The sequence below is a fragment of the Flavobacterium denitrificans DSM 15936 genome (assembly GCF_000425445.1).
Taxonomy (GTDB): Bacteria; Bacteroidota; Bacteroidia; order Flavobacteriales; family Flavobacteriaceae; genus Flavobacterium; species Flavobacterium denitrificans.
The window spans coordinates 1-57095 of record NZ_AUDL01000008.1 but is presented as its reverse complement, the minus strand read 5'-3'; the positions used below and the strand labels follow the sequence as shown (position 1 = coordinate 57095).

The following is a 57095-nucleotide window of genomic DNA, read 5'->3' as shown; positions in this document are numbered from 1 at the left end:
TTCCATCCAGATTTGTTGGAAGGTTACGAATTTACTTTTGCATCAAAACTGAATTAAATTGGCAAACAAAAAACGAAATACCATTTTATTTGTGGTTTTGTCTCTCGGACTTTTACTCATGTTTTTTGCGAGCATTAGTTTAGGATCTGTAACAATTCCGTTAAAAGAAGTTTTTACAAGTTTAACTGGCGGGCAGGCAACAAAATCAACGTGGGAATACATAATCATTAATTACCGTTTGCCCAAAGCGATTACGGCGGTTTTGGTAGGAACCGGACTCTCGATCAGCGGACTTTTGATGCAGACATTATTTCGAAATCCGCTTGCAGGTCCTGATGTTTTGGGGTTAAGTTCTGGAGCAAGTCTTGGTGTTGCTTTTGTTATTTTAGGAGCAGGATTTCTGCCTTCATTTCTAAGTATAATAGCTTTATCGTCTTACGGAATTGTTTTAGCATCAACCTTGGGGAGTATATTAGTTTTGTTCCTAGTTTTGTGGGTTTCGCAGAAATTACGCGATACAATGGCAATTTTGATTATTGGTTTAATGTTCGGAAGTTTTACAACATCGATTGTTAGTGTTTTGAGTTATTTCAGTACAGCAGAACAGCTTCAGAAATTTACCTTTTGGTCAATGGGGAATCTTGGAAATCTTTCGTGGACAAACATTGTGATTTTGACAGTTTGCGTTGGAATTGGATTGCTTTTAAGTGTCAAAAGTATCAAATCGTTGAATGCTTTGCTTCTTGGTGAAAACTACGCCAAAAGTATGGGATTAAATTTTAAGCAAGCGAGATTAATAATCATATTTGCAACAAGCATATTATCTGGAGCAATAACAGCCTTTGCTGGACCAGTAGCTTTTATTGGCATAGCAGTGCCACATATTGCAAAATTGACTTTTCAAACGAGTAATCATACCATATTATTCTGGAGTACTTTGTTTTATGGATCTATAATAATGTTGTTTTGTGATATCGTTTCTCAAATGCCAGGCTTTGACGTAACGCTTCCAATAAATGCGGTTACCTCTATAATTGGCGCGCCGGTTGTCATTTGGCTTTTAGTCCGAAAAAGAAATTTTCAATGATTTTTTTGGTCACAGATTAATCGGATTAAACAGATTTTCACTGTTTTAAAAAACTTAGTGTCTCAGCAACTTAGAATCTTAGCATCTTTAAAAATGAAAAATATTTTAACAACTTCAAATTTAAATATCGGATATAAATCCAAGAAAGGAGTTACGACCATTGCTGAAAATCTAAATCTAAGTTTAGCATCAGGAAAACTTATCACTTTGATTGGAGCAAACGGAATCGGAAAATCTACTTTATTGCGCACAATTACCGGAATCCAGAAACCATTGTCAGGAAATGTTTATTTGAATGAAAAAAACATTTCGGCATACAAACCTTTAGAATTAGCGCAGAATTTAAGTTTGGTTTTGACTGAGAAACTGCCTCCAAGTAATCTTTCTGTTTTTGAATTGGTTGCATTGGGTCGCCAGCCTTACACGAATTGGGTTGGAACTTTAACACCCGAAGATATTGTTAAAGTAAACGAAGCTTTGGCATTGACCCAAATTACGCATTTAGCAAAAAAGAGACATTTCGAAATAAGTGACGGACAATTGCAGAAAGTCTTAATTTCAAGAGCTTTGGCCCAAGACACGCCATTAATTATTTTGGATGAACCTACAACACATCTGGATTTGCTTCATAAAGTTTCCTTGTTCAAATTATTGAAAAAACTAACGCAAGAAACTGAAAAATGCATTTTATTTTCAACTCACGATATTGATCTTGCGATTCAATTAAGCGATGAAATGATTATGATGACGCCAGAAAACATCGTGCAAGATGAACCTTGCAATTTAATTTCAAACGGAAATTTCAGCAATTTATTCAAAGATGAACATATTATTTTTGATGCTGAAAAAGGGAAGTTTATTGTGACTTAGTTTTTGTTGTTTTCCATTCTTTGATTTTCTGATTGATCATACTAAAAATGCCTGCAGAAATTAGAAAAATTAAAAATTTGATTAACAGTTCAAGAAATAAATTTGAAGAATAAGAACTTGAAGTCATTGTCCAAGAACTTGGCAAATAGTCACGATGAAAAGAGGTGATAATAATGACTATTTTTTCAATTGAAACAATAAAGAAAAAGCTGAAAATTAATTTTAGAAGGATGTTTTTTTGAATTGATTTAATTCGAAGAAGTTGGCTCATCGAAAACCAAAGTAATGGTTGAAGCCAAAAGCCAAACCAATATTGACCAAACATTCTGTTAAGCAAATAATTTTTACTTTCCTCATCTAAAATGTTTAATTCAACAACTGATGTAAGTAGGAAGATGATTAAATAAACAATTCCAATGAATGAAATGAAGAGGTTTGATTGACTGTTGATTTTTTGGAGAATCTCATTTTTTAGAAATATTGAAAGAAATAAACAAACGATAGTAATTATTCCATAAGCAGAAAAAAAATCTACTAATATAAATTCGGTACTAAACAATAATTTTTCAATCATATATAAATTTCTTAATCCTCGATTAAACAGTTAAACAAATGAACGATTAAACTTTCAAACCAATTTGTCTTTTAGCCTCACCAACCACAAAAGCAACAGAATTTGCAATATTAAAACTGCGAATAAGCGGAGACATCGGAATGGTTAAATGATTTTCGAATCTTGCCATAAATTCTTTACTCAAGCCAACACTTTCTTTTCCGAAAACTAACCAGTCGCCATCTTGAAATTCATTTTCTAAATAGGATTTATCAGAATGAGAACTCATTAAAAAAACACGAGAATGATCTGGAATCTGTGCAATCCATTCTTCTACATTTTGATATTCCGTTACGTCAAGATGCACCCAATAATCCAAACCAGAACGTTTCAAGTTTTTATCATTAATGACAAATCCAAAAGGGTGAATCAAATGCAATCGGCTTTCTGTGCCAACGCACAATCTTCCAATATTTCCGGTATTGTTTGGTATTTCTGGTTCAACAAGAACAACGTTTAACATCTTTTTTTTAGTTATGAATTATAAATTGTGAGTTATAAGTTAAGTTTTCAAATAATTATTAAATTATCTCATTTTCTAATTGCCACATTCTCTAATTATCAAATTGATCAACTTCGCGAACTTCGCCAGCTTTTAGGTTTTGCAAATATACATTTCCAATTCGTACACGAACTAATCGAAGTGTTGGAAAACCAACTGCAGAAGTCATTTTTCGAACTTGACGAAACTTTCCTTCATTAATAGTTATAGAAGCCCAAGAAGTCGGGCCGTGGCGCTCGTCTCTTATCTTTTTTGCTCTTGGACCAAAATCAGGAACATCAGTTACGATAAAAGCAGTGCACGGTTTTGTTTTGTATTTTCCACCATCAAAACCAATTTCGACACCTTTTTGCAATTGTTCGATTGCTTCTTGCGTAATGATTCCGTCTACTTGAACATAATATTCCTTGTCGACTTTTTTGCTTCTTATCAGTTCGCTTACCATTCCGTCGGTAGTCAGCAAAAGCAAACCTTCAGAATCTTCATCAAGTCTTCCAATTGCCATTGTTCCTTCAGGAAAATCATGCAATTCGCCCAAAAGCTTTTTCTTTCTTTTTAATTCATAAATAAATTGGCTTAAGTAGCCATAAGGTTTAAAAAGAATGAAGTGTCTGTGCATTTTTTAATTTTTTGCAAAGATAGTTTCTTTGAGAAAATTAATAGAGAAAGTTTGTTTTATGCTTTCATTTTTTTCAACCATTGATACACAAACCAAATTACGGTTATACCAAAAACAATAAGTAAAAGAGTATAATAGTTTTGGAAAAATTCATGAAAATAACTTCCAATGAAAATATAAATAGAAGCCATGCATAATTTAATCGGAATAAATTCGGCATTTGACCAACTGGTTTTGATTTTGAAGAAATTCATAATAATTAAGTTTGTTGCGTTATTTTTAATAAAGGTAAGAAAATTCCATCATGTGGTAATTATGAAAAAAGACAATCTAAGACGATAATTTTTTCGAATTGAGAATTCGTAATATTACATGAGCAATATTAAATGAAGATAGTATGGAAACGAATGATTTAGGTACAAAAAAGATAAACGGAGTCCAGAAAAATATAGACGAGACAAAAGGCAAAAATGTATCGCACGACACAAAATATGATAAAGCAAATCTGGAGAAAGAAGTTGTTACAGACGAAAATGGCGAAAAAGAAATAATTGATCGCGCTCGAAATGTAAATGAAGAAATCAAGAAAATGCCAAGTGAAATAAATCCAAATAATCCAAATGCAAACAGAGGAGTAGAAACGGAGGAAGAAGCAAAGAAAACGGTCGAAAATAAAGACAGAAATTCCGATATTACACCAAATCGTTATTCGAATTCAAATCCTGAGAGTCATGAAGATCGTGGAAATATGAAATTGGATGAAGATAATAAATAAGAAAAAAAACATGAAAAACGGTCAGTTTATCATCAAATAACATATTATTAGCATGCCAAGTTAATGTTATGCTAAACTCGTATTTTGTGGCCTGCTAAACAAGGATATCTTCGTAAATTGTAGCTACAATTAAAATCGTAATAGTATGGGACTTTTAGAAAAAAAAGTAGCTTTTGTATCAGGCGGTGGTTCCGGAATTGGACGCGCAGTTGCAGAAGCCTATGCCCGAGAAGGGGCAAAAGTAGTTCTTTCAGATATCAATGTTGAACATGGTGAAGAAACCGTAAAAATGATTAAAGACAGCGGAGGTGAAGCTTTTTTTGTCAAAGGCGACTCGTCGAGTGCAAGTGATAATAAGCATATGGTTGAGGTTGCGGTTTCAAAATACGGACGCCTGGATATAGCCTGCAATAATGCAGGAATGGGCGGGCCAGCAAAACCAACAGGAGAGTATGAGCCGGATGCTTGGGATCGCGTAATCGCGCTTAATTTAAGCGGTGTGTTTTATGCTTGTAGATATCAATTAGAGCAAATGGAAAAAAATGGTGGCGGAAGCATCGTTAATATTGCTTCGATCCACGGTCAGGTTGCAGCGCCAAACAGTCCTGCTTATACAGCATCAAAACACGGTGTTGTTGGTTTGACCAAAAATATAGCAGCCGAATATGCGTTGAAGAATATTCGTTGCAATGCGGTTGGTCCAGGTTATATAGAAACGGCATTGCTAAAAGATAATATGACTCAGAATTTAATGGATGCCGTTGCTGCAAAAGCATCAATGAATCGTTTAGGAACTGCTGAAGAAGTTGCAGATTTGGTTGTGTTTTTGAGTTCTGAAAAATCGTCCTTTACGACGGGAAGTTATATTATTGCAGATGGAGGTTATACTGCAATCTAAAATTAAGCAATAAAAGTAAAAATGGCTGTCTATTTTATAGGCAGCCATTTTTGTATTAATAGGAAATCAATTTTTTAAAAACATCAAAATCAGGTTCAGGAACAATTGGGTAAAAATATTCCAATTGCCATTGCTGTGATTTTTTTGCTTGTTTGCTCTCAGTTTTATCCCAAGGCGGGTAAACTCTGATGGCTCTTTTTCCTTCTTGGGTTTTTGAAGAAAAAATGGCTTTTTCCAGTAGCACATTTTTTGGAAAAATGAATTGTCCCAAAAGATTATCTTTTCGAACACTTACAAAAACAAAATCGATAGCATCAGAATGATCAAAAGGTTCGATGACTCCAAGTCTGCTGCGTTTCCACAAAGTGACAAACTGGCCAGTTTTTGCTGGCGTAATTTTAGCCTCACGATAACAAACATGTTTTTCATTCATCAAGAAACGGTAAGCGCTATAATCAATGCTTTCGCTTTCTTGTTGCGGCTGAGTGCAATCAAAATCAAAGCAATCGTAAACCAATTCTTTGGCTAAAATTAAATCCTTGGGGAAAGATTTGTGGTTGGACCAATGGTTTTTTACGATCATTTTGAGAAGACTGGCTTTTAGGCTTGTTTTCAAAATTATGTAGGTTTAGGGGGTTACGTTGGTTTGGGGTTAAATGGTTAATACTATTTTTAAAATGAAACATTCAATCCAAAATTCAATCCCCATTGGAATTGATTGAAAGATTGGTTGTTCAAAGGGTTAATATAATAATTCATTGCTGGTTCTACAAAAATGTTTGTTTTTTTATAAAAGCGATATTGTACCGTGCTGCTTAATGTTGGACCGTAAACAAAATCATTTGCGGTTGCGTTTTCACCTATCTTGTTTCCATCAAGAGCCATGTTGTTAGCAATTAATTTTCCAACAAAACCGCCAGTATTTAAACTAACACTTGCTTTGTTTTTAGAAAAAACAGCATACGAGACCTCCAGAGGCATTTCGATATATTTTAAGCTTTGATCTAAATTTCCACTCTGAATGTTTTCACTTTTCAGTGCATTTTTGGTGTTGTTAGACACAAGTACATAACCTTGGTTTGTTGCAATTTGCGGAACCGTTGCATTTTGAACTAAATAATCGCTGGTTCCTAAAAATGCATTATTTTTCGTGCTAATATAAGAAACATTTGCAACACTCTGCCCTAATTCATTTATTTTAAACCCAGAACCTACAGTCCATTTTTTGTTGAGTTTATATTTTGTTTTTACCCCAAAACTGCTCCCTTGTTTAGAATCGTTAACATTGCCTAGGGTTTTATCATTTTTATAATTCTCTGAACCCGCTACACCTGCAAAAACTTGAAGCGCCCATTTTTCGGCTTTTGTTTTTGAATCTTTCTCTTTTTCTTTTTTTCTGGGTTCTATAAAATTAGCCAGTCCATCATGAATATTTTGAAGCTCTGCTAATTGTATAGAATCCTGCTTACTCAAAGCAGCATTGAATTTTGAATTGTTTTTTTGCATATTCTCAGCAATTGCTTTTTCTGATTTTTGATTCTTAATTATGGTTTCATTTTTATTTTCAGAAACTGTAGCTTGATTTTTGCCTGTATTTTTATTTGCCGAATTAAAAGCGACATTGTTTGAATTTGAATTCGGATTGCTTTCGAAAATCGAGTTTGGAAGTTGATTTTTAGAAGAATTATTAAATGAATTTGCTTTTTTGCCTGTAAAAGTTTTTTCTGCTAAAGCTTTGTCTAGATTTCTTTTTTCATTTTCAGAAAATTGATTTTTTTCAGCTGAATTAAATCCATTTTGTTTCCCAGCAACATAACTTTTTATTGCGACAGCCTGATTCGAATTTCTTTTTTCAGTATTCAAATTCTGATTTCCTGAAGCTGAAAATTGATTTTTATCTGCTGAATTAAAGCCATTTTGATTTCCAGAAGGATAATTCTTAATCGCAACCGCCTCATTTGTATTACTGTTTACCACATTTGATTTTGAAACGGCGGTTTTTGTCTTGTTTTCTTTTTGAGAATCAACATTGGCAACTGCAGTTTCCTCAAGTGGATTTACACTAGTATTTTGAATTGGATTCGAACTGTTTTCTGAATCTGGATTTACAATTCTATCTTTATTTGATTTTGAATTTTGATCCTCAGTTGAAGTCGGTTTTGTTTGACTTTTGCCATTTTTATTTTCGTCAAGAACTACATTGTTTTTTTCTACGGCATTCCCCGTGCCAATTTTATTGCCAGAATTAGACAAAACCATCGGAAGTGATAAGCACAATAGCAAACATGCTGCCGCCGACCACCAAAGAATAACTCTTTTCTTCTTTTTAGGTTGGTCTAATTTTTCCTCAATACCCGCCCATAATTCTGGCGGTGGAACACTCGAAAAGTCTTCCAATGATGAAAAAATATCTTCTATTTTTTGCTTCTTCATGCTGTTTTAAAATTTTTTATGCTCAAAATCCTCTTCTGCAAAATGCCCTTGGCTCTATTTAGGTTTGATTTTGACGTTCCTTCTGAAATCTTCAATAACTCGGCTATTTCCTTATGTTTCATATGCTCAAAAACATATAAGTTGAAAACCGTTCGGTATTGATCGGGTAAATCCCGTATGTATTCTAGTAATTTCTCTTTTTCTATCGGAATCGTTTCTAATTCTTCTTCTTCAATAAAATCAGTATCAGGATCAAAAACATCTAAAAAGAAACTCTCTTTTTTCTTCTTATTTAAAGTTTCAATGAGTTTGTTTATAAAAATCCGTTTCATCCAGCCTTCAAAACTTCCTTCAAATTTATATTGGCTTATTTTCTGAAAAACGATTACAAATGCTTCTTGAAAAACATCTTTGGCATCATCTTCATTCTTCATATACTTTAGACAAATGCCATATAAAACCGGAGAAAACAGCTGGTATATTTTCAGCTGTCCTTCTCGGTTATTCTGCATGCATTGCTTAATGTATTTATCTAAATCGTCTTTCAAAAAAGTGGTATTGTTTGGTTTTGCAAAAATAGTTTTTAAATCTTAAAAAACTATCTTTTAAAGATGCTACGCGCCGCATCTTGATTATTGCTTACAATGGTTAGGTTTTGATTGTCAAGGTTTTCGATTACGTATGTTTTTCCTTCAAAGGTAATCAGGTCGTGTTCTGCATGATCAGAAAAACCTATTCCTTTTCCTATTTCATAAGAGTTGTTTCTTATTTCGACATCATTTTTATAGGTGATAACTCTTCCGTTTGAAGTAAAAATTACTTTTTTGGTAAAACCTGCAGTTTTTGGAGTTGCCGTGTAAGGATTGCTGGTCCCTCCAACAGACTTTTCCCAAATCCAAGTATTCACAATTGATCCCGAATTTACGTTTGATGAATCAATAGAATAAGCTGTAGAGAAAAGCCCAAAGACAATAAGAAATAAAAAGTGTTTTTTCATAATCAGATTATTTTAAACTTGTGATTTTATCTTTAATAGCTTTTTTGAAAGCGATGATATCAGCACTTTGATCAGCTGTATCGTTGTTGTCAATAAATATTTTAGTAATAGATGCGCCTTGTTTCAATTGGAAGAAAATACCACCTTGATCTGCTGCATCTGGCGAACCATAAGTTTTAGTTTGCCCTTTTAGGCTTAAAATTTCTGCAGGGATAACTTTTCCAAATGCTGTATACTCTTCTCTTTTCGTTTTAGCAGAATAAGCTGATTGCTCAAAATTGAAATTCCCTGGAGCAGTACTGGTTAATTTCAAAACATTAAATTCATTTAGTTGATAAAAGTTCTGACAGTCAGCACCTGTACATTGTCCAAAGTAACTTCCAATGATAATATTATCCGGAGTTTCAGTAGTTTTTTTGAAAATGATTGTTTTGGCCGATTTTGGAATTACAATAAAATCCGAAGGATATGTTGGAGTTGAATAAGTAGCTTCTCCAGATTGAGGACCACTTTCGTAATAACTGATTATAATTTCGCAGTTGTTTTGAACAATCGAAGTCATTTTAATATTATAGCCACTTGTCGCTTTTACACCAGCAAAAACACCAACCAACATATTTTTCGTAAAATCGATAGTCGGATCAGAGGCAACGGGACATGAATTTTCATGCTTCGTGAAAAGTGAATTCATTTTATCTTCTGACATTACTACAAAAGCAACAGGATTATCAGGGTAATTTTTAACAGAATAATTACATAAAAGAGGAAAGCCTGTAAATGCTAACTCCGTATTAGCACCACAGTCCATATTTATATCATCATTTCCAAGCGAACACCCGCTCAATCCAAAAGCTATAAACAAGCTCAACATCAATTTTTTCATTATATTATTTTAAATAGGTTATATTGTGTAGATGGCTGAGGTTTAAAATGGTTGCGTTGAAAATGTTTTTTTCTGTGATTTTTTTTAAAAATGTTTGTTTTAATATAGAATGTGCACGAATTAGTGAAATTTTAATTTTAAAAAATCAGAACTACGTATTATTGCGTACTTTTACTTAAAAAAAACTTAGTTATGTTTGACTTTTTCCCAATTCTACTGGCTTTTATTGTTGCTCTCTTTTTAGGTATTTACTTAGGAAAGCTATTGACATCGGCTAAATCGCAGGCTGAAAAAGTGAGTTTGGAAGAAAGATTAAATGCCAACTTCAATCAGCAACAATTACAGAAGGAGCAATTTGAAAATGAAAAAAACAGTTTTCAGAAGCAGTTGCAATTAATTAATGTTGAAAAAGAAAATATCAGAACCGAGAAAGACAGTTTAGCAATTCAGCTATCAAAAAAAGAAGTCGATTTTGAAAATTTGTGGGAGCGTCATAAAGAACAGAAAATTGAAATCACTGAACTTCAGGAAAAATTCACCAAAGAATTTGAAAACCTGGCGAATAAAATCCTTGAAGAAAAGTCGGCTAAATTTACCGAGCAGAACAGCGAAAATATGAAAAGCATTTTGTTGCCATTACAAGATAAAATTCAAGGATTTGAAAAAAAAGTCGAACAAACCCATAAAGAAAGTATTGATTATCACGCGGCTTTGCGCCAGCAGATTATTGGTTTAAGCGAAATGAACGCGCAAATGAGTAAGGAAACCTTGAATTTGACAAAAGCTTTAAAAGGCGACACAAAAATGCAAGGGAATTGGGGGGAGTTAGTTTTAGAACGTGTTTTAGAAAAATCGGGCTTAGAAAAGGGACGCGAGTATGAAGTGCAACAGAGTTTTACCAATACCGAAGGGGCTCGAGCTTTACCTGATGTTGTGATCAATTTGCCTGACGGAAAGAAAATGATTGTCGATTCTAAAGTTTCGCTGGTGGCTTATGAAAAATGGATCAATGAAGAATCAGAAATCTTAAAAATTGATTTTCTGAAAGAACACGTAAGTTCTATAAAAAGACATGTAGAGCAACTCGGAAACAAAAATTACCACGATTTGTATCAAATGGAAAGTCCGGATTTTGTATTGCTTTTTATTCCGATTGAACCGGCTTTTGCCATTGCACTAAACGAAGATGCTACCTTGTATAATAGAGCTTTCGACAAAAATATTGTCATTGTGACTCCGAGTACCTTATTGGCTACTTTAAGAACAATCGACAGTATGTGGACCAATCAAAAACAACAAGAAAATGCTTTTGAAATTGCGAGACAAGCGGGAGCATTATATGATAAATTTGAAGGTTTTGTGACAGATTTAGTCCGTATTGGAAACAAAATAAAAGACACGAAAACTGAATATGAAAGCGCAATGAACAAATTAGTTGACGGAAAAGGAAATCTGATTTCAAGCGTTGAAAGACTTAAAAAAATGGGAGCGAAGGCAAAAAAATCGCTTCCGGAAAACATCATTGCAAGAGCTTCAAATGAAGACGAAAATCAATTTTTAAATTAAAAAATATTTAAACACATAGAAACATAGGTTTAGTTTGTCTTTAAAAGAACTAAGAAAGAAACTTGTTTCTCACATATAGAAAGTTATGCGAATTTATGCAAGTGAAACGTTTTTTTAAGCTTTCAATGTGCTATGATTCTATGTGTTTAAAAAATCATAACAAACTTACCAAATAACAAAAACATGACTACAGATTTTAAACCCGTTTCTTCATCAAAGATTAGTATATCAGAATTAATGTTGCCATCGCATACCAATTTTAGCGGTAAAATCCACGGAGGATATATTTTGCAATTACTGGATCAGATTGCTTTTGCATCGGCATCAAAATTTTGCGGAAATTACTGTGTAACCGCTTCAGTAGATACAGTGAACTTTTTGAAACCTATTGAAGTAGGTGAATTGGTAACTATGAAAGCTTCCGTAAATTATGTGGGAAGAAGTTCAATGGTTGTAGGCATTCGTGTCGAGGCAGAACATATTCAAACAGGAGTGGTAAAACATTGCAATTCATCTTATTTTACCATGGTTGCCAAAGATAAAGATGGAAAAAGTGTTCAGGTTCCAGGACTTATTTTGTCGAATCTTGATGAGGTGCGTCGTTTTAGAAAAGCTATTAAGCACATCGAAATCAAAAAAGAAATCGAAGAGCATGAGAAAATCGCAAACATTAGTTCGATTGAAGATTTGGCAAGTTTGGAAAAATATAATGTGCTTTTAGAAATCAGCTAATAAATGTGTAAGATGTGAAATGTAAGATGTGAAATATATCGCATTTCACATCTTATATTTCACACTCTAAATATTCACAAATTTTTAGCAATAGTTCAAGAAGTTTTTACAGAGAAATTACGTAACTTTAAGTATACATTTTTTGTTTATGGAATATTTCACGGAGTACTGCCATTCTATTTTTTTATCCATTATCTTAAGTTCTGATTTTCTCTTCTTAAAATAAAAAAATCGAATGACATAATTGTTTAATGATGACGATTATGAAAAGAACTACTTTATTAATTTTACTTTTTACTGCATTTTCTTTGCTCGCTCAAGACAAATTTAAAACCAATTCAGCGGTTGTAAATTTTGAAGCTTCAGTTCCTTTTTTTGAAGAAGTAAAAGCGGTAAATAAGCTCGGAACTCTTGTTCTTGAACCTGAAACCAGTACGCTTATATGTACTGTTGTAATCAAAGATTTTAGATTTAAAATGGATTTGATGAAAGAGCATTTTAATGATAATTACATCGAAAGCCATCGTTATCCTAAAGCTGTTTTTAAAGGTAAAATAGAAAAATTTGATTTGAAAAATGTAGATGAAACTGAAAAAGAATACGATATTAAAGGGAAATTGTATCTGCATGGAAAATCAAAAATGATTACCGTAAAAGCATTATTGAAAAGAGTTCCTGAAGGAATTCAGATTGTTTCTAATTTCCCACTTTCAGTAGAAGATTTTAATATCGAAATTCCCTATGTTGTGGCCAACAAAATTTCAAAAACTGTCCAGACCGATTTGATAGGAATCATGAAATAAAAAATGACGAAGATTTTTACAAATTCTTTAGGTATTTAAAATAAATGGGTAGCAGCATAAGCCTCAAGAATTTGTAGAATCTGAGTCGTTTTTTAATGCAGGCAATTCAGCAATGTTTTTTCTAGATCAGTGAATTGAAATTCAAATCCGGTTTTTTGTATTTTTTGAGAAGATACTCGCTGTCCTTTTAAAACAGCCTGACTCATTTCACCAAGCGCAATTTTAAGGAAAAAAGCTGGTATCGCAGGCATCCAAATCGAATAACCTAAAATCGAAGCTAATGTTTTTGAAAATCCTGCATTTGTCGTATTGTCAGTAATGCAGGCGTTATAGGCGCCATGCATGCCTTCATCTGTAATTGCCTTCAAATAAATTTCGGATAAATCATCAATATGAATCCAAGGCAAATATTGTTTTCCGGTTCCTAAAACAGCACCAAATCCAGAATTAAAACTCGGAACGACTTTTTTTAGAAAACCTTCATTTTTTCCAAACACAATTCCAGTTCTGATTTTTACCGTTCTAATTCCTAATGTGTTTATTTTATCGACGGTATTTTCCCAAACTTGGCAAGTTGTGCCTAAAAAATCATTTGCTGGAGGCGTTTCTTCGGTACAAATTTTATGGCTTGTTATAGCGCCATAAATCCCAATAGCAGACGCAGAAACAAAAGCTTTTACTGTTTTATTGTTTTCTTTTAAAACAGAATAGATGAGTTCAATAGGTTTTGTGCGACTTTCTAAAATTGCTTTTTTGCGCTTTTTTGTCCATCTTTTTTCGACGATTCCTTCGCCAGCAAGATGCACAATATAATCTGCCTTTAAAACAGCTTCTTTTTCAACGAAATTCTTTTTCAAATCCCATTTGTAATACGTTATTGACGGTGTGTCTTTTTGTTCAGAACGACTTAAAACAGACACTGAAAATCCATTGTCGATAAGAACATCGGTCAGATGTTTACCAACAAATCCACTTCCGCCGGTCAGTAAAACATTTTGAGCCATAAGAGTTTATAATATATTTAACAGTGCATATTGTTTAAGGATTAGTAAAGGTACTTAAACAATGCTTACCTTTAAGGCAAATTCTAAATTTTAATAAAATGGCGACTAAAAAAAAGGTAATTACCAAGGATGATATCGTTTCAAAATATATGGATGAAGTTCTAGAAAAAGGCCAAAAACCAAAATCAGTTTATCATTTTGCAAAAGAAAATGATTTTACCGAAGCTGAGTTTTATGCTTTTTTTGGAACATTAGAAGGTTTAGGAAAAGAAATATTCCGATTGTTTTTTGAAAACACAGTTAATCTGCTTCACAAAAATGAAGAATATCAGCAATATGATATGAAGAATAAAATGCTGAGTTTTTACTATACTTTCTTCGAGATTTTGACAGCAAACAGAAGCTATGTTTTGCAATCACTTAAAATCGACAGAAATCCGCTTAAAAATTTAGTGCAATTAAATTCGCTCAGAAATAGCTTTAAAGAATATGTTTCTGAAATTCTGACGGATGATTATAGATTAGAACAGGAAAAACTTCAAAAATTTCAAGAAAACGCTATTCAGGAATCAGCTTGGTTGCAGTTAATGTTGACTATTAAATTCTGGATGGATGATGAATCTGCCGCTTTTGAGAAAACCGATATTTTTATCGAAAAATCAGTTAATGCTTCATTCGAATTAATGAATGTCGCGCCAATGAATCATTTGATAGATCTAGGAAAATTTCTGTTTAAAGAAAAAATCTACAGCAAACAATGAAAACTATCGATTATATTCCAACTTCAAAAATAGAGAGAGCCGGAAAATTAGTTCAAACTGGAGCAAAAATTGGTGTAAACTATGTAAAGCATTATGCCGAGAAAATTGTAAATCCAGATTTGACCCGAGATAAATTAAATGAAAATAATGCCGAAGATATTTACGACGGATTGAAAAGCTTAAAAGGAAGCGCCTTGAAAGTCGCCCAAATGTTAAGTATGGACAAGAATTTCTTGCCTCAGGCTTATGTGGAGAAATTTTCGCTTTCGCAATTTTCTGTTCCGCCGCTTTCTGCTCCGTTGGTTTTAAAAACTTTTAAAAGCAATTTCGGAAAAACGCCTTATGAAATTTTTGACGAATTCAATCCAAATTCGATTAACGCGGCGAGTATCGGTCAAGTGCATTTGGCAAAGAAAAATAATAAAAAACTGGCCGTTAAAATTCAATATCCGGGCGTTGCAAACAGCATTTCATCTGATTTGGCTTTGGTAAAACCAATTGCTATCAGAATGTTTAATCTGCAAGGAAAAGATTCGGATAAATATTTTAAGGAGGTCGAAGACAAATTGATTGAAGAAACCAACTATTTATTGGAATTAAAACAAAGCCAAGAAGTTGTTGATGCCTGCAGTAAAATAGAAAATATCATTTTTCCGAATTATTATCCAGAGTTTTCGTCAGAGAAAATCATAACAATGGATTGGATGACGGGAATTCATCTTTCTGAATTTACAGCAAAAAATACAGATCAAGAAGTTGGTGATAAAATAGGGCAGGCGCTTTGGGATTTTTATATGTACCAAATTCATGTTTTGCGAAAAGTGCACGCAGATCCGCATCCTGGAAATTTTTTAGTCGATGATCAAAACCAGTTGATTGCTTTGGATTTTGGTTGTATGAAACAAATTCCAGAAGAATTTTATACACCTTATTTTGAGCTAATCAATAAAAATGTGATTACTGATGAAAAGCTTTTCAATAAAAAACTGTTCGAATTAGAAATTCTTCGTGAAGATGATTCACCTGCAGAAATTGAATATTTTACTGAAATGTTTCACGATTTATTGTCGCTTTTCACGAGACCTTTTCAAAACGAAACTTTCGATTTTGCCGATGAAACTTTCTTCAATTCAATTGCTGAATTAGGAAAACGTTTTTCAGAAGATACAAACTTGAAAAAAATGAACGGAAATAGAGGTTCTAAGCACTTTATTTATATGAATCGTACTTTCTTTGGACTTTATAATTTAATGTTCGATTTGAAAGCGAAAATTGTGGTGGAGAATTATTTGAATTATTAAGAATTGTTTCTTTTGTTTCAAATTTCAGGTTTCAAGTTGGCTTAACTTTAAGCTTAGAACTTTGTCAAAGTTTTAAACTTTGACAAAGTTTTTTTCGTTTAGTTTGTCATCTCGACGAAGGAGAGATCACACTAGAAACTCGATATAGAATGTCGCCAATCTTTGGCGATTTGCGAGTGTGATCTCTCCTTCGTCGAGATGACAAGATTGCGGATAAACGTCCAGCAAAACCTGAACCTGAAACTTGAAACCTGAAACCTGAAACTTGAAACTTGAAACTTGAAACTTGAAACCTGAAACCAAAAAAACTTATTTCAAAATGCCAGCCTTATAAGTCGCAATCGCGCGATCTCTCGCAAATGCATGATCAATCATAGGTTCGTTATAGCCCAAATCAAATTCAGGAATCCATCTTCTGATGTATTCGCCTTTTTCATCAAATTTCTTTTGTTGGATTTCCGGATTGAAAACTCTAAAATAAGGTGCCGCGTCACAGCCTGTTCCTGCCGCCCATTGCCAGTTTCCAACATTTGACGCCAATTCAAAATCCAGTAATTTTTCGGCAAAATAAGCTTCTCCCCATTGCCAATTAATGAGTAAATGTTTGCATAAAAAACTGGCTACAACCATCCGCACGCGATTGTGCATATAACCGGTTTCATTGAGTTGACGCATTCCGGCATCGACCATTGGGTAGCCGGTTGTTCCAGAACACCAGCGTTTGAAATCTTCTTCGTTGTTGCGCCATTGAATTCCGTCATAATTGGATTTGAAATTATGATTGACGCAATTTGGGAAATTGAACAGTATTTGAATGAAGAATTCTCTCCAAATCAATTCGCTCAAAAAGGTCTGATTTTTTCGGTTTGCCCAATTCACTAATTTCCGAATGCTAACAGTTCCAAAACGCAAATGTGGAGAAAGATAAGAAGTACTGTCTAAAGCCGGAAAATCCCGGGTTTCTTTATAATTTGAAATCTGAGATAAATTATGTGGAAGTACTTTTATGGAACTTCTTTCAAAACCGATTTCTGATAAATCAGGAAATTTGAAATTGTTTTTTGCAAAGTTTGAATAAAAGGGTGCCGAATCATATTCTGGTGCAGCTCCTGAAAAATGATATTTCTCGAGCCATTTGTTTTTATAAGGCGTGTAGACTGTATAAGGAAATCCGTCACCTTTTGTGATTTCTTTTTCTTCGAAAATTACATGGTCTTTAAAAGAGAAAGATTCGATGTTGTTTTCCTTTAATAGAGAAGTTATTGAGGAATCTCGTTCGATTGCAAACGGTTCGTAATCTTTATTGAAGAAAATATTTTGAATGTCAAATTCCTCCATAAGCGATTTCCAAACATCTTTTGTTTTCCCTTTTTTAATTATAATTGAAGAACTGAATTTATTTAATTCTGAATTTATTTTTTTAAGCGAATCATAAATGAAAGTTACTCTGGCGTCATTTTTTGGAAGATTATCTAAAATATCTTCGTCAAAAATAAATAAAGGAATTACAGGAAAATCCGATTGTAACGCATGAAATAATCCGGTGTTGTCTTCTAAACGCAAATCGCGTCTAAACCAGAAAAAGGAAACTTTTTGTTTTGTCATTGTTGTTATTTTTGCTAATCGAATTTTTAAGTTCTTTTTCTTCTAATGCCGAAAATTGCTCGCAAAGATGCAAAGGCGCAAAGTTTTATTGAAAAGCTTTACAGAAAATGCTTTGCGACTTAGCGTCTTTGCGAGATTAAAAAAGTAAGCAAGTAAAAGAAATGCGACTTTATAATTTAAAAGCTTTTTTGTTTACCATTAAGTTGCACAATCTGTGGCTGTGGTTTTGAATTAAATAATTCTTCAATTTTATTATGGCGGAAATCAAAAATCGTTTTGAGTTTGTTTTTTACAATTATCGTGTTCATGAATCGGCCTAAGATTCCGAGAGGAAGCGCATAATGAACAATATCTGTCATTTTTGTTCGGCCGTCTTTTGTGCGTTCGAAGAAATGTTTGTGATGCCATAATTTGTACGGACCAAAACGCTGAATGTCGATGAAATATTCGTTTTCCTTACAAGCTGTAATTTCGGTAACCCATGAAATCTTAATTCCTAAAAGAGGTCTTAAAGTATAAGTTATAATTTGTCCATGATACATTCGTTTGTCATCGAAATCTTTAATTGTGAAATTCATATTATCAAGTGTGATCGTCTGAAGGTTTTTTGGACTGGAGAAAAAATCCCAGCAATCTTCGACACTGGCATTTACATATTGAACGGTTGCTATTTTGTATAATTTCATTTCTTGCTGAATAAATTGTTACAAATGGCTTTAAAAGCTACATTTTATAATATTTGAAAGGAACAAACAACATTCCGAAACATTCTCCTTTTTCTTTGTTTAAATGCTTGTGATGTATTTTATGGGCTTTTCTAAGTCCGATGAGGTATTTGTTTGTAGTGTTTTTGAACCATTTAAAACGCTGATGAATCAAAACATCATGAATTAAAAAATAACACGCTCCATAGAGGGTAATGCCACACGCTACAAAAAATAAATAATTGAAGCCACCCTGAACGCCAAAATAAAATAATACGATACTCGGAATTGCAAAAATGACAAAGAAAATATCATTTCGCTCAAAAGTATGTTCGTATTTTGGCTGATGATGATCGGCGTGAAAATACCACATAAAGCCGTGCATTACATATTTGTGCGTAAGCCACGTAACACATTCCATGAACAGAAAAACGCTTATAAAGATTAAAAAAGAAATCATTTTTAAAATGTTGTTAATAAAGTTATGACTTTAATTTGTTTGAGTTTGACTTTAAGTTATAAAAGATTAACTCTAATGATTATTTTTTGTTTGTTTTTGAAATTCCCTCAATCTTGTCATTTCTTCTTCGTCAGAAATGACAAACTATTGGCTAAATCTCTATACCAGCTTCAATTTGTACGTCACAAAAGACTGTGCCAAAAGCCCGGCTTTTGTATAATTAGAAACCCGGATTCTCGAATTTCCAATTTTGTGATACGGCGTATTTTTTAGTTTTTTGAGTAACTTCTTGTAATAAACATAAGCTGTGTAAACGCCGAATTTTGCTTCAATTGGCAATTTTACAATTCCGTGATAAGCGACTTTGAAATCTTCTTCAATTTCTTTGATGATTTGCGCTTTTGAGTCTTCAGTGAAATTGTTGAGGTTGATTCCAGGAAAATAAGTTCGGTTTAAAATCAAATTGTCATCTCTTAAATCTCTCAGGAAATTCACCTTTTGAAAAGCCGAACCTAAACGCATCGCTTCCTGTTTTAGTTGTTCGTATTTGTGCTCTTTTCCAGCAACAAAAACTTTTAAGCACATTAATCCAACAACGTCTGCCGAGCCGTAAATATAATCTGCGTATTCGGTCTGCGTATAATAGGTTGATTTTATAAGATCGAGTTTCATGCTTTTTAAAAATGCCTGAACCAAATCATCAGTAATATTATATTCTTTAACTGTATGCTGAAATGAATTCAAAATGGGATTGAGGCTGATTCCTAATTCCATTGCTTTATAATATTCTTTTTCGAAATCATCGATTAAATATTCTTTTTCATAATCATGAAAAGAATCTACGATTTCATCGGCAAAGCGAACAAAACCATAAATGCTGTAAATAGCATCACGAATACTTGGCGACAGCATTTTTACTGCCAATGAAAAAGAGGAACTGTAATTTTGCGTAACGAGTTTACTACATTTGAAAGAGACGGCGTCGAATAGTGATTTCATTTTTTAAGATCTAAAAGATTTTTGAATTAACTCAGCAACCAATTTTCCTGAAATTAAGGCAGGCGGAACTCCTGGGCCAGGAACAGTCAATTGTCCTGTAAAATATAAATTACGTATTTTTTTGCTTTTCAGTTTTGGCCTTAAAAAAGCAGTTTGCAATAAAGTATTGGCCATTCCGTAAGCGTTTCCTTTGTAAGCATTATAGTCTGTAACAAAATCATTTTTGCAGAATGACTTTTTAAATATAATGTTGTTTTTGATGTTTTGTTGTGTAACTTGTTCAAAACGAGATATTATCTTGTCAAAATATTTTTCTCGAATTGCTTCGGTATCTTCAATCCCCGGCGCAAGCGGAATTAAAAAAAACGCAGATTCCATTCCGTCTGGTGCCGCCGTCAAATCTGTTTTAGATGGGAAATTGGCATAAAACAAGGGTGAATCAGGCCATTTTGGATCATCATAAATATCTTTTGCATGCTGATTGAAATCAGTATCGAAAAATAAGGCATGATGCGAAATATTTTCTATTTTTTTGTCGAAACCAATAAAGAATAGGAGTGAAGACGGAGCAAAAACTCGGCTTTGCCAATATTCTTCAGAATAGGCGCGATGTTCTTTTTCGAGCAAAGTTTCAGTGTGCTGATAATCGGCGCCACTTAAAATTATATCCGCTTTTATGATTTCTCCGTTGATTTTAACTCCAGTTGCGGTTTTGTTTTCAACGATAATTTTTTCAACAGGTGAATTGGTTTTAATCGTAACGCCAAGTTCCAAGGCTAGTTTTTCAAGACCCAAAATAACGTCAAACATTCCCGTTTTTGGATGCCAGGTTCCTAAACCAAAATCGGCGTAATTCATGAAATTATAAAACGAAGGCGTTTTGCTGGGTTTTGCTCCGAGGAATAAAACCGGAAATTCCAGAATTTGAATTAATCTTTCATCTTTAAATTTCTTTCGAATATCCTGACTTACATTGCTTAAAAACTGATTGAGTTTTAAAGCCGTTTTTGGTGTAATTAATTCTAAAGGAGAAACTCCGGGACGATAAACCAAATCTTTGATGGCAATATCATAATTGCTTTTTGCTTTATCAATAAAGTTTTGAAGTTCCTTTGCGCTTCCTTTTTCAATTGTTTCAAAAGAAGTTTTGATTTCTTCTAAATTATCACAAATTGTGACAAAATCATTTACTCCAAAATAAACCTGATAAGCCGGATTTAATTTTATCAGTTCATAATAATCGGAAGTCTTTTTATTGAAGTCATGAAAAAAACGATCAAAAACATCAGGCATCCAATACCAGCTTGGCCCCATGTCAAAAGTAAAGCCATCTTTTTTGAATTGTCGGGCACGGCCTCCTATTGTTGGGTTTTTTTCATAAATAGTGACCTTGTTTCCTTGTTTTGCCAAGTAACAAGAGGCGGCCAACGATGAAAAGCCAGATCCCAGTATGATGATAGTTTTTGTCATTTGTTTAACAAATATACAAAAACTTTAAACAAAACTATTGAATTTCTTCTATAGTTTCTTCCATTGAATCAAAAATACGAATTCGTTCATGCAGGTTAGATTGGTCAATATGCTCGACCATACTACCCATAAGCCAGATTTCATTGTTTTTTAGCAACAGTTTCTGTCCCATTGATTTAACATATTGATTAATAACCGTTCGGTCAGGTTGCACGGTCATAAAAGAAACGAAAGTAATGTTCTCAAAATGACGTGTAAGATCCTGAAGGTTTTCAATTGGCATACTTTCGCCCAAATAAATGGTTTTGTATCCTCTTGATAAAATTTCGTATTGCAGATATAGTAAACCAATTTGATGAATTTCATTCAATGGCAAAGAGAGAACAAAAATTCGGTCGGTTTTTGTAGGTTTTAATATTTGAAGACTTTCAGTATAAATTAAAATCTTTTGCTTGATCAAATGACTCATGAAATGCTCATTTGCAGGCGTAATGGTTTCAGATTGCCATAACAACCCTAGTTCTTTCAACAATGGAAGGAAATGCTCTTTAAAAACTTCTTTAAAACTTTTTTCAGAAATAAGCCAGTCAAAAGTATTGAAGAACAATTCTTGGTCGAAATTCATCATAGCCATTTTGAATGATGTGATCGCATAGTTTTGTGAATTTTTTTTTGAAATAATTTCACGTACTAGTTGCGGGATTTTGTCCTCAGGATAAGTAGCAATTTTAGATATTTTATACCCATATTCATGCAGTAAAGTAATATTTAAAAGCTTCTGCAAATTTTGCAAATTGTATAGCCTGATATTGGTATCAGTTCGCATTGGTTCAAGAATATTATATCTTTTTTCCCAAATACGAATAGTATGCGCTTTAATTCCAGATAAGTTTTCAAGATCTTTTATGCTGAAAACTGTTTTTATATTGTTTACCATTTTGAATTGTTGAATAAACAAAAATAAAATAAAATCTGAAAAAACCTTTAAAACTTTATCAAAATGATCGATATTTAAGAGTTTGTAGTAACATACTGATTTAATTGGGTTAAAAGAGGTTTTTTTTCTGTACGATTTTACTTTTTTAACAGATAATTCGCAACTATTTAGAGTCAATCTAAGATGATTTTTTGTGTATTCTATAAAATAAAAATCAGCCTGTAGATAAAATTCTACAGGCTGATTTTTATTTTATGCTTCGATTATTTACAAAAAGTAGCTTTGTTTTTTATGGCACTTTGACTGCCTAGTTCAATTGCTTTTGAAAAATCTTTGCAAGAATTTTTCTTGTCGCCAATTTTATTATAAGCCAAACCTCTTAAATTGTATGCAATATAATCTTTTGGGTTTAAGCCAAGGGACGAAGTACAATCGGCAATTGCTTCATTGTAGTTCATTAATTTGTAGTTCACATTTGCTCTTCCTGTATAGGCGTACACATTCATGTCGTCCAATTCGATTGTTTTGTTAAAATCTGCCAATGCACCTTTTAAATCATTAATTTTTACTTTGGCTACACCTCGGTTTTGGTAAGCTTCAACAAATTTAGAATTCATGCTGATGGCTTTGTTGTAATCAGCGATGGCGCCTTTTGCATTGCCAGCTTCCGCTTTTTTCATGGCTTTGTCAAAATAAGCCGTTGCAGATTGCGCCCATGATACGCAGTTAATCATCATAAAGGATGCTAATAGTAGGTTTTTCATAAACTAATTTGGGATTAGTGATTAATTATTTCCAAACGAATTTAAGAAAGTTTTATTTTGTAGGAGAAATTCTTTTGTAAAATAAATGTAAAACCCCTTGTGTGTAATTAATTCAAACACATAGAAACATAGATTTAGGATGCTTAAAAAGGCGTTTCACTTGTTTAAAACAAGCATAGTAGGCTATGTGTTAGAAACTGGTTTCTTTTTAAATTCTTTTCTACAAATAAAATCTATGTTTCTATGTGTTGAATAAAAAATATATAACCAATGGGGTTGTTTTATGATTAAATTTTCAAACAGCCCCTAAATCCTCTTGCAGCATAATAGGATTCGGCACCATTATGATAAAGAAAGACTCTTCCATATCGGTAATCGCAAAAAACGGCACCGCCCAGTTTGCGCACATTTTCGGGAGTTGCAACCCAGCTAGATGTTTTGGTGTCAAAATTTCCAAGTTCTTGCAATTGTTTGTATTGCTCTTCAGTTAAAAGCTCGATTCCCATTTCTTCGGCCATGTCAACGGCGCTGTTTTTTGGTTTGTGTTCTTTTCTTGAATCCAAAGCTTTTCTGTCGTAGCAAAGACTTCTTCTTGATTTCGGACTTTCGGCAACACAATCAAAGAAAATATATTCGTCTGAATTATTATCGTAACCCACTACATCTGGTTCGCCTTCGGTTTTTTCCATTTGCAAAAGCGACCAAAGTTTTTCGGGATTAGCCATAAGTTTTGCTTCTACTTTTGACCATTCGATAGCTAAATGTCGATTCTTGTTTTTTTCAAAACGAGTTTTCAAAATGCTGATAAGCTGTTCCTGTTCTTCTTGCGAAATCTTATTTTTCATAATGTTGTTTTTTGATTTTTATTCTTGTCTGCGAACCATTTCGTTGATCCAAATTGGAGCAAAAGGAGATGTACAGCCTTTTGAAGTTGGATAATCTCTGTAAATGCCCAATTTTTCTCCAATTGCTAAAGCGCGAGTTCGATATTCAGGAAATTTAATCCCGATTTGTGCCAAAGTGCTGTTCATTGTCCACTGGACTTCTGGAGCGGCGGTTGGCATTTCGTTTTCGATTCGGTCAAGCAAAGCAGGCAAATCTAGAATATCAGGGTTTCTTGCCACGCAACCGCTGGTTAAGCTCCATGCTGCGCGTGCGTGCATAACGTCATCGGTATGCATCCAAGCTTGTCGTAAAGTTTCACGATCTGAATATTCTTTTATAATATAAGAATAAAACCAATCGGCGATATGAACGAATTTCTCTGAAGAAACCATTTTGGCAATTTGTTCATTCGAAAGCTTTTTTGGGTCAATAATTAGGATAGCTAAAAAGCGAGCATCAGCATTTTCAGTATCCCAAAGTTCAAGTGCCAATTCATGATTGGTTTTGATTTTTTTTGCCAATGTTCGAATATCGACCATTTTAACGCCAAATTGATTTTCGCTGGCGCCACGTTTTTTATTTTGAGCAAATACTTTTGGATCACCAAGAGCTTTGAGTTTTTCTAAAATTTCTTTTGCTGTCATCTTAATTTGGGTTTTAATGAAAAGGAAAATTAGTCATTTAAGCCTTTTCCGTCAAGAATATTCTGGCTGTGTTTTTCAACACGCGCTTCACGTGTTTTGGCCTGTTTTGGTTGCGAAAAATGAAGTAAATATGCTCTTTGTCGGCCAGGAGTTAAGGCTTCAAAAGCTTGTTTTAATTCTGGATTTTCGTCCAATTTCTTTTGAAATTCTTCTGAAACAGGAAAATCCGAAGTCTTTTTCAAGATCACTTTTAAACCTGCTTTTTCAATTTCAATTGCTTCATAAATATGAGCTTTCAAAATAGGCTTCAAATCGATAATCTCCTGCAGATTTGTAAAACGTATGTGACGAGCCGCTTGCACATTTTCAGACTGCTGAATCAAAATTCCGTCAGTGTCATCCAGCAAAGCGCCTTTGAAGAATAAAAAAGCACAATAATCCTTAAAAGCATGAATTAAAACAACATTATTGTTTTGATACATATAACAAGGATTTCCCCATTTTAATTCTTCAGTAAGTTCACATTCAAGAGCAATGGTTCGCATTTGTTCCAGTTCTTCCTGCCATTTTGTTGCTTTGTCAAAGAAAAAATCAACTTTCGGATTCATTATTTACAAGTTTAAGCGTTAATGAGTTTTCGTTCTGCTGGTCTGAAATACCAGGAAATTATAGTTAGGATTAATAGCAAGGTTGGTCCAAAAAAATCTTTTGCACGGTCATTCGCTGCAAAATGTGAAAATATCGCGCCTGACATTGCAAAGAAAAATCCGGCATAAGCCCATTCTTTCAGCAACGGAAATTTTGGAGCTAGAACCGTTATTACACCTAATAATTTCCAGACGCCTAATAAAATTAGTAAATAAAATGGATAACCCAAATGTGACATTCTATCTGTTTCGTCTTTTGACTGAAGCAATTGTACAATTCCTGTCGCGGTCATTCCTAGTGCCAACCAAAGTGTAGCAACCCAATAGATAATTTTGTTTCTTTTTGTCATGATGTCTTTATTTTAGTTTGTTGCAAATTTCTTCTAATCGATTGTGCGCCATGTTAAGTCCTTGTTTAAACGGCAGTTGAAGCATTTGATCTCGCAAATCTGTTGATTTGTAAACGATTTGCATGGTGAGCTTGCTTTTTGAATCGGTTATTTTTTCAAATTCCAAAAATTCCAACTGAACGGCAAAAGGGGAGTTTTCCATTTCAAATGTGCGGGTTATTTTTTCATTTGGAATAAATTCATGAATAACGCCATTCATCTGAACAACGACATTTCCTTTTGCATCGCTGGTTTCAAATTGATAACCGCCATGTTTTTTGCTTTCAAGTTTTAAAACCTTTGTTCCCATCCATTGCGCTACAATTTCTGGCTCAACGTAGGCTTTAAAAAGCAATTCTACTGGCAAATCAAAGTCGCGAGTAATGACAAGTTCTTGCTTGTCTTCCTGCGCGTTTATTTTTGTTTTTAATTCCATATCAGTTAGTTTTCCGGTTTGTAATTTTTCATGATTTCTTCGAGTTTATTGAATCTCTCGTCCCACATTTGGCGGAATGGTTCTATGAATTCGTCTATTTCCTTCATCTTTTTTGCATTAATTGTATAATGAACTTCGCGTCCGTTTTGTGTTTGCTGTAATAATTCACACTCCGTCAGGATTTTTAAATGTTTAGAAACTGTCGGTCGTGCCGTGTCGAAATTTGATGCAATTGCACCTGCGGTCATGGAATGTGAAGTCACCAAAAGTAATATAGCTCTTCTTGTAGGATCGGCTATTGCCTGAAATACATCTCTTCTTAAATTCATAATATGAAGTTATTTGGCTACAAATTTATATGAAGTTATTTGGCTACACAAATTTTTTAACAGATATTTTTTTTAATTGCTTGAAATTGTGTAGATAAGTTAAAGTTGAAGGTGTTTTTGTAAATAAATTAAAAGCTGAAAAAAAACTATATTAGAAGAAAAATAATTGGTTTTGTTTTACTTAGAGGTTTTAATTTTCAATTGATGTGAAATCGCAGATTTGAAAAAAAATGTATAGGAGTGTTACATTAATTCCGTTTTGATTACTAATAAAGGTGGAGCGCATTTGCTTAAGTAATTAATTTCTAAATAAAATTTAGATATGAAAAAAATCCTAGTTTTGTTTTTATTGAATGTTTCAGCTGGAATTTTTGCACAAGCAGCAAAAAATTCGGAATTGTTTTTAGCGCTAAAGAAGCACGACAGTATTTTCTTTGAAAAGAGTTTTAATCAATGTGACATTGCTTTTTTGGAAAAAGCAATTCATCCTGATTTGGTTTTTTATCATGATCAGGGAGGGATTCAGAATAAAAAGATCTTTTTGGAAAATGTAAAAAAGAATATTTGCGGAAAAGGTTCTCAGAAGCCAATAAGAAAAGTGAAACCTGAAAGTTTAGAAGTATATCCGCTTTATAGTGATGGAAAACTTTATGGAGTTGTTCAAACCGGAATTCACGATTTTTATTTAAGAGAAGCAAATAAGCCAGATGTTTTTACAAGCGAAGCGAAGTTCACTCATGTTTATCTTTTAATCAATGATCAATGGGTTTTGAAGGAAGTTTTGAGTTTTGATCATAAGAGTTGATGTGAAAATATTATAGAAAATATCTTTTTTGAGATATTCAAAGAATTTATTTTAGTCAGAAAATACAAAATGCTATGAACAAGTTTTTATTCGTTTTTTTATTGGTTATCAGTTTACAGAGCTGTGAAGATTCTTATAAAACAGAAGAACTAAAAGCTATTGAAGATATTAGCAATGACTTTTTAATAAAAAAGGATTTGGATGTATTGTTGAACGTGCCTGATTCAATTGATCATATTAAAGTCTATAAGCCAAATGTAGATTCACTGGATATAAAAGTTTATCTCTCTGATGCTCTTGTTCCCATTGCTCAGGAAAAAGAAGATAATTTGTGGATGTTTAAAAATAATAACTTCTCTAAATCGGATTCAATAGTGTTTTACGGTATTGTAAATTCAAGTCGTTTTAAGGGACTTAGATATAGAGAGTTTGATAAGAAAAAAATCAAGCTTAAAAAGCCTTATAGTCAATCTGAAATTTCAGAAGTGAAGATTGTTGCAGATCAAGAATATAAAATTCTTAAGTTTTCACGTGTTTGTTTTGATACTGATAAACAAAACGGGATAGTTGTTGTTGAATTGCTGACTGGTTTAGAATATGGAACACAGAGCGGTTTCAATGGTTCTATTCTAATTAAAAAAAAGAATAATAAATGGGTTTGTATATTGCCTGAATAAAAATAATAACAAAACTATTTGATACCGATGTTTATAAAAAAAGTACGTTCAGATGGTCAGGAGGAGATCTACGATTTTTTTTATGAATGTGTAAAAGGAAAAAAGGTCAAGTAAAATTAATTACCTGACCTTTGTGACCCGACTGGGGCTCGAACCCAGGACCCCATCATTAAAAGTGATGTGCTCTACCGACTGAGCTATCGAGTCATTGTTTTTGTCTAATGAGGGTGCAAATATAAGCACTTTATTTAGGTTTTGAAGCCTTTTTTTAAAGCTTTTTTTTAATTTATTGTAAATATCTATTTTACAGTAAAATAGGGTTTGTGCTTTTTTTTAGACTTGGCTATAATAGGTATTCGGGATGTTTTGTGCCAAAACGCCTGGTTTGTATAGTCAATAGAGAATGAGTGTATGTGCTTCTTATTCTATAGTTGATAGCTTTTCAGTTTTATTATTCCAAATAATTATATTTTGCTCCAAACTTGATGTAATAATTTTGTTTCCTTGCTTATTCCAAGAAACACCCCACAGATAATCTGTAGATTTGCCTTCTGAAATAAGCTTGCCTTTAGTGTTCCAGATTCTTAAAGCGTCGCTTGCTGTTGCCAATCTGTTTCCTTTTGGATTCCAAGTTAAATTTCGGTACTCTCCTTTGCTAATATCAATTGATCGTAAAAGTTTTCCCTGTTCATTCCAGTATTGAAGTAATGATTTGTCATGTTTATCACCATAGTCGCCTGTAACAAAAAAAGTGCCTGATTTGTGCCAGGCTACACTTAATAACATTACTTCTTCCGATCTATGTTTAATTGATTTCAATAAATTTCCATCTATATCAAATAATCTTATTTTGTCTGAAACAGTTGCTAGAATGTTTTTTTTAGGATGCCAATTAACCGCAGTTACGCTTTTACTGTTTTCATTCTTAAAATGCCTTATTAAATTGCCTTTTGTGTCGTAGATTAATATTTGTCCGTCATTGTCGCCAACAGCTAAATATTTACCCGTATAGTTCCAATCTATTCCTCTTGCTCCATCGGGTGAAATTTCTTTTAATTCAATTTTTTCATTGGTATCCAAATTGATAATAGAGGATTTGTCTTTTGATAGTTGTGTTGCAACTGCAATACTATTTTTTGATGCATGCCATTTTATGCGAGTTACTGTGCTTTTAATTGGAAATGATTTGTGTAGTTTTAAATTCGTTTCGTTATAAATTTTCAAAGTGTCCAAGTTTCCGCCTACAGCGAAGAATTTTCCATCAGAACTCCAGTCAGTAGTCCATAGGATTTTTTTGCTAATTGTATCTTGCGCGAAGAAATAATTGCTGAAGAATGTTGTTAAAATTATACAGAGTAACCGATTTTTGATTTTCATGTGTTCTGATTTAGTTTTCCGTAAACCTACTTTCATTTTGTAGAAACCCCACAATTTAGATTGTAAAAGAATTGTAAAAAAGTGTAAAATGTATTTTTGATGGTTTAAAAAGAAACGTTGAGGCCATAAAAAAAGCCTGAGAATATAAATTCTCAGGCTTTTAAATTTTATAGTGACCATGGAGGGATTTGAACCCTCACGCCCTTGCGAGCACCACCCCCTCAAGATGGCGAGTCTACCGTTTCTCCACATGGCCAAAAATGAAAAAAGGTCGAGTAAAATAAATTACCCGACCTTTTGTGACCCGACTGGGGCTCGAACCCAGGACCCCATCATTAAAAGTGATGTGCTCTACCGACTGAGCTCTTATCATTGCTTTCAAGAAACTTATTTTGTTAATCACAAATTTTGTGACCCGACTGGGGCTCGAACCCAGGACCCCATCATTAAAAGTGATGTGCTCTACCGACTGAGCTATCGAGTCATATTCGTTTCTTGAATGCGGGTGCAAATATAAGGAGTTATTTTCGAAGTTTCCAAGCATTTTTATTATAAATTTGTCTTTTTTTACAAAAAGTTCCCAATGTCTTAGTTTATAAGGTTTTATTAATATGAAAAAAATAGTGTTATTAGGTTACATGGGTTGCGGAAAGTCAACAATTGCCCAAAACTTGTCAAAAATTACAAATATTCCGTTTCTGGATTTAGATACTTGCATTGAAAAAAGAGCAAATTTGTCCATAAATGAAATTTTTTCTAAACATGGAGAGGTCTATTTTCGAAAATTAGAACACGAAATGTTTGTCGAATTATTAAAATCTTCAGAAAATTATATTATTGGTCTTGGTGGAGGAACTCCATGTTATGCCAATAATCATTTACTGCTTCAAAACGACGATATCGTTTCTGTATATTTAAAGGCTTCAATTGATACCTTATATAATAGATTGGTTCACAACAAGAGCAAGCGCCCACTTATTGCAGATATGAATGAAGAAGAAATGAAAGAGTTTATCGCAAAACATTTATTCGACAGAAGTTTTTATTACAACCACGCCCAGTATAAAGTGTCGGTTGATGATAAATCAGTCGAAGAAACTGTTGAGGATATTTTGAAAATCTTAGCTTAAAAAGGCATAATTGTCGCCGTTCTCGTCAAAAACTACCTGAACGTGCTCTAATAATGAAGTTGATAAAGAAATTCCTTTAAAGTCGGCTTTTACTGGATATTTCTTATGGTTTCTGTCAACAAGTACTGCTGTTTTGAATTTCTTAAGCGGAACGTCTAAGAAATGACGAACAGCATATATTAATGTAGTGCCTGAATTTAAGACATCGTCAACTAAAACCAATCCTTTGTTTTGGTATTCTTCTTTCGTCAAAGAAGTTTGGATTGGCAATTGCGGATTTTGTTTGTCCACTTTAACTTCACAAGTCGAAACTTTTAAAGTTGAAATACTACTTAACGCCAAAGCAATTTTTTGGGCAAAAACAGATCCATTGGAAGCGATTCCGGCAATCACAACTTCTTCTTCGTCAACAAATGTCTCGTAAATTTGATAAGCAATACGTTTGATTTTGTGTTCGATTTCCTGATTCGTTAAGATGATGTTTTTGCTCATGATTATATTTTTTGCTAAGGTACAAATTTATAAAATTTAAAATCTCAAATATTGAAATTCCAATTTCAGAGTTGGAATTTAAATTTCATTTTCTTCATCTTCGTCGAAAATTTCATTTCCGTAGTCGTCAATATCTCTTCGGTCTTTTTTGGTAGGTCTTCCTGTACCGCTTTTTCTGTAATGTTCTTTTGATAGTTTTAATAATTCTAAGTGAGCATAAGCTTCTGGCGGAGTTTCATTTTTTCGGTATATGTCCACAAGTTTTGCGCCCACACGACTTTCGGGAATGTCGAGTACGGTAATAATTTGTGTTATCTGATCTTTTCTAAAGGTAATTTTGTCTGTGGGGAAAACTTCTTTAGAAGGTTTTGCAATCTGCCCATTTACAGTAATATGGTTTTTTTTGCAGGCTTCCGTAACCATGTTTCTGGTCTTGTAATAACGCACGCACCATAGGTATTTGTCTATTCTCATAATTTTTCTAAAATCGAAGTTAAATTCTTTACAAAAATAAATCAATATTGTATCTTGCGCACCTAAAAAATTAACAATAATGAATAAATTTAAATTTTATTTTATTTTATTACTAGCTGGTATTGCTATGGTTTCTTGCAACAAGAGCGATGATGAGGAGACTACAGTTGTTGTAAGGGATTACAAAGAGCAATACAAAGCAGATAAGGATTCTATTGAAAATTATTTAAAAAAGAATTATATTAAGGAAGTTACTGCAAATTATGATATCGTAATCGAGAAAATCCCTGCTGGTGGTACTCAGACTTCAATTTGGGATCAAAAAGACTATCCTTTAGAATCTCGAGAGGTTTATAATCGCGATGTTAATTATACGGTTTATTATTTAACATTAAGAAAAGGAACAGGTGAGGCTCCATGTAATACCGATCGTATTTATGCTTCTTATACGGGTAATTTGCTGAATGGGACTGTGTTTGATACTTCATATGGATATGGTACTTCGTTTGAACTTTTTGTGTATTCAGATAACCCGGTTATTGATGGATGGAGTGAAATTTTTCCTAAGTTTAGAACAGGAACATCTACTACTTCTGCCGATGGCGTAATAACATATGATAATTATGGTGCTGGTGTAATGTTCCTGCCTTCTGGGTTGGCTTATTATTCTAATCCCAAAGAGAAAATTCCTTCATATTCTTGTTTGGTATTTAGCTTTAAATTGTTTGGCTTGTTGCGATTGGATCACGATATTAAAATAAATGGTACTGCTGTAACTTCGGATCCTGACGGTATTCCTGATTATTTTGAAGATGTTAATAAAGAAGGTAATAATAATGGTATTGGCTATGTTTATGATTTAAGAGACAAAGTGCGTTATCCGAATCCTCCGGCGTGGATGATTGATGATACAGATGGTGACGGCATAGCAGACTTTTTAGATGTTGATGATGATGGTGACGGTTATACTACTCGTTTTGAAACTACTAAGCCTACAGATGCGCCAATAACGGGAATAAGCAAGTATTATCCTTTTGATCCAATTCTAGATAATCCTAGCACGCCAAATGTGGATGAAAGTGAAATTTGGGGTATTCCAGCTTTTGGAGGCGATTATACTTCGCCAGGAAGATTAAGGATACATGTTGATAAAAATCATCATTCGGTTAAATAAGCTGTTGTTATAGATATAAAAAAAACCTCGAAATGTGAATTTCGAGGTTTTTTTATAAAGTAAGAAAACTAAAAATTATTTTCTTTTGATCACTCTTTCTACAGCTTCAACAATTGCTTGATTGTTTAGTTTGTATTTTTCCATTAATTGCTCAGGAGTTCCAGATTCTCCAAAACTGTCTTTTACAGCTACAAATTCTTGCGGCGTTGGATTGTTTAAAGCTAATACGCCAGAAACGCTTTCTCCAAGACCTCCAAGGTAATTGTGCTCTTCTGCAGTAACTACACATTTAGTTTTAGCAACAGATTTTAGAATAGCTTCTTCATCAAGTGGCTTAATCGTGTGGATGTTGATTACTTCAGCAGAAATTCCTTTTTCTTCCAATTTTTCAGCAGCGATAAGCGCTTCCCAAACCAAGTGTCCTGTTGCGATGATCGTTACATCAGTTCCTTCGTTTAATGTGATTGCTTTTCCAATTACGAATGGTTCGTCAGCAGGAGTGAAGTTTGGCACAACTGGACGTCCGAAACGTAAATATGCTGGGCCGTGGTGGTCTGCTAATGCTAAAGTCGCGGCTTTAGTTTGATTGTAATCGCAAGTGTTGATTACAGTCATTCCAGGCAACATTTTCATTAAACCGATATCTTCTAAGATTTGGTGGGTTGCTCCGTCTTCTCCTAAAGTCAAGCCAGCGTGAGAAGCACAGATTTTTACATTTTTATCTGAATAAGCAACAGATTGACGAATTTGATCGTAAACTCTTCCTGTAGAGAAGTTAGCGAAAGTTCCTGTAAAAGGAATTTTACCTCCAATTGTTAAACCTGCCGCAATTCCGATCATGTTAGCTTCAGCAATTCCGATTTGGAAAAAACGCTCTGGGTGATTTTTTTTGAAATCATCAAATTTTAATGATCCGATCAAATCAGCGCATAATGCCACAACGTTTTCGTTTTTTTGACCTAGTTCAGTCATTCCCGCTCCAAAACCTGAACGAGTATCTTTACTTCCTGTATTTTCGTATTTTTTCATTTTTTATCTTTTGAGATGCTAAGTTTCTGAGTGACTAAGTTTCTAAGCTGAAAACTCAATACTGAGACTGAGCGCTTTTTAATAGTCAACTTGATCTTTAGAATAATTTTGAGCTAATGCCGCTGCCAACTGATCATTGTTTGGTGCTTTTCCGTGCCAAGCGTGCGTATGCATCATGAAGTCAACTCCGTGCCCCATTTCTGTGTGCAATAAAATACAAACTGGTTTTCCTTTTCCTGTTCTTGATTTAGCATCAGTTAATCCAGCAATGATTGCTTCGATGTTGTTTCCTTCTTTGATTTCTAAAACGTCCCAGTCAAAAGCTTCGAATTTTGCACGAAGGCTTCCCATTGCAAGAACTTCGTCAGTTGTTCCGTCAATTTGTTTTCCGTTAACGTCAACTGTTGCGATTAAGTTGTCTACTTTTTTAGCAGATGCGTACATAATTGCTTCCCAGTTTTGACCTTCCTGTAATTCTCCGTCTCCGTGAAGAGTGAAAACTAAATGTTTGTCTCCGTTTAATTTTTTAGCTTGAGCAGCACCAAGAGCAACAGATAAACCTTGTCCTAATGATCCAGAAGCCATACGAACTCCAGGCAAACCTTCGTGAGTTGTTGGGTGTCCTTGTAAACGTGAATTCAATAATCTGAAAGTAGCAAGCTCTGAAACTGGAAAGTAACCGCTTCTTGCTAAAACGCTATAAAATACTGGTGAAATATGACCATTTGAAAGGAAAAAGATATCTTCTCCAATTCCGTCCATATCAAAACCTTCTTTGCGGTCCATGATATTTTGATATAGTGTTACCAAAAATTCAGTACAACCTAATGAACCACCTGGGTGTCCAGAGTTTACAGCATGTACCATTCTAAGAATGTCTCTTCTTACTTGGATCGTTAAATCGCTTAATTGTTGTGTGTTAGGCTTCATTTTCTATGTAAAATTTAAACTGGAGCAAAAGTAGTCGTTATTTTGCGGGGAGACAAATCATTTTCTGCTTTAGTTTAACATAATTGTGAAATTTTGGCTCTTTTTTATTAATCTTAAAAAAAAGGATGAATTGGTTTAAATTCTTTAAATTATGTCTCGGATGAGGTATGTTGAATGCGATTTCAAAATGCAAAAAAGCTTTTGCTGCCTGCCAATAAAAATTTTGCCACAGATTAACAGATTAAAAAGATTAGAAAATCAATATTAATAGCTGTAATCTCTGGTAAAAAAAAAGTTTTGAGAATGGATTTAATTTGTGTCGCTTTCGCTGTAATAATTGTTTTCTTCATCTTCTGATCCAATTTCTTCTTGCTCATCGTCTAATTCGGCACCAGGAACATCCAAATCGTTGCCAATTTTATCGCTGTTTTGTTTCCATTCGTGATTGTCATTGTTAAGTATTCTTTTTCCAGAAATATCTTGAGGGTCAATATCTTCTAATCTTTCTTCTTGGTTGTAAATGTCTTCATTTGCTGGATATTCCATGTTTTCAAGATTTTTTTCAATTTGATCGTCCTTGATATCATCTAATTTATCTTCTGAGTTTATCATGATTTCTAAAATTTTAGTTGAATATTAAAATTACGAAACAAATGAATGAGTTTGTTACATTTTGCTAATGGGATTGCTGCAGTTTTTACATTCCGATTTTATCAATGGACTTTCTCCAAGAACCGTTTGCGTTAGGGATAGAAGCGGCATCCTTTTGTGACAACTGTCATGTCTTAATTAACAACAATATTTTCTGGAGCAAAAGATATAGCGGATAGCCCGACCGAAGGGAACGCCCAAAATAATTTTAGTTTCACGTTTAAAGTTTTCTTTGCTTAAAGTTTTTATAAAACATCAGTTTTTAAGTTGATGAGAACAATTATCTAATTGACAAATTTTCTAATTACCTAATTAATTAGTTTTCCCTGAAATTAGCTTATCTTTGCGCTCTGAAAAAAGAAACAGATGAAGTTTGATTTATTACAAAAAGATCCGCAGTCTAAAGCAAGAGCGGGAAGTATTACTACTGATCACGGCGTAATTGAAACGCCTATTTTTATGCCGGTTGGAACGGTGGCTTCTGTAAAAGGGGTGCATCAGCGTGAATTGAAAGAAGAAATTAATCCAGATATTATTCTAGGAAACACCTATCATTTATATTTGCGTCCGCAGACAGAAATTCTTGAAAAAGCGGGTGGATTGCATAAATTCATGAATTGGGATCGTAATATTTTGACGGATTCTGGTGGATATCAAGTGTATTCTCTTTCTTCAAACAGAAAAATTAAAGAAGAAGGCGTGAAGTTCAAATCGCATATTGACGGTTCTTACCACTTTTTTACCCCAGAAAATGTAATGGAAATTCAGCGTACCATTGGAGCCGATATTATTATGGCTTTTGATGAATGTACGCCATATCCTTGTGATTACAGATATGCACAGCGCTCGATGCACATGACGCATCGTTGGCTGGATCGTTGTATTAATCATTTGGAAAAAGTTCCTTATAAATATGGTTACGAACAAACGTTTTTCCCAATTGTTCAAGGAAGTACATATAAAGATTTACGTCGTCAATCGGCAGAATATATTGCAAATGCTGGTCAGCAAGGAAATGCAATTGGAGGACTTTCTGTTGGTGAACCAGCGGAAGAAATGTATGCAATGACTGAGGTGGTTTGCGAAATTCTTCCAGAAGATAAGCCTCGTTATTTGATGGGTGTTGGAACGCCAATAAATATTCTTGAAAATATTGCGTTAGGAATTGATATGTTCGATTGTGTTATGCCAACGCGTAATGCAAGAAACGGAATGTTGTTTACGGCAAACGGAACAATCAATATCAAAAACAAAAAATGGGAAGCTGATTTTTCTCCAATTGATGAAATGGGGCATACTTTTGTAGATACTGAATATTCAAAAGCATATTTACGTCACTTGTTTGCAGCAAACGAATATTTAGGAAAACAAATCGCTACGATTCATAATCTTGGTTTCTATATGTGGTTGGTTCGTGAGGCGAGAAAACATATCTTAGCCGGAGATTTTAGACCATGGAAAGAAATGATGGTTAAAAATATGAGCCAAAGACTTTAATTAAAAAGTTTCAGGTTTAAAGTTTCAGGTTTCACGTTCTCAGCAGAACTTGAAACCTGAAACTTTAAACAAAACAAACAAAAAATATATGCTGACGATAATAGATAAGTATATTTTAAAAAGATATTTAGCCACTTTTTCGGTGATGATCTTGTTGTTTATTCCTATTGGGATTGTAATTGACGTTTCTGAAAAGGTGAATAAAATGTTGGAGAACAAGATTCCGTTTATGGATATTGCGCTCTATTATTACAACTTTACTATTTATTTTGCGAATTCTCTTTTCCCGATATTTTTGTTTTTGTCGGTAATCTGGTTTACTTCAAAACTAGCAAACAATACAGAGATTATTGCGATTTTGAGTTCGGGAATTTCTTTTACGCGATTTTTGAGACCTTATATTATTGGAGCTTCTATCGTTTCGGTTTTTGTGCTTTTAATGGGATTTTTTATTGTTCCCGCAGCCAGTGAAGGATTTAATAATTTTAGATATACCTATTTAAAAGGAAACGGAAAGGAATTAATGCGTGGCGAAAATACAAATGTATATCGCCAACTTAATGATCACGATTTTATTTTTGTAAACAGCTTTAACGAAGAGTCTAAAACGGCATTCAATTTTACGCTGGAACATTTTGAGAAAGAAAAAATGACCTATAAAATTTCGGCAAGCCGAATTAAATGGGATCCAAAAAAGAAAACTTACGTTTTATATGATTACACCAAAAGAACGGTTGGGGAATTAAATGATATAATCGAAAAGAGTCCTGAAAAAGAGGTGAAGTTCAAATTTGAATTGGCCGATTTGACTCCGGTAGTTTATATCGCCGAAACACTTTCTCTTGGAAAATTGATTGATTTTATTGAAAAAGAAAGAAAAAGAGGTTCTGGAAATATCAATACTTATTTAGTTGTGCTTTATAAAAAATATAGTGTTCCGGTTTCTGCCTTTATTTTAACCATCATTGCCGTTGCGGTTTCGTCTATGAAACGTCGCGGAGGAATGGGAACCAATTTAGCTATCGGAATTGCAATTGCCTTTTCATTTGTATTCTTTGATAAAATATTTGGAACCCTTGCCGAAAAATCTACATTCTCACCTTTATTAGCTGTTTGGTTCCCAAATATTGTTTTTGGAATCTTAGCAGTTTACCTATTACGTAATGCGAAACGATAATTTAAAAAGTTATTTAAACCTTCATCTAATTGTTTTTATCTGGGGTTTTACAGCCATTTTGGGCGCCTTGATTACAATTGATGCAGAAAATTTGGTTTGGTACAGAATGCTTCTTGCGATGATTTTTCTTGGAGCGTTTATTGCCTATAAAAAACAATCTTTTCAGGTTCCGATAAAAGAGCTTTTCAAATTAGTTTTTGTTGGACTGCTAATTGCCTTGCATTGGATATTCTTTTTTAAAGCCATCCATGTTTCGAATGTTTCGATTACACTTTCGATATTTTCTTTGGGTGCTTTTTTTGCTTCATTACTCGAGCCACTTTTCTTCGGAAGAAAAATATTGTTTTATGAGGTTTTCTTCGGATTGGTTATTATCGCCGGTCTTGCTTTGATATTGCAGGTCGAAATTAAATATCTTACAGGTGTTTATTATGCTTTGGCTGCGATAATTCTGGGCGTTGTATTTACTTTATTGAACGGAAAATTAATTTCGGATCATGAACCTTCAGTAATTACATTTTATGAATTTGGTGCAGGAGTTTTCTTTATTACTTTATATTTTTTAGTCCAGGGAAAATTTACTGCTGAATTTTTCACAATATCATTAAACAACTGGATGTGGCTTTTTATTTTGGCATCAGTTTGTACCGCTTATGCTTTTACGGCATCGGTAAAAGTAATGCAGCGTCTGACTCCTTATACAGTAATGTTAACGACTAATTTAGAGCCAGTTTACGGAATTATGTTGGCTTATTTTATCTTGGGAGGAAAAGAAAAAATGAGCACCGAATTTTATATAGGAGCCGTAATAATTATCATTACAGTTATCTTAAATGGTGTTTTTAAACATTATAAAAACAAGAAAGAAGTGTAATAGTTTACTTATCTTTTAAATTACAATTTGATACTTTACTAACAATTAACTATGCCAATGATATAATATTTTTATATTTGCGGTTCGATTTAAAAACAAAATTCAAAAATCCATGGAATATTTAGATTTTGAGCTTCCAATTAAAGAACTTGAAGATCAGTTGCAAAAGTGTGTTGTAATTGGAAAAGAATCTGAGGTTGATGTAACAGCAACGTGCAAGGAAATCAACAAAAAATTAGTAGAAACTAAGAAAGAAATATATAAAAACCTTACGGCTTGGCAACGTGTACAATTGTCAAGGCATCCAAACAGACCTTATACTTTAGATTATATCAGAGCGATTTGCGGTGATACTTTTTTAGAACTTCATGGAGATAGAGGTTTTAAAGATGATAAAGCGATGGTTGGTGGTCTTGGTAAAATAAACGGACAATCGTTTATGATTATCGGACAGCAAAAAGGGTTTAATACAAAAACACGTCAGTACCGTAATTTCGGTATGGCAAATCCGGAAGGATACCGCAAAGCTTTGCGTTTGATGAAAATGGCAGAGAAATTTGGTATTCCAGTTCTTACTTTAGTCGATACTCCGGGTGCATATCCAGGACTTGAAGCTGAGGAAAGAGGTCAAGGAGAAGCGATTGCAAGAAACATTTTCGAAATGGTTCGTCTGCAAGTGCCAATTATCACAATTATTGTAGGCGAGGGTGCTTCTGGTGGCGCATTAGGAATTGGTGTTGGAGACAGAGTTTACATGTTAGAAAACACTTGGTATTCTGTAATTTCTCCAGAATCTTGTTCTTCAATTTTATGGAAAAGCTGGGAGTACAAAGAACGTGCTGCTGAAGCTTTGAAATTGACTTCTTCAGATATGAAAAAACAAAAATTAGTTGATGATGTTATTCCTGAACCACTTGGTGGAGCACACTATGATCGTGAAACTACTTTCAAAACTGTAGCGGAATATATCACTAAAGGTTATAATGAATTGAAAGACTTATCAACAGCCGACTTAATTGCCCAAAGAATGGACAAATACAGTAATATGGGCGAGTTTAAAGAATAATTTCATATAAATTGATTAAAAATCCGAAGCCCTGCGGTTTCGGATTTTTTTTTGGTTATCAACAAAAAAACTTATTTATAAACATCGTAATAGTTATAACTCACTGACAATTTTTTTTTAAATTTTGTTACTTTCGCTATATGGAAAATTTCAAAAATGTAAACCCTGTAAAGGTAGATAAAACCACTATTATTAATCTTGAAAAAGGAAAACTCCCTCCGCAAGTTATTGATCTTGAAGAGGCTGTTCTTGGTGCAATGATGATTGATAAAAAAGGGGTAGATGATGTAATTGATATTTTGCAGCCTGATGCATTTTATAAAGACGCACACAAGCATATTTTTGAAGCGATTTTACAGCTTTTTACCGAAACACAGCCAATCGATTTATTGACGGTTTCGACTCAATTAAAGAAAAATGGAAAGTTAGATGTTGCCGGAGGTGATTTTTATTTGATTCAGCTTACGCAGAAAATTGCGTCTTCTGCTCACATTGAATTTCACTCGCGTATTATTCTTCAAAAATTTATTCAAAGAAGTTTGATTAGAATTTCTTCTGAAATCATTGAAGAATCCTATGATGAAACGACAGATGTTTTCGATTTGCTGGATAAAGCCGAATCAAAATTATACGAAGTAACACAGGGAAATATCAAGCGTAGCTCTGAAACTGCGCAGAGTTTGGTTCTTCAAGCGAAAAAACGTATTGAGGAAATTGCAGGAAAAGAAGGTTTGAGTGGAATCGCAACTGGTTTTGAAAAACTGGATGAAGTAACTTCTGGATGGCAACCTTCGGATTTGATTATTATTGCGGCACGTCCGGGTATGGGTAAAACGGCTTTCGTACTTTCAATGGCGCGAAATGTTAGTATTCAGTTTGGACACGCAGTGGCAGTTTTCTCTCTTGAGATGGCATCAGTTCAGTTGATTACGAGGCTTATTTCTTCAGAAACTGGATTGTCTTCTGAAAAATTAAGAACAGGAAAATTAGAAAAACACGAGTGGGAGCAATTAAGTACTAAAGTAAAAGATTTAGAAAAGGCTCCATTATTTATTGATGATACGCCTTCGCTTTCAATTTTTGATTTACGTGCAAAATGCCGTCGTTTGGCATCGCAACACAACATCAAATTAATTATTATTGACTACTTGCAGTTAATGACTGCTGGGGGTAATGGTAAAGGAGGAGGAAACCGTGAGCAGGAGATTTCGACAATTTCTCGAAACTTAAAAGCATTAGCAAAAGAGCTAAACGTTCCTGTAATTGCACTTTCACAGTTGTCGCGTGCGGTTGAAACCCGTGGATCAAGTAAACGTCCTTTGCTTTCGGATCTTCGTGAATCTGGAGCGATCGAACAGGATGCTGATATTGTTTCGTTTATTTATCGTCCTGAATATTATAAAATTGAAGAATGGGATGATGATGAGGCATCGCCAACTGCTGGGCAAGCTGAGTTTATTATAGCCAAACACCGTAATGGTGGATTAGAAAATATTCGTCTGAAATTCTTAGGACATTTAGGTAAATTTGACAATCTTGAAGAATTTACGGGTGGATTTGATGATTTGCCTTCAAAAATGAATCATGACGACAATCCGTTTATTACTAAAAATCTACCGTCGGCCAATGAAGCTTTTGGAAGCAATTTGAATGATGATGATGACGACAGCGATGTGCCATTCTAAAATAATTTAAAAACCTTTTTATAAGGTTTTTTTTATGCCTAAATGTTAAATTAGTAAATTAAATTCATTAGATTAGCCAATCGATTGTTTAAACAATCGGATATTAACTTGTAACCAATAAACAAATTTATATTATGGCAAATCAACAATTACCTGAAAGAGACACTGACATAAGTTTAGAAGTAGCTCAAGAGTGGGTTGCAAAATGGAAAAAACAGACTGATGAGGAAACTGCAAAAAAACGTGTAAACTCGTTTTTAATTCCGAAAGTAAATCTAGAAAAAGTTTTGGCACAAGGAATTGATGCTGCGAGAGCTTATATTGGAATTAATGATCAAGGTTTGCAAACATTGATGATCGTTGGAACAACTTTTAATAAAGAAACAGGAATTTATGAAGATCAAATTCCTAACTATAAGGCATTAAGTAGCGGAGATGGCGCTGGTATTTATGACTTCTCAGAGCCAAGCCCACCAGCAACTGCTGATCCAAATAGCCCAATGAACCAGTAATAATATGCATTCATTTCTTATAAACTTCGGATACATCTTATTATTACTTAATTTCATTTTGTTTGCTATAAAATTCCCTGGAAAAAATATAGCTTATAAAATATTTACATTTTATCTCTTTGTTATTATATGTGTGCAGATTGGTGCAAAAATATGTTTGTTAAAACGTATACCTAATTTGTTTTTATCGCATGTGTATTTTATAGGGCAGTTTGCAATTTTAAGCCTTTTTTACTTAAAATTAGTAAGGGATCAATTTCAGCAAAAAGTAATTAAAATAGGTTTTGTATTGGTTCTATCAACCTTAATCATTCAATATGGTTTGAAACCTGAGATGTTTTTGAAATTTAATTTATATGAAATTTTTATTACTTCGTTCTTATTGATTATTTACTCTGTCTTTCATTTTTACAATATGCTTGATGATGTGAAGGAGTTTTATTTTATTAATATGGGGATTTTGTTGTATCTTTTTGCTAGTACGATTCTCTTTTTAATTGGAAATTTAACTGCAAAATTCAGCAAAGATCTTAGTATGATAACTTGGACATTAAACGCTTTTCTTGTGATAGTTAATAATTTGTTTTACTTATACGAATGGAAAATCAGCTATTATAAAAAAGCAATAACTAATTCTAATTGATTATTTTAAAAACAATGATAAAAAAAACAACTTTGTTTGGGTTTGCAGGTGCCGCATTTATTATGTTTTCCTGTCAAAAAGATAATTCACAAGATAATGGTTCTGCAGTTTCTGCGACAGAACAAGAGAATTGGCTTACTGCTAAGCTTGATGCAGGTTTCGCCAGCTCGCAAAAACAAGTTACCGCTTATTTGTTCTCAACAAGCGAACTTTCAAAATTAGTAGAAACTCCCAATGTAGAAAATGTGCAGTTTGTGTTGGGGTACAGCGAAAATATAGTGCAGTTTAAAGCGATTGGAGTTGATAAAACAGGAAAAGAGCTTGTAAGTGTTGATTCTAAAATACTAAAAGATCCTTCATATGATGATAAGTTGGCAAAGCTTCAAAATGGTGAAACCAGCAAAACTGACAAAGGATCTGCTCTTTTAAATGAACATTTGATATTATCTCAAGAGGCTTATGACGGAATTATAGCATGGCAGAATAAATTAAAAACGGTAACGGATTTAAACGAAGTAACTTCCTACGAAGGAGCACGTTTTCAACATTACAGTTTAGAAGCTGCTGTTGTGGCAGAAATGCTTAAAGGTCAAAATACCGAAAATATTGGTTTGTTTTTAGGCCTTAATGGAGTTGGGAAAGTGACGACTATTTTGGTAGAATTGGACAAAAACAATGCTATTAAGTCAAAAACATCTTTAACAGGCAAAACAATGGACAATCCTGACGATGTTTATGATGGAGCACGTCCTTCGCCTCCATTTTAAATTCTGGATTTTAAAAGAATATCACGGCTCTCTCAGAATTATTATTTTGAGAGAGTTTTATTTAAAATTAAATTTCATTGCTGAAAAACTAAATCTTTAAATAATATGACAACAAAAACAATCTCAGAATCCGAAATTGTTGCAACTGCAATATTTAGTTGTGTTTCTTTTTTATTGATGGGGCTTGTTTTGATTTTGTTTTTCTATTTCTCTAGAAAAAAAATTACTCAGAAAGAATTAGAAAAAAGAGATTTAGAAATTCAGTATCAAAAAGAACAATTACATGCGATTATTGTAACTCAGGAAGAGGAACGGAAACGAATTGCTCAGGATCTTCATGATGATATCAGTTCAAAGTTAAATATTGTTTCCTTGAATACTCATTTGTTGTCTGCTCCAAATTTGACTGAAGTTGAAACCAAGGAGATCACAGATAATATTATTAGTTTGACAACAAAAGCTTTAGAGAATTCCAGAAAAATTGCGCACAATTTATTGCCTCCAGTTTTTGAGAAATTCGGACTTAGCGCTGGTGTTGAAGAATTATGTGCAGAGTTTGAAAGCAGTAAATCAGTAAAAGTTTTTTATAATAACGAAATTGATTTTGATGAAAATGATATTGATAGACATTTGCATGTTTTCAGGATTCTTCAGGAATTTATGAATAATTCGCTTCGACACGGTAAAGCAAGTGAAATCAAAATTTCGTTCCTGAATAATAATGGAGTTTCAACCTGCAATTATGAAGATAATGGAATTGGTTTCGACAGTAAAAATTCGGAAAATCAAAAAGGTCTTGGGATGAAAAATATTGACAGCCGTATTTCTTTCCTAAATGGAACTATTCAAATTTCCTCAGAAATAAATAAAGGTTTCATTGCAAATTTTACATTTTAAGTTAAATTATTGTGTTAATTGTAGATTTAAAACGACATATTGGATTTCTTCGGTCAATGTTTGAGACATATTTTGTAAATTCGGCTTACCAAACGACCAAAAACAATAAATTAAAATGAATGCTGCTATTAAAATTGCTTTAGTTGATGACGAAGTTTTATTTCGAAAAGGAATTGCCTTTTTATTGCAGAGAGAAGAAAATATCGAAATTATTTTTGAAGCATCTAATGGCGAAGAACTTCTTGCTAGCTTAGAAGAAAACGAAATCAAACCGGATATTATTATCATGGATTTGAAAATGCCTGTCCTTAATGGTGTAGAAGCAACAAAAATTATTCGTAAATCTTACCCAGATATTAAAATAATAGCACTGACGAGCTATGACACCAAATCGTTTATTGCCAATATGATTCAAGTTGGTGCAGTGGCTTATCTTATAAAAAATACGACTCCAAAAGACTTAATTCTTACTATCAACGAAGTTGCAAAAAAAGGATTTTATTATAATGAGAGCGTCTTAAAAACAATTCAAGATACTATAGTTTCATCTAAAAATTCGAAAGTAAATCTTGAAACGAGTTTTCTTTCTCCTCGTGAAATCGAAATATTGCAACTTATTTGCCAGCAAAAAACAACTTCTGAAATTGCTGAACATCTTTTTTTGAGTCCGAGAACTGTCGAGGGGCACAGAAACAATTTGCTTCTTAAAACAGAGTCAAGAAATATAGCGGGATTAGTTGTGTATGCGATTCAAAATGAAATAGCAGTTTTGACACCGTAAATTTAGGCAGTCAGGAATTGAATTGACAAAACATAGTATAAAACTATTGTAAGAACAAGTACGCAAATTCCAATTTTTTGAATGACATTTAATCCTTTTGGCTGGTTATTACTTTCGTTAAATTTCATAATTTTGGTTTTCATTGATTTATTAGTCAATGATTTGGGTTATCAAATGTAGTTAGAAATTGTTTTTGTGATATACGTGTTTTTACCTGATTTTGTATGTAAGAATAAAAAGCAAAAATATTTTTAACTTTTCTTTCGGTTATAAAACAGCGACAACTTTAGTGTTTTTTAAATCCTTCCTTTATATCTTTACTAAAATATTTTTTTAATGAAGAAAAGTCTAGTTTACATCTTTATACTATTGCTTTCGTTTTCAGCAAAAGCTTCGTTTATTTTGCTTCCAATGGATGAAACAACGCAGCAAAATCACCTTAAAGCTTACGGAATTACCTATTGGTGCTTAAGTAGGGATTATAAGGCAAGCTGGCTTCTTAATTATAGAGGAGGATCGTTTTTATTGCCTGATGCCGAAGAGATCAGAAAAGAATGTAAAATTAGAGGTGTCAGCTTTGAAGTTTTGTCAGATAGTGAAGAAGCGGCTATTTTAAATGAAATTTCTAGTCCTTCTCAAAATATGGAATCGGTTGTTTTAGAAAAGGCACCAAAAATTGCAGTATATACGCCAAAAGGAAAACAACCTTGGGATGACGCAGTGACGCTAGTTTTGACATATGCAGAAATTCCTTTTACTCCAATATATGATGAAGAAGTTTTAAGCGATCAGCTATTGTTATATGATTGGCTTCACCTGCATCATGAGGATTTTACCGGTCAATATGGTAAATTTTATGCGGCATACAAAAACACACCTTGGTATATTGATCAGAAAAAGGACGCAGAGGCTTTGGCAACAAAATTAGGATATCCTAAAGTTTCTCAAGAAAAAGGTGCCGTTGCAAAAAAAATCAGAGATTTTGTAATCGGTGGTGGATTTATGTTTGCAATGTGCTCTGCAACAGATAGTTTTGATATTGCTCTAGCCGCTGATGGCGTCGATATTTGTGAAACTATGTTTGATGGCGACCCAAGTGATTCTAATTATCAGTCTAAGTTGGATTTTGGAAATTCTTTTGCTTTCAAAAATTTCACTTTAGAAAGAAGGCCAGAAGTTTATGAGTTTTCAGACATTGATATGACGTTAAGACGTAAAATCCCGATGGAAAAAGACTATTTTACTTTGATGGAGTTTTCAGCAAAATGGGACCCAATTCCGAGTATGTTGTGTCAAAATCATACACAATTGGTTAAAGGCTTCATGGGGCAGACTACTTCTTTTGACAGTGCATTAGTTAAATCAAATGTATTGGTTATGGGAACTTGCGAGCTAAATGGTGAATCCAGATATATTCACGGTGAAAAAGGAAAAGGAATGTTTACTTTTTTTGGGGGTCATGATCCGGAAGATTTTCAGCATCAAGTTGGAGACCCGCCAACGGTTTTAGATTTACATCCAAATTCTCCTGGTTACCGATTAATTCTCAATAATGTTTTATTCCCGGCAGCAAGAAAGAAAAAGCTTAAAACATAATTTAGTTTAATGAAAATTCCATCCAAATAGGAAGATGATCAGATATTTTTCGGGCTTCTGATATTGAATTGAATTTAGTATAAAACGAAATTACTCCTGAATTTATATACTTTAGACTGGCATTTTTGTAAAAAATATTGTCAAATTCTGATGCAAGGCATACGTTATTTTTGCATTTCTGTTTCAAAGTTGTTTTCTGTTTTTGCAAAATAGGAACATAGCCCATCTTCTTTAAAGGATAAAAAACAGTATGTGATTGCGGACAATTGAAATCGCCCGCAAAAATCAAATTCAAAGTTGGATAAGAAAGTGGTAAAAATTTGAAATATTTAATTTCAGTTTCGGGATTTCTGTTTTTAGTAATAGCGTGAAAATTACTTATTGTAATTGTTTTTTTGCCAATTTCAAATGTGGCAAAATAGGGTTCACGATCAATTTCTATATTGTATTTTTTTTCAAGCCAAGGTTTGCCCTTCAACTTCGCCTTATTTGTTTTCCAGATAAAAGCATAACGTTCTGCTTTATAACTGCTGCTGCTTGTTGGGTCACTAACGGTATAGTCCCATTTTGCTCCCTTTTCATTTAGAGCTGCAGTAAGTTTTGCAACAGCTTGCGCACCTCCATAGCCAGCAACAACTTCCTGAATGGCAATAATTTCATAGTTGACAATTATTGAGGCAATAAAATTAATTTCGGATTCTGATTTTGATTTCCCGTAATTCTCTAAATTCCAGGATAGAATTTTGGTTTGAGAAAAGGAAAAAAGAGTAAAAAAAGAAAGAACAATGCTTAAAGTAATTTTCATTTGATGTTTAAAAATTCAAATATAAGCATTCAAAAATTTGACTGTTATATTTTTAATTTTTTTTATATCTGTTTTTAAGAGCATTCGAAATAATGATAATTTGTAAAACTAACAATGCCGGAATAAAAACCAATTTCCATTCAATTTCAAAACCTCCAGTTTTTTCTGAAACAAAAGCAAAACTTATTGATAAAAAGATGCAAAGGATCATTGTTTTCATAATAATCTTATTTTTAGTTGTATTAATTTTTGCTAAAAAATTAATGCGGTATTTGGGTTTCATTGGTCAGTTAATAGGATTAGTACACAAATTTAGAAGTATAAAAGAGCATTTCATTACGGAAATCCGTAAAGCAAATGTTAATTTTATACCAATCCGAAATCTTTAGCAATAGCAATTAAATGAACATTATTGTTAGCTTTGAAATATATTTTTAATTTATTGATTCGCTTTTCGATGCTACTTGTTCCGTTTGGAGTAATAGACATAGCTTTAAATTCATTCGAAATATGCTCTAAAATGTAGCCTTTTGCTAAGAGCGATAAAATCGAAATGTCATACGATTCGATTTCAATCAAGGATTTGTCACTAAAACTAAAAGACAAATCAGATGAAAGTATTTTTTCTTCGTTTCTATAAACTTTCTCGATAGCTTTTCTTAATTCTTCAATGCTGTTTCTGCCTTTAGAAACATATGCATGAATACCTAAATCATTAAAAAGGGTTTTGATTCGAAATGATTTGTCTTCTATTGAAAAAACGATTTTTTTCAATTTTGGCTGCACATTATTAATTGCGCCAATAAGATCCTCGCCGCTGTTAAGCTGGTTTTTTCGATAATCTGATTTGAAAGATAAATCACTGATTAGTAAATCATATGGAGCATTATCAGAAATCGCTTTTTTTACTTTTAACAAACCATCATCACAATATTTTACATGATCGATTATAGGAACTTTTAAGTCTTCAAGTACTTGAATTACAGCTATGCTTATGCTGTCTAAATCTTCGGCAACTAAAACTTTTTTGAACATATAGTTTTTCTTTAAATGGGAAAAGTGAAACTTAATTTAAAACCTTTGTCAGAATTTTTATCAAAAGTAATAGTTCCTTTTATAGTTTTTATACGGTTTTCCACATTTTGGAGACCATTTTTTAAAATTAAGGGATTATTTTTTGTTCCAATCCCATTGTCCACATATGAAGCAGTTAAAATATTGTTAGATATTTTCAATGTAACACTTACCAAGCTTGCTTCGCTATGTTTTTTCATATTTAGAAATAATTCTTGCATCACCCGGTAAAGAATTATTTTTTTGTTTTTTTCGATTTGATTCCATCGAACAGTGTCAAAACCTTGCAATAAAATATTCACTTTTTGGGTTTTGTATCCTGAAATCATTTCTTTTAGTTCGGAAATATAATTTTCATCAGTGGTTATTAAGCTATTTTCTTTAGAAATATTTCTTGCTTTTGAATATATTTCTTCGAGATTATTTAATAATTGATTCTTATTCTGGCTTAATTCCAAATCTTCCTTTTGTACCAAAGCTATAGTGTGATACAAATCGTTGGCAAGTTCAGCATCTAATTTTCTAGAAATTCTGGCCTCACTAATATAAATTGCGTCTTTTTTTTCTTTTTTGCCTTTTTTGGAAAGATGAAAGAATAAAAACAGGAATGCCGAGAGAGCAAATACTATAGAAATATATAAAATGATATTTCGGTTTTTTTGCCTTTCTATTTGTAACTCTTTTTCCGCTTTTTGAGTTTTCAGCTCTAAGTTTTCTTCCCTGTCTTTCTTGGAATTGTATATAGCATCAGCAAATTGATTTTTTGCTTTTTTTCTGCTGACAATGAGACTGTCGACTTTTTTGATGTAAACTTTCCAGTGTTTTCTAGAGTTTTCGGCATTATCAGCTTCAATAAGTTGGGCCAACATATTAATTTCATATGACGCAGCTTTTGCTCTTTTTGCGCAATAGTAAGCTTTTTCGGCATTAATTTTCTTCAGTTCTGGATTGTTGTACTTTTTATAGTATTTATAAAAAGCATGATAGTTGCCAATGAGTTCGTAATCATCATTTAATGTAAGTGTTAATTTCAGGCTTTCATCAAAACATTTAAATGCTTCTTCTTTATGATTTCCGTGATATAAATAGGAAAGGCCTAAATTATATAATATAGCTGCACGCAGAGGGGTTGTATTTGAGGGAGTTATTTTGTCCGCAATCTTATATCTAACTCTAGCTATTGGCTCTAATAAATTTATTGCCTCTTGATATCTTTCCTGATGCATATATACAAAAGCAATTTCAGATAATATTCTTGATTTCCTAAATGTAGAAACTGCTTTTTTTAGTGCTTTTTTATGATAATATAATGCCTTTTCATAATCATACGTATATAAGTAGTTATAGGCCATGAATGTATAGGCGTTCACCGCATATTTTGTATTGGTTGTTTTTTCTAAGTAAGGAAATGCTTTTATAAGAGTAGCTTCAGCTTCATAGTAATTTCCATATCGTTGCAGGATTTCTACCATGTTGTTTAGTGATCCACAATAATAATCTGCATAATCTGCTTTGGGCTCACACAATAATTGTGTTTTATTGAAATAAAAAAGTGCACTATCATTCTTGTCAGAATCCCAAAAAGCATAAGCTTTTTTCTGCATTTGTTTTATTTCGGCTGAACGATCTTTTTTGACATGTTGTATTTGTCGCTCTTTTGCTTCAGAAAATTGGGTAAAAAAACTAAATGCCAAAACTGTAATAAAGATTGGCAAACAGAGAAAAATATAGTTTTTTTTAAAAAAATGGAATAAGTTCTTCTTTGTCATAATGGAAGTTTAATTAGAACTTTAAAACCTTTTCCTAAATCAGAGTTAATATCAATTTCACCATGTATTTTGTGAATCGTATTCTCCATGTTGTGCAGACCGTTTTTTAAAATCATTTTGGAAGAATCAACTCCTTTTCCATTGTCCGTATAAATGATTATAAGAGTATTGTCTTTTTCTTTAAAAGTTATTCCAACTAAACTGGCCTCACTGTGTTTTTTCATGTTTACAAGTAATTCCTGTATGGCTCTGTAAACTGATATTTTTTTAATTTTATCGATTTTATCCCATGGAATTGTGTCTAAACCATTAAGCAACAGATTTACGTTAGATGTATTGAATTTTGAAATCATCTCTTTAAGCTGACTAGTATAATTTTGATTGCTTAAAATTGGATTGTTTTCCTTCGAAATATTCCTTGTTCGAGAATAAATATCATTAAGTTTCGTTAGTAAATGATTTTTATTTTCTTCGCTAGAAAGATTTCTGTTTTCAACAAATGCTAGAGTATGGTATACATCATTTGCTAATTCGTCATGAAGTTTTTTTGAAATTCGAGTTTCGCTCTTATATGTCGCTTCTATTTTTTGACGATTCATTCGAGCGGTTAAATAAAAATAAATTATAGTAATTAAGCACAATGTTAATATGATAATAATATAAGAGATAATGTTTCTACGTTCCTGTTTTTCTAATTGAAGTTCGTTTTTGATTTTTTGAGCTTTTAGTTTTAAGTTTTCCTCTTTTTCTGTTCTGGAATCATATTTCATTTTTGCAAATTGATTTTTAGCTTTTTGCCTAATTTCATAAATGCTATCAATCATTTTTATATATAGAAGAGCCTTTTCTTTTTGCTCTTTAGCCGAACCAGTATTTTCGATAATGAATTTTAAGGCAAGTAAGCGATCATCAATATTGCCGGATAGCGTGTAATTCGCGTAGCTTAATTTGGCATATTTCATTGATAGAGCCTTATTGTTCTTATAGTATTCCGTAAGATTATAATAGGTTTTGCCCAAACCATCTTCGTCTTTTGCTTGTGACTTTATTTGAATACTCTTTTCAAAAAAACTCAAGGCTTTAGGATTCTGGAGTTTGAAATAACAATAACCAATATAATTGAGTATTTTTGAATAGTAGGTTGGTTTTTGCTGAAGAAATTTCTCTTTGCTTATTGAAAGAAAAATCTGAAGAGCGTCATTGTACTTGTGCTGTTTTATATAAATTGTTGCTATATTATTTTTTGCTTCAAGTATGTTGATTCTGTCAACTTTTAAAATAAATGCTTTTGAGTAATAGGAAATGGCATTTGGATAATCGTAAATGTAATAATAGTTTCTTCCCAAAACACTATAGATATTCCAAACGTCATTTGGATCTTTAATTTTATTTAAATAAGGAATTGTTTCTGTTGCGGTCTTAGTGCTTCCAATAAAATCTTCATGATCTTGTTGAATTTCGGCCATATAATACATGCAATAAACGTAGGTCTTGGCATCTTCATTAGGATCGCATTTTGTTCTCGCTTTATTGTAAAAATAAAATGCACTATCTAACTGTTTATTCTTATAGAATGAATCAGCTGCATTTATTATTTTTTTTATTTTGACCTTGTTATTTGTAATTTCCTCTGCAAAATATTTTTTCTTTTGACAGGCAAAAAAGACTGTGAAAATGAGAATTATATAGAGAGGAAATTGTGTTTTTTTTGAAACCATGCGCCAAAAATATAAAAATATATTTCTTACAACCACGTATAAATACGGTATTTTGTTTTTGATGAAAAAAAATAAATTTCGGAATCTCATTTACAGGTATATACAAGCAGACCCTCGCATAGGAGGGTCTGTAGACGTGAAATTTGTTGTAAAATTTATCTTTCTAAAATTATTCTGCTCTCATTCCAGTTGCAATTCCTATTCTGTTCCAAGCATTAATTGTGATGATTGCCAAAATGATTTCAGCAAGGTATTTTTCATCAAATAATTGGGCTGCATTTTGATAAACTTCTTCAGAAACGTGATTGCTTATTAAAGTGATTTCTTCAGTTAATGCTAATATTGCTTTTTCTTCGTCAGAGTAAAAGTCAGCTTCACGCCATGCGCTTAATAAATAAATTCGTTCTTCGGTAACACCATATTTTCTAGCATCTGCAGTGTGCATTTTGATACAATACGCACATCCATTTATTTGTGAAGCACGAATTTTAATTAGTTCTTTATGTACTGGAGTTAAAGATGTAGAAGCAATGTATTTTTCTAATCCTAACATGGCATTATAAGCTTCTGGGGCAACTTGTGGGATAACGATTCTTGATTTCATTTTTATATGTTTTAAAAGTTCATTACAAAGGTCAGTAATGTATGTTTTTAAAAACTTGAACTACTTCAAGAAATTCAATTTAGACTTTTCCTGCTCTGATTTTACTCATAAATTCTGCAGAAAAATCCAAATAGGAGGCAAGCATGTATTGTGGAACACGCTGAACAAATTCTGGAAAGTTGTCATTAAAGTGATGATATCGTTCTTCGGCCGACATGGTAAACAAGAATTTGATTCGCATTTGCATTGCCCCGAAGCTTTTTTGAGTAACGATTCTAAAATACCTTTCAAGATTTGGAATTTCAATGAGTAGCGACTCTAAAACAGTTTTATCAAGTGCAATAACTTCTGAGTTTTCTACCGCCTGCAAATAAAAACTAGAAGGGATGTGATTATGGTAGCTCAAATAATCAGTAATCCACCAATTTTCGATGCCAAATTGTAATGTTTGTTCAGTTCCTTTATGATTGATGATGTATTGTCTCATGCAGCCTTTGACAACAAAATACATGATGTTGCAAACTTGACCTTCCTTCAATACATGTTCTTTCTTTTTTATTGTAGAGAGTTCAAGGCAAGATTCTAATTTGTCAATTTCAGAAGGTTCTAAAGTGATAAATTTTTCAATATGATCAAGAAGCGCTTTGTACATGAGATTGTGTTGTTTTATACAAAGTTACTTTTTAAATTTTGTTTCTTAGAAGAGAGCATTTGAAAGTTTTAAAAACAAAAATGCCATTCGAATAAACGAATGGCTTTTATATAATAAGTAAGTAATCTTAAATTGAGTTTATAAAACGTTTTATTTTACTTTATTAAGAATAGCTTTGAAAGCTTCTGGGTGGTTCATAGCTAAATCTGCAAGAACTTTACGGTTCAATTCGATTCCGTTAGCTTTAACTTTCCCCATGAATTGAGAATAAGACATTCCTTCTAATCTAGCTCCAGCGTTGATACGTTGAATCCATAATGAACGGAAATTTCTTTTGTTTTGTTTTCTATCGCGGTAAGCGTAGCTCATCGCTTTCTCTACTGCATTCTTAGCAACTGTCCAAACGTTTTTACGTCTTCCAAAGAAACCTTTGGCTTGCTTCATTATTTTTTTTCTTCTTGCTCTTTTAGCAACTGAATTTACCGATCTTGGCATAATTTTAATGTGTTTTTGTAGCAGGCGTCCTGAATTGAATCAAAGGAACTTAAAAGCCATACTCCAAGGTTATATAAATAATTTTTTAACCTAAAGAATTTTTTAGTCAAAGGTTTAAAAGTCAAATGTCAAAAGTCAGTTAATAGACTTTCAGACTTTACAACTTTTTACTTTCGACTTATTAGATAATTCTTAATTGTTGTTTGATGCTTTTCATATCTGTTTGGTGAACTAGCGCTGAGTGTGTCAAAGCTAATTTACGTTTTTTAGATTTTTTAGTCAAGATGTGACTTTTAAAAGCATGCTTTCTTTTAATCTTTCCAGAGCCAGTAACTTTAAAACGTTTCTTAGCGCTAGATTTTGTTTTCATTTTAGGCATTTTTCCTAGTGTTTTAATTTATTCTTACTTACTTATTTTTTTAGTTATCAGTCTCAGTTTTCAGTTCACAGTGTGAAAACTGAAAACTGAGACTGCAAACTGTTTTACTTTTTCTTTTTCGGAGCAATGAACATAATCATTCTTTTTCCTTCCAAAATAGGCATAGCTTCAACTTTACCATGTTCTTCTAGATCTTGAGCAAGACGTAATAATAAAATCTGACCTTGATCTTTATAAATGATAGAACGGCCTTTAAAGAATACGAAAGCTTTTAGTTTGGCTCCTTCTTTCAAGAATTTCTCAGCATTCTTTCTTTTGAATTCATAATCGTGCTCGTCAGTTTGAGGACCAAATCGAATTTCTTTAACAACAACTTGAGAAGATTTCGCTTTTAAAGCTTTGTCTCTTTTCTTTTGTTCATAAACAAATTTCTTGTAATCCATAATTTTACAAACTGGCGGTTCAGCATTTGGTGAAATTTCAACCAAATCCAATTCAAATTGATCTGCCAATCGTAAAGCGTCAGCAAGCTTGAAAACACCTGGTTCGATGTTTTCACCTACTAGTCTTACTTCTTGTACACCACGAATATTATTGTTTATTCTGTGTGCATCTTTTTTTTCTACTCGAGGTTGAAAACCTCTGTTGCTTCTTATTGCTATGACTTTCTAATTTAAGTTAAACTGTAAAAACTTTTAATGTCTTTTTTATTTCTTCGTCTACAATCGCAGCAAATTCTTCGATTGAAACTGTGATATTACCTTTTCCTTCTTGTCCGTGGCGACGAATAGAAATAGTACCGTTTTTCTCTTCTTCTTCGCCTACAATCAGCATAAATGGGATTTTCTGCATTTCTGCATCTCTAATTTTCTTGCCAATTGTTTCGTTTCGGTTGTCAATTAGGGCGCGAATTTCGTGATTTTCTAGCAATTCTAAAACTTTTTTAGCATAATTTTCGTATTTCTCGCTCAAAGACAAGATTATAGCCTGCTCAGGCATTAGCCAAAGTGGGAAATTTCCTGCTGTGTGCTCAAGTAAAATTGCTATAAAACGTTCCATAGATCCAAAAGGAGCTCTGTGAATCATTACAGGGCGATGTAATTCATTATCAGTGCCTTTGTAAGTCAAGTCAAAACGCTCAGGCAAGTTGTAGTCTACCTGAATTGTTCCCAATTGCCATTGTCTTCCCAAAGCATCTTTTACCATGAAATCCAGTTTCGGACCGTAGAATGCTGCTTCGCCATATTCTACAACAGTATTAAGGCCCTTGTCTTTTGCGGCGTTGATAATAGCGTTCTCTGCTTTTTCCCAATTTTCATCAGTACCGATGTATTTTTCTCTGTTCTCTTGATCTCTCAATGAAATTTGAGCTGTAAAGTTTTCAAAACCTAACGAACCAAATACATATAATACGAGGTCAATTACTTTTTTGAATTCTTCATCCAATTGCTCTGGAGTACAAAAAATATGCGCATCATCCTGAGTAAATCCTCTTACACGAGTTAAGCCATGTAATTCGCCAGATTGCTCATATCTATATACAGTGCCAAATTCAGCATAACGCTTAGGTAGATCTTTGTATGACCATGGTCTTACATTGTAGATCTCACAGTGGTGAGGGCAGTTCATTGGTTTCAATAAAAACTCTTCACCTTCTGCTGGAGTATGAATTGGCTGAAAACTATCAGCGCCATATTTAGCATAGTGACCAGAAGTAACATAAAGTTCCTTTTGACCAATATGTGGGCTTACAACTTGTTCGTAACCTGCTTTCTTTTGAGCTCTCTTCAAAAATTGCTCTAAACGCTCTCTTAACGCAGCGCCTTTTGGCAACCATAAAGGTAAGCCTTGACCAACTTTTTGTGAGAAAGCAAAAAGCTCAAGTTCTTTTCCTAATTTACGGTGATCACGACGTTTCGCCTCTTCAAGAAGTTCAAGGTATTCAGTCAAATCTTTTTGTTTAGGGAAAGAAGTTCCATAAACACGAGTTAACTGCTTGTTTTTTTCGTCACCTCTCCAGTAAGCGCCAGCAACACTCATGATTTTTACAGCTTTGATGATTCCGGTATTAGGAATATGTCCTCCACGACATAAATCAGTAAAAGTGGCATGATCGCAAAAAGTAATAGTTCCGTCTTCAAGGTTAGAAATCAATTCTGTTTTGTAAACGTTGTCTTTGTACATTTCTAAAGCTTCGGCTTTACTTACCGGACGCATTTTGAAATCATACTTTCCTCTTGAAATTTCTAAGATACGATCTTCGATCTTTTTAAAATCAGCTTCAGAAATCTTTTGGTCTTCAAAATCTACATCATAATAGAAACCATTAGCAATTGCAGGTCCAAGAGTTAATTTGATTCCAGGGTACAATTCCTCAAGAGCTTGAGCCATTACGTGAGAAGTCGAATGCCAAAAAGCTTTTTTTCCTTCAACATCATTCCAAGTATATAATATAAGATTACCATCGGTCGTTAATGGAGTCTCGGTTTCAATAGTTGTACCATTAAAAGATGCAGAAATAACATTTCTTGCAAAACCTTCGCTAATGTTTTTAGCGACCTCCATTGGAGTTACGCCTTGAGCGAACTCTCTAATTGACCCATCGGGTAAAGTAATCTTGATCATTGTTTATAATTTTGTGAATGCAAATATACATGATTACAAAAATACATACAATATATATATGTATAAGATTGCTTTATTATGTATGAACCTAAACATACTATATATAAGTAGTGATTTCATTTCAACAACCCGACAGATTTCAAAACCTGCCAGGTTTGTTTTTTTTTTATACATATATATAAGCAGGGAAGGTATACTATAATATATAAGAGTAAAAGATAATATGTCAGGCAGAGCGAAGTCGAAACCCTTTTAAGTTTAGAATTTTAATAAGGAGCTTGATCCCGCTATACGCTTCAATCTTTTGTGCCTCCCGATAGCTATCGGGACCGGCACAAAAGGATTTCCTCCCGATGCCTCGGGACTATCGGGGCTATGGCACCTGTTTCCAGAAGAAAATATCAGGAAATAACGAAATCAGAGAAGAGAAACCAGGCTCCCGGGGAATAAAAAGGGCAGAAGAGAGTCTTGTAGAGGAAAAAACTTTGCGCCTTTGCGCCTCTGCGAGACTGAAAACAGCCGAAAAGCAGATTCCAAAGCTTGATTTCTTGGCAGGAAAGAACGCTGAAGGCTGAAAATTCAATAAAAAGCATAAAGGAAAAAAGGCAAAACTATGAAAACCGCACC

Annotated in this window: 64 protein-coding genes and 4 tRNA genes (1 of these 68 running past the window's edge); 24 read left to right on the top strand and 44 right to left on the bottom strand. The window is 33.2% G+C overall.

What is annotated here, in order from left to right:
- The 3 genes from H600_RS0103885 to H600_RS0103875 form a co-directional block, all read left to right on the top strand.
- Positions 1-57, top strand: partial view of an ABC transporter substrate-binding protein gene (locus H600_RS0103885; protein ID WP_026727564.1) — the 3' end only. 1086 nt of this gene lie to the left of the window's left edge; the window shows 57 of its 1143 coding nt (coding positions 1087-1143); its start codon lies off the left edge, out of view; the stop codon is at positions 55-57.
- Position 58: 1 nt separating this feature from the next.
- Positions 59-1087: a FecCD family ABC transporter permease gene (locus tag H600_RS0103880; RefSeq protein WP_026727563.1), complete on the top strand. Its 1029-nt coding sequence runs from the start codon at positions 59-61 to the stop codon at positions 1085-1087.
- Positions 1088-1180: 93 nt separating this feature from the next.
- On the top strand, positions 1181-1957 hold the full coding sequence (locus tag H600_RS0103875) for an ABC transporter ATP-binding protein (RefSeq protein WP_026727562.1): 777 nt from the start codon (positions 1181-1183) through the stop codon (positions 1955-1957).
- A gap of 620 nt (positions 1958-2577) precedes the next feature.
- Here the strand turns inward: H600_RS0103875 and H600_RS0103865 are convergent.
- The 3 genes from H600_RS0103865 to H600_RS0103855 all read right to left on the bottom strand — a co-directional run bounded on the left by H600_RS0103865 (position 2578) and on the right by H600_RS0103855 (position 3945).
- Positions 2578-3033, bottom strand: coding sequence for a tRNA (cytidine(34)-2'-O)-methyltransferase (locus H600_RS0103865; RefSeq protein WP_026727560.1), 456 nt, complete (start codon positions 3031-3033; stop codon positions 2578-2580).
- 91 nt (positions 3034-3124) lie between these two features.
- Entirely contained in the window at positions 3125-3691 is a 567-nt protein-coding gene (locus H600_RS0103860) for a pseudouridine synthase (RefSeq protein WP_026727559.1), read from the bottom strand.
- A 56-nt stretch (positions 3692-3747) separates the two neighbouring features.
- Positions 3748-3945: a hypothetical protein gene (locus tag H600_RS0103855; RefSeq protein WP_026727558.1), complete on the bottom strand. Its 198-nt coding sequence runs from the start codon at positions 3943-3945 to the stop codon at positions 3748-3750.
- A gap of 143 nt (positions 3946-4088) precedes the next feature.
- Between H600_RS0103855 and H600_RS0103850 the strand changes: the two genes are divergently transcribed.
- Positions 4089-4466 (top strand): hypothetical protein, encoded by a 378-nt coding sequence (locus H600_RS0103850; RefSeq protein WP_026727557.1) that lies wholly within the window; start codon positions 4089-4091, stop codon positions 4464-4466.
- Between the two features lie 145 nt (positions 4467-4611).
- Positions 4612-5364: an SDR family NAD(P)-dependent oxidoreductase gene (locus tag H600_RS0103845; RefSeq protein WP_026727556.1), complete on the top strand. Its 753-nt coding sequence runs from the start codon at positions 4612-4614 to the stop codon at positions 5362-5364.
- Between the two features lie 55 nt (positions 5365-5419).
- On the opposite strand, the gene H600_RS0103840 is transcribed toward H600_RS0103845, so the two are convergent.
- Genes H600_RS0103840 through H600_RS0103820 form a run of 5 tightly spaced genes read right to left on the bottom strand, consistent with a single transcriptional unit; the run spans position 5420 to position 9677 of the window.
- Entirely contained in the window at positions 5420-5980 is a 561-nt protein-coding gene (locus H600_RS0103840; RefSeq protein ID WP_342446970.1) for a MepB family protein, read from the bottom strand.
- Positions 5981-6036: 56 nt separating this feature from the next.
- Complete coding sequence (locus tag H600_RS0103835) at positions 6037-7797, bottom strand: hypothetical protein (RefSeq protein WP_026727554.1); 1761 nt, start codon at positions 7795-7797, stop codon at positions 6037-6039.
- Positions 7794-8345, bottom strand: coding sequence for an RNA polymerase sigma factor (locus H600_RS0103830; RefSeq protein WP_026727553.1), 552 nt, complete (start codon positions 8343-8345; stop codon positions 7794-7796). Before H600_RS0103830 ends, H600_RS0103835 begins: the two co-directional genes overlap by 4 nt.
- 50 nt (positions 8346-8395) lie before the next feature.
- The gene (locus H600_RS0103825) at positions 8396-8794 is read right to left on the bottom strand and encodes a hypothetical protein (RefSeq protein WP_026727552.1); all 399 of its coding nucleotides are present in this window, start codon (positions 8792-8794) and stop codon (positions 8396-8398) included.
- Positions 8795-8801: 7 nt separating this feature from the next.
- The gene (locus H600_RS0103820) at positions 8802-9677 is read right to left on the bottom strand and encodes a protease complex subunit PrcB family protein (protein WP_026727551.1); all 876 of its coding nucleotides are present in this window, start codon (positions 9675-9677) and stop codon (positions 8802-8804) included.
- Positions 9678-9869: 192 nt separating this feature from the next.
- Between H600_RS0103820 and H600_RS0103815 the strand changes: the two genes are divergently transcribed.
- From H600_RS0103815 to H600_RS0103805, 3 genes are all read left to right on the top strand, one after another.
- A complete protein-coding gene (locus tag H600_RS0103815) occupies positions 9870-11243 on the top strand; it encodes a DNA recombination protein RmuC (protein WP_026727550.1) in 1374 nt (457 codons plus the stop codon).
- 183 nt (positions 11244-11426) lie between these two features.
- On the top strand, positions 11427-11975 hold the full coding sequence (locus H600_RS0103810) for an acyl-CoA thioesterase (RefSeq protein WP_026727549.1): 549 nt from the start codon (positions 11427-11429) through the stop codon (positions 11973-11975).
- 263 nt (positions 11976-12238) lie between these two features.
- Complete coding sequence (locus H600_RS0103805) at positions 12239-12778, top strand: YceI family protein (protein WP_026727548.1); 540 nt, start codon at positions 12239-12241, stop codon at positions 12776-12778.
- Between the two features lie 92 nt (positions 12779-12870).
- On the opposite strand, the gene H600_RS0103800 is transcribed toward H600_RS0103805, so the two are convergent.
- Positions 12871-13782, bottom strand: a complete 912-nt coding sequence (locus H600_RS0103800) for a TIGR01777 family oxidoreductase (protein ID WP_026727547.1) — start codon at positions 13780-13782, stop codon at positions 12871-12873.
- A 98-nt stretch (positions 13783-13880) separates the two neighbouring features.
- Here H600_RS0103800 and H600_RS0103795 point away from each other — a divergent pair, with 98 nt between their 5' ends.
- Together H600_RS0103795 and H600_RS0103790 are read left to right on the top strand one after the other, a co-directional pair.
- A complete protein-coding gene (locus H600_RS0103795; protein ID WP_026727546.1) occupies positions 13881-14543 on the top strand; it encodes a TetR family transcriptional regulator C-terminal domain-containing protein in 663 nt (220 codons plus the stop codon).
- Complete coding sequence (locus H600_RS0103790) at positions 14540-15844, top strand: ABC1 kinase family protein (protein WP_026727545.1); 1305 nt, start codon at positions 14540-14542, stop codon at positions 15842-15844. Before H600_RS0103795 ends, H600_RS0103790 begins: the two co-directional genes overlap by 4 nt.
- Before the next feature lie 309 nt (positions 15845-16153).
- Here H600_RS0103790 and H600_RS0103785 read toward each other — a convergent pair whose 3' ends face one another.
- The 13 genes from H600_RS0103785 to H600_RS0103725 all read right to left on the bottom strand — a co-directional run bounded on the left by H600_RS0103785 (position 16154) and on the right by H600_RS0103725 (position 26113).
- Entirely contained in the window at positions 16154-17449 is a 1296-nt protein-coding gene (locus tag H600_RS0103785; protein WP_026727544.1) for a cryptochrome/photolyase family protein, read from the bottom strand.
- Positions 17450-17625: 176 nt separating this feature from the next.
- Positions 17626-18135 carry an SRPBCC family protein gene (locus H600_RS0103780; RefSeq protein ID WP_026727543.1) on the bottom strand — a complete coding sequence of 170 codons (510 nt, stop codon included), beginning with the start codon at positions 18133-18135 and terminating at the stop codon, positions 17626-17628.
- Positions 18136-18172: 37 nt separating this feature from the next.
- Positions 18173-18613: a sterol desaturase family protein gene (locus H600_RS0103775; RefSeq protein WP_026727542.1), complete on the bottom strand. Its 441-nt coding sequence runs from the start codon at positions 18611-18613 to the stop codon at positions 18173-18175.
- Positions 18614-18772: 159 nt separating this feature from the next.
- Positions 18773-19612 (bottom strand): phytoene/squalene synthase family protein, encoded by an 840-nt coding sequence (locus H600_RS0103770; protein ID WP_026727541.1) that lies wholly within the window; start codon positions 19610-19612, stop codon positions 18773-18775.
- Positions 19613-19615: 3 nt separating this feature from the next.
- Positions 19616-21082: a phytoene desaturase family protein gene (locus tag H600_RS0103765; protein ID WP_026727540.1), complete on the bottom strand. Its 1467-nt coding sequence runs from the start codon at positions 21080-21082 to the stop codon at positions 19616-19618.
- Between the two features lie 34 nt (positions 21083-21116).
- A complete protein-coding gene (locus tag H600_RS0103760) occupies positions 21117-22019 on the bottom strand; it encodes a MerR family transcriptional regulator (protein WP_026727539.1) in 903 nt (300 codons plus the stop codon).
- A 263-nt stretch (positions 22020-22282) separates the two neighbouring features.
- Positions 22283-22783, bottom strand: a complete 501-nt coding sequence (locus H600_RS0103755; RefSeq protein WP_026727538.1) for a tetratricopeptide repeat protein — start codon at positions 22781-22783, stop codon at positions 22283-22285.
- A 287-nt stretch (positions 22784-23070) separates the two neighbouring features.
- A complete protein-coding gene (locus H600_RS0103750; RefSeq protein ID WP_026727537.1) occupies positions 23071-23628 on the bottom strand; it encodes a DUF4256 domain-containing protein in 558 nt (185 codons plus the stop codon).
- An 18-nt stretch (positions 23629-23646) separates the two neighbouring features.
- The gene (locus tag H600_RS0103745; RefSeq protein WP_026727536.1) at positions 23647-24312 is read right to left on the bottom strand and encodes a DNA alkylation repair protein; all 666 of its coding nucleotides are present in this window, start codon (positions 24310-24312) and stop codon (positions 23647-23649) included.
- A 29-nt stretch (positions 24313-24341) separates the two neighbouring features.
- Positions 24342-24920: a YdeI/OmpD-associated family protein gene (locus tag H600_RS0103740; protein WP_026727535.1), complete on the bottom strand. Its 579-nt coding sequence runs from the start codon at positions 24918-24920 to the stop codon at positions 24342-24344.
- Positions 24921-24931: 11 nt separating this feature from the next.
- Positions 24932-25309 (bottom strand): DoxX family protein, encoded by a 378-nt coding sequence (locus H600_RS0103735; protein ID WP_026727534.1) that lies wholly within the window; start codon positions 25307-25309, stop codon positions 24932-24934.
- A 7-nt stretch (positions 25310-25316) separates the two neighbouring features.
- Positions 25317-25784 (bottom strand): SRPBCC domain-containing protein, encoded by a 468-nt coding sequence (locus H600_RS0103730; RefSeq protein ID WP_026727533.1) that lies wholly within the window; start codon positions 25782-25784, stop codon positions 25317-25319.
- 5 nt (positions 25785-25789) lie between these two features.
- Entirely contained in the window at positions 25790-26113 is a 324-nt protein-coding gene (locus tag H600_RS0103725; protein WP_026727532.1) for an ArsR/SmtB family transcription factor, read from the bottom strand.
- A gap of 322 nt (positions 26114-26435) precedes the next feature.
- Here H600_RS0103725 and H600_RS0103720 point away from each other — a divergent pair, with 322 nt between their 5' ends.
- Positions 26436-26918, top strand: a complete 483-nt coding sequence (locus tag H600_RS0103720) for a nuclear transport factor 2 family protein (RefSeq protein ID WP_026727531.1) — start codon at positions 26436-26438, stop codon at positions 26916-26918.
- 74 nt (positions 26919-26992) lie between these two features.
- Positions 26993-27595: a hypothetical protein gene (locus tag H600_RS0103715; protein ID WP_026727530.1), complete on the top strand. Its 603-nt coding sequence runs from the start codon at positions 26993-26995 to the stop codon at positions 27593-27595.
- A gap of 134 nt (positions 27596-27729) precedes the next feature.
- Here H600_RS0103715 and H600_RS0103710 read toward each other — a convergent pair.
- The 5 genes from H600_RS0103710 to H600_RS0103690 form a co-directional block, all read right to left on the bottom strand.
- A tRNA-Lys gene (locus H600_RS0103710) sits at positions 27730-27802 on the bottom strand.
- Between the two features lie 213 nt (positions 27803-28015).
- Positions 28016-28972 (bottom strand): WD40 repeat domain-containing protein, encoded by a 957-nt coding sequence (locus H600_RS0103705; protein WP_167330292.1) that lies wholly within the window; start codon positions 28970-28972, stop codon positions 28016-28018.
- Positions 28973-29145: 173 nt separating this feature from the next.
- Positions 29146-29228 (bottom strand) — tRNA-Leu (locus H600_RS0103700).
- Positions 29229-29275: 47 nt separating this feature from the next.
- Positions 29276-29339: transfer RNA gene (locus tag H600_RS0103695), tRNA-Lys, on the bottom strand.
- A 44-nt stretch (positions 29340-29383) separates the two neighbouring features.
- Positions 29384-29456, bottom strand: a tRNA-Lys gene (locus tag H600_RS0103690).
- A gap of 127 nt (positions 29457-29583) precedes the next feature.
- Here H600_RS0103690 and H600_RS0103685 point away from each other — a divergent pair.
- A complete protein-coding gene (locus tag H600_RS0103685; RefSeq protein WP_026727528.1) occupies positions 29584-30102 on the top strand; it encodes a shikimate kinase in 519 nt (172 codons plus the stop codon).
- On the opposite strand, the gene H600_RS0103680 is transcribed toward H600_RS0103685, so the two are convergent.
- On the bottom strand, positions 30094-30594 hold the full coding sequence (locus H600_RS0103680) for a phosphoribosyltransferase family protein (RefSeq protein WP_026727527.1): 501 nt from the start codon (positions 30592-30594) through the stop codon (positions 30094-30096). The two genes, H600_RS0103685 and H600_RS0103680, sit on opposite strands and share 9 nt — an antisense overlap.
- Before the next feature lie 78 nt (positions 30595-30672).
- Positions 30673-31068 (bottom strand): RNA-binding S4 domain-containing protein, encoded by a 396-nt coding sequence (locus H600_RS0103675; RefSeq protein WP_026727526.1) that lies wholly within the window; start codon positions 31066-31068, stop codon positions 30673-30675.
- Between the two features lie 79 nt (positions 31069-31147).
- On the opposite strand from H600_RS0103675, the gene bamM reads away from it, so the two are divergent.
- Positions 31148-32242, top strand: a complete 1095-nt coding sequence (bamM, locus tag H600_RS0103670) for a BamM family beta-barrel-assembly machinery protein (protein WP_026727525.1) — start codon at positions 31148-31150, stop codon at positions 32240-32242.
- 75 nt (positions 32243-32317) lie between these two features.
- Here the strand turns inward: bamM and H600_RS0103665 are convergent, their stop codons facing one another.
- The 3 genes from H600_RS0103665 to H600_RS0103655 form a co-directional block, all read right to left on the bottom strand.
- Positions 32318-33271: a transketolase family protein gene (locus tag H600_RS0103665; protein ID WP_026727524.1), complete on the bottom strand. Its 954-nt coding sequence runs from the start codon at positions 33269-33271 to the stop codon at positions 32318-32320.
- A gap of 78 nt (positions 33272-33349) precedes the next feature.
- Complete coding sequence (locus tag H600_RS0103660; protein WP_026727523.1) at positions 33350-34201, bottom strand: transketolase; 852 nt, start codon at positions 34199-34201, stop codon at positions 33350-33352.
- A gap of 309 nt (positions 34202-34510) precedes the next feature.
- Positions 34511-34813 carry a hypothetical protein gene (locus tag H600_RS0103655; protein ID WP_026727522.1) on the bottom strand — a complete coding sequence of 101 codons (303 nt, stop codon included), beginning with the start codon at positions 34811-34813 and terminating at the stop codon, positions 34511-34513.
- Between the two features lie 405 nt (positions 34814-35218).
- On the opposite strand from H600_RS0103655, the gene tgt reads away from it, so the two are divergent.
- The 10 genes from tgt to H600_RS0103595 all read left to right on the top strand — a co-directional run bounded on the left by tgt (position 35219) and on the right by H600_RS0103595 (position 46347).
- Entirely contained in the window at positions 35219-36349 is a 1131-nt protein-coding gene (gene tgt / locus H600_RS0103650; RefSeq protein WP_026727521.1) for a tRNA guanosine(34) transglycosylase Tgt, read from the top strand.
- Positions 36350-36437: 88 nt separating this feature from the next.
- Positions 36438-37526: an LptF/LptG family permease gene (locus tag H600_RS0103645; protein ID WP_026727520.1), complete on the top strand. Its 1089-nt coding sequence runs from the start codon at positions 36438-36440 to the stop codon at positions 37524-37526.
- Positions 37513-38400: a DMT family transporter gene (locus tag H600_RS0103640; protein WP_026727519.1), complete on the top strand. Its 888-nt coding sequence runs from the start codon at positions 37513-37515 to the stop codon at positions 38398-38400. The genes H600_RS0103645 and H600_RS0103640 overlap by 14 nt, the downstream gene beginning before the upstream one ends.
- A gap of 112 nt (positions 38401-38512) precedes the next feature.
- A complete protein-coding gene (locus H600_RS0103635) occupies positions 38513-39466 on the top strand; it encodes an acetyl-CoA carboxylase carboxyltransferase subunit alpha (RefSeq protein WP_026727518.1) in 954 nt (317 codons plus the stop codon).
- Between the two features lie 140 nt (positions 39467-39606).
- Positions 39607-41151, top strand: a complete 1545-nt coding sequence (gene dnaB, locus H600_RS0103630; protein ID WP_026727517.1) for a replicative DNA helicase — start codon at positions 39607-39609, stop codon at positions 41149-41151.
- A gap of 134 nt (positions 41152-41285) precedes the next feature.
- Positions 41286-41663 (top strand): hypothetical protein, encoded by a 378-nt coding sequence (locus tag H600_RS22470; RefSeq protein WP_051234359.1) that lies wholly within the window; start codon positions 41286-41288, stop codon positions 41661-41663.
- A gap of 657 nt (positions 41664-42320) precedes the next feature.
- Entirely contained in the window at positions 42321-43073 is a 753-nt protein-coding gene (locus tag H600_RS0103615; protein ID WP_026727515.1) for a hypothetical protein, read from the top strand.
- A 105-nt stretch (positions 43074-43178) separates the two neighbouring features.
- Positions 43179-43970, top strand: coding sequence for a sensor histidine kinase (locus tag H600_RS0103610; protein WP_026727514.1), 792 nt, complete (start codon positions 43179-43181; stop codon positions 43968-43970).
- Positions 43971-44085: 115 nt separating this feature from the next.
- On the top strand, positions 44086-44751 hold the full coding sequence (locus tag H600_RS0103605; RefSeq protein ID WP_026727513.1) for a response regulator transcription factor: 666 nt from the start codon (positions 44086-44088) through the stop codon (positions 44749-44751).
- Between the two features lie 336 nt (positions 44752-45087).
- A complete protein-coding gene (locus H600_RS0103595; RefSeq protein ID WP_026727512.1) occupies positions 45088-46347 on the top strand; it encodes a hypothetical protein in 1260 nt (419 codons plus the stop codon).
- A gap of 1 nt (position 46348) precedes the next feature.
- Here the strand turns inward: H600_RS0103595 and H600_RS0103590 are convergent, their stop codons facing one another.
- The 12 genes from H600_RS0103590 to H600_RS23095 all read right to left on the bottom strand — a co-directional run.
- Positions 46349-47152, bottom strand: a complete 804-nt coding sequence (locus tag H600_RS0103590; protein ID WP_026727511.1) for an endonuclease/exonuclease/phosphatase family protein — start codon at positions 47150-47152, stop codon at positions 46349-46351.
- Positions 47153-47204: 52 nt separating this feature from the next.
- On the bottom strand, positions 47205-47372 hold the full coding sequence (locus H600_RS0103585) for a hypothetical protein (RefSeq protein ID WP_157509872.1): 168 nt from the start codon (positions 47370-47372) through the stop codon (positions 47205-47207).
- Positions 47373-47518: 146 nt separating this feature from the next.
- Entirely contained in the window at positions 47519-48187 is a 669-nt protein-coding gene (locus H600_RS0103580; protein ID WP_026727509.1) for a DNA-binding transcriptional response regulator, read from the bottom strand.
- A gap of 11 nt (positions 48188-48198) precedes the next feature.
- Entirely contained in the window at positions 48199-49995 is a 1797-nt protein-coding gene (locus H600_RS21800) for a tetratricopeptide repeat-containing sensor histidine kinase (RefSeq protein ID WP_051234357.1), read from the bottom strand.
- Complete coding sequence (locus tag H600_RS0103570) at positions 49992-51461, bottom strand: tetratricopeptide repeat-containing sensor histidine kinase (RefSeq protein WP_245176534.1); 1470 nt, start codon at positions 51459-51461, stop codon at positions 49992-49994. Before H600_RS0103570 ends, H600_RS21800 begins: the two co-directional genes overlap by 4 nt.
- A 421-nt stretch (positions 51462-51882) precedes the next feature.
- A complete protein-coding gene (locus H600_RS0103565; RefSeq protein ID WP_026727507.1) occupies positions 51883-52317 on the bottom strand; it encodes a carboxymuconolactone decarboxylase family protein in 435 nt (144 codons plus the stop codon).
- Between the two features lie 79 nt (positions 52318-52396).
- Positions 52397-52969 (bottom strand): Crp/Fnr family transcriptional regulator, encoded by a 573-nt coding sequence (locus H600_RS0103560; protein WP_026727506.1) that lies wholly within the window; start codon positions 52967-52969, stop codon positions 52397-52399.
- A 150-nt stretch (positions 52970-53119) separates the two neighbouring features.
- On the bottom strand, positions 53120-53464 hold the full coding sequence (rplT, locus tag H600_RS0103555) for a 50S ribosomal protein L20 (RefSeq protein ID WP_008464948.1): 345 nt from the start codon (positions 53462-53464) through the stop codon (positions 53120-53122).
- A gap of 181 nt (positions 53465-53645) precedes the next feature.
- A complete protein-coding gene (gene rpmI, locus H600_RS0103550) occupies positions 53646-53843 on the bottom strand; it encodes a 50S ribosomal protein L35 (protein ID WP_026727505.1) in 198 nt (65 codons plus the stop codon).
- A gap of 104 nt (positions 53844-53947) precedes the next feature.
- Positions 53948-54499, bottom strand: coding sequence for a translation initiation factor IF-3 (gene infC, locus H600_RS0103545; protein ID WP_084157344.1), 552 nt, complete (start codon positions 54497-54499; stop codon positions 53948-53950).
- A gap of 22 nt (positions 54500-54521) precedes the next feature.
- Positions 54522-56468, bottom strand: coding sequence for a threonine--tRNA ligase (thrS, locus tag H600_RS0103540; protein WP_026727503.1), 1947 nt, complete (start codon positions 56466-56468; stop codon positions 54522-54524).
- Positions 56469-56841: 373 nt separating this feature from the next.
- On the bottom strand, positions 56842-57095 hold a 254-nt coding region (locus H600_RS23095; RefSeq protein ID WP_209320113.1), incomplete at its 5' end, for a hypothetical protein.

Excerpts from the sequence above, each read along its gene's own strand:
- H600_RS0103875 (WP_026727562.1), top strand. The coding sequence starts at position 1,181 with ATGAAAAATATTTTAACAACTTCAAATTTAAATATCGGATATAAATCC.
- H600_RS0103865 (WP_026727560.1), bottom strand. The coding sequence starts at position 3,033 with ATGTTAAACGTTGTTCTTGTTGAACCAGAAATACCAAACAATACCGGA.
- H600_RS0103860 (WP_026727559.1), bottom strand. The coding sequence starts at position 3,691 with ATGCACAGACACTTCATTCTTTTTAAACCTTATGGCTACTTAAGCCAA.
- H600_RS0103855 (WP_026727558.1), bottom strand. The coding sequence starts at position 3,945 with ATGAATTTCTTCAAAATCAAAACCAGTTGGTCAAATGCCGAATTTATT.
- H600_RS0103850 (WP_026727557.1), top strand. The coding sequence starts at position 4,089 with ATGGAAACGAATGATTTAGGTACAAAAAAGATAAACGGAGTCCAGAAA.
- H600_RS0103845 (WP_026727556.1), top strand. The coding sequence starts at position 4,612 with ATGGGACTTTTAGAAAAAAAAGTAGCTTTTGTATCAGGCGGTGGTTCC.
- H600_RS0103835 (WP_026727554.1), bottom strand. The coding sequence starts at position 7,797 with ATGAAGAAGCAAAAAATAGAAGATATTTTTTCATCATTGGAAGACTTT.
- H600_RS0103825 (WP_026727552.1), bottom strand. The coding sequence starts at position 8,794 with ATGAAAAAACACTTTTTATTTCTTATTGTCTTTGGGCTTTTCTCTACA.
- H600_RS0103820 (WP_026727551.1), bottom strand. The coding sequence starts at position 9,677 with ATGAAAAAATTGATGTTGAGCTTGTTTATAGCTTTTGGATTGAGCGGG.
- H600_RS0103815 (WP_026727550.1), top strand. The coding sequence starts at position 9,870 with ATGTTTGACTTTTTCCCAATTCTACTGGCTTTTATTGTTGCTCTCTTT.
- H600_RS0103810 (WP_026727549.1), top strand. The coding sequence starts at position 11,427 with ATGACTACAGATTTTAAACCCGTTTCTTCATCAAAGATTAGTATATCA.
- H600_RS0103805 (WP_026727548.1), top strand. The coding sequence starts at position 12,239 with ATGAAAAGAACTACTTTATTAATTTTACTTTTTACTGCATTTTCTTTG.
- H600_RS0103800 (WP_026727547.1), bottom strand. The coding sequence starts at position 13,782 with ATGGCTCAAAATGTTTTACTGACCGGCGGAAGTGGATTTGTTGGTAAA.
- H600_RS0103795 (WP_026727546.1), top strand. The coding sequence starts at position 13,881 with ATGGCGACTAAAAAAAAGGTAATTACCAAGGATGATATCGTTTCAAAA.
- H600_RS0103790 (WP_026727545.1), top strand. The coding sequence starts at position 14,540 with ATGAAAACTATCGATTATATTCCAACTTCAAAAATAGAGAGAGCCGGA.
- H600_RS0103785 (WP_026727544.1), bottom strand. The coding sequence starts at position 17,449 with ATGACAAAACAAAAAGTTTCCTTTTTCTGGTTTAGACGCGATTTGCGT.
- H600_RS0103780 (WP_026727543.1), bottom strand. The coding sequence starts at position 18,135 with ATGAAATTATACAAAATAGCAACCGTTCAATATGTAAATGCCAGTGTC.
- H600_RS0103775 (WP_026727542.1), bottom strand. The coding sequence starts at position 18,613 with ATGATTTCTTTTTTAATCTTTATAAGCGTTTTTCTGTTCATGGAATGT.
- H600_RS0103770 (WP_026727541.1), bottom strand. The coding sequence starts at position 19,612 with ATGAAATCACTATTCGACGCCGTCTCTTTCAAATGTAGTAAACTCGTT.
- H600_RS0103765 (WP_026727540.1), bottom strand. The coding sequence starts at position 21,082 with ATGACAAAAACTATCATCATACTGGGATCTGGCTTTTCATCGTTGGCC.
- H600_RS0103760 (WP_026727539.1), bottom strand. The coding sequence starts at position 22,019 with ATGGTAAACAATATAAAAACAGTTTTCAGCATAAAAGATCTTGAAAAC.
- H600_RS0103755 (WP_026727538.1), bottom strand. The coding sequence starts at position 22,783 with ATGAAAAACCTACTATTAGCATCCTTTATGATGATTAACTGCGTATCA.
- H600_RS0103750 (WP_026727537.1), bottom strand. The coding sequence starts at position 23,628 with ATGAAAAATAAGATTTCGCAAGAAGAACAGGAACAGCTTATCAGCATT.
- H600_RS0103745 (WP_026727536.1), bottom strand. The coding sequence starts at position 24,312 with ATGACAGCAAAAGAAATTTTAGAAAAACTCAAAGCTCTTGGTGATCCA.
- H600_RS0103740 (WP_026727535.1), bottom strand. The coding sequence starts at position 24,920 with ATGAATCCGAAAGTTGATTTTTTCTTTGACAAAGCAACAAAATGGCAG.
- H600_RS0103735 (WP_026727534.1), bottom strand. The coding sequence starts at position 25,309 with ATGACAAAAAGAAACAAAATTATCTATTGGGTTGCTACACTTTGGTTG.
- H600_RS0103730 (WP_026727533.1), bottom strand. The coding sequence starts at position 25,784 with ATGGAATTAAAAACAAAAATAAACGCGCAGGAAGACAAGCAAGAACTT.
- H600_RS0103725 (WP_026727532.1), bottom strand. The coding sequence starts at position 26,113 with ATGAATTTAAGAAGAGATGTATTTCAGGCAATAGCCGATCCTACAAGA.
- H600_RS0103720 (WP_026727531.1), top strand. The coding sequence starts at position 26,436 with ATGAAAAAAATCCTAGTTTTGTTTTTATTGAATGTTTCAGCTGGAATT.
- H600_RS0103715 (WP_026727530.1), top strand. The coding sequence starts at position 26,993 with ATGAACAAGTTTTTATTCGTTTTTTTATTGGTTATCAGTTTACAGAGC.
- H600_RS0103705 (WP_167330292.1), bottom strand. The coding sequence starts at position 28,972 with ATGAAAATCAAAAATCGGTTACTCTGTATAATTTTAACAACATTCTTC.
- H600_RS0103685 (WP_026727528.1), top strand. The coding sequence starts at position 29,584 with ATGAAAAAAATAGTGTTATTAGGTTACATGGGTTGCGGAAAGTCAACA.
- H600_RS0103680 (WP_026727527.1), bottom strand. The coding sequence starts at position 30,594 with ATGAGCAAAAACATCATCTTAACGAATCAGGAAATCGAACACAAAATC.
- H600_RS0103675 (WP_026727526.1), bottom strand. The coding sequence starts at position 31,068 with ATGAGAATAGACAAATACCTATGGTGCGTGCGTTATTACAAGACCAGA.
- bamM (WP_026727525.1), top strand. The coding sequence starts at position 31,148 with ATGAATAAATTTAAATTTTATTTTATTTTATTACTAGCTGGTATTGCT.
- H600_RS0103665 (WP_026727524.1), bottom strand. The coding sequence starts at position 33,271 with ATGAAAAAATACGAAAATACAGGAAGTAAAGATACTCGTTCAGGTTTT.
- H600_RS0103660 (WP_026727523.1), bottom strand. The coding sequence starts at position 34,201 with ATGAAGCCTAACACACAACAATTAAGCGATTTAACGATCCAAGTAAGA.
- H600_RS0103655 (WP_026727522.1), bottom strand. The coding sequence starts at position 34,813 with ATGATAAACTCAGAAGATAAATTAGATGATATCAAGGACGATCAAATT.
- tgt (WP_026727521.1), top strand. The coding sequence starts at position 35,219 with ATGAAGTTTGATTTATTACAAAAAGATCCGCAGTCTAAAGCAAGAGCG.
- H600_RS0103645 (WP_026727520.1), top strand. The coding sequence starts at position 36,438 with ATGCTGACGATAATAGATAAGTATATTTTAAAAAGATATTTAGCCACT.
- H600_RS0103640 (WP_026727519.1), top strand. The coding sequence starts at position 37,513 with ATGCGAAACGATAATTTAAAAAGTTATTTAAACCTTCATCTAATTGTT.
- H600_RS0103635 (WP_026727518.1), top strand. The coding sequence starts at position 38,513 with ATGGAATATTTAGATTTTGAGCTTCCAATTAAAGAACTTGAAGATCAG.
- dnaB (WP_026727517.1), top strand. The coding sequence starts at position 39,607 with ATGGAAAATTTCAAAAATGTAAACCCTGTAAAGGTAGATAAAACCACT.
- H600_RS22470 (WP_051234359.1), top strand. The coding sequence starts at position 41,286 with ATGGCAAATCAACAATTACCTGAAAGAGACACTGACATAAGTTTAGAA.
- H600_RS0103615 (WP_026727515.1), top strand. The coding sequence starts at position 42,321 with ATGATAAAAAAAACAACTTTGTTTGGGTTTGCAGGTGCCGCATTTATT.
- H600_RS0103610 (WP_026727514.1), top strand. The coding sequence starts at position 43,179 with ATGACAACAAAAACAATCTCAGAATCCGAAATTGTTGCAACTGCAATA.
- H600_RS0103605 (WP_026727513.1), top strand. The coding sequence starts at position 44,086 with ATGAATGCTGCTATTAAAATTGCTTTAGTTGATGACGAAGTTTTATTT.
- H600_RS0103595 (WP_026727512.1), top strand. The coding sequence starts at position 45,088 with ATGAAGAAAAGTCTAGTTTACATCTTTATACTATTGCTTTCGTTTTCA.
- H600_RS0103590 (WP_026727511.1), bottom strand. The coding sequence starts at position 47,152 with ATGAAAATTACTTTAAGCATTGTTCTTTCTTTTTTTACTCTTTTTTCC.
- H600_RS0103585 (WP_157509872.1), bottom strand. The coding sequence starts at position 47,372 with ATGAAAACAATGATCCTTTGCATCTTTTTATCAATAAGTTTTGCTTTT.
- H600_RS0103580 (WP_026727509.1), bottom strand. The coding sequence starts at position 48,187 with ATGTTCAAAAAAGTTTTAGTTGCCGAAGATTTAGACAGCATAAGCATA.
- H600_RS21800 (WP_051234357.1), bottom strand. The coding sequence starts at position 49,995 with ATGACAAAGAAGAACTTATTCCATTTTTTTAAAAAAAACTATATTTTT.
- H600_RS0103570 (WP_245176534.1), bottom strand. The coding sequence starts at position 51,461 with ATGGCCGAAATTCAACAAGATCATGAAGATTTTATTGGAAGCACTAAG.
- H600_RS0103565 (WP_026727507.1), bottom strand. The coding sequence starts at position 52,317 with ATGAAATCAAGAATCGTTATCCCACAAGTTGCCCCAGAAGCTTATAAT.
- H600_RS0103560 (WP_026727506.1), bottom strand. The coding sequence starts at position 52,969 with ATGTACAAAGCGCTTCTTGATCATATTGAAAAATTTATCACTTTAGAA.
- rplT (WP_008464948.1), bottom strand. The coding sequence starts at position 53,464 with ATGCCAAGATCGGTAAATTCAGTTGCTAAAAGAGCAAGAAGAAAAAAA.
- rpmI (WP_026727505.1), bottom strand. The coding sequence starts at position 53,843 with ATGCCTAAAATGAAAACAAAATCTAGCGCTAAGAAACGTTTTAAAGTT.
- thrS (WP_026727503.1), bottom strand. The coding sequence starts at position 56,468 with ATGATCAAGATTACTTTACCCGATGGGTCAATTAGAGAGTTCGCTCAA.